Origin of the sequence: Sphingobium agrisoli, assembly GCF_041877245.1 — a bacterium.
Taxonomy (GTDB): domain Bacteria; phylum Pseudomonadota; class Alphaproteobacteria; order Sphingomonadales; family Sphingomonadaceae; genus Sphingobium.
This window is the reverse complement of record NZ_JBHDJI010000001.1, coordinates 843,833-901,503: the sequence shown is the minus strand read 5'-3', so window position 1 is coordinate 901,503 and position 57,671 is coordinate 843,833. Positions and strand designations below refer to the sequence as shown.

The 57,671-nt window shown below is 66.2% G+C and carries 46 protein-coding genes and 2 tRNA genes (2 of these 48 running past the window's edge); 18 read left to right on the top strand and 30 right to left on the bottom strand.

Annotated elements, in window-relative coordinates:
- Nucleotides 1–1,203: the 3' portion of a DNA helicase RecQ gene (recQ, locus tag ACETPF_RS04245; protein ID WP_373933007.1), read on the top strand. Its footprint begins 570 nt before the window's first position; 1,203 of the gene's 1,773 nt are visible here — the last part of the coding sequence; its start codon lies beyond the left edge, outside the window; the stop codon is at nt 1,201–1,203.
- Nucleotides 1,204–1,539: 336 nt separating this feature from the next.
- Here recQ and ACETPF_RS04240 read toward each other — a convergent pair.
- The 4 genes from ACETPF_RS04240 to ACETPF_RS04225 all read right to left on the bottom strand — a co-directional run bounded on the left by ACETPF_RS04240 (nt 1,540) and on the right by ACETPF_RS04225 (nt 11,893).
- Nucleotides 1,540–1,613 (bottom strand) — tRNA-Gln (locus tag ACETPF_RS04240).
- 223 nt (nt 1,614–1,836) lie between these two features.
- The gene (gene rpoC, locus ACETPF_RS04235) at nt 1,837–6,123 is read right to left on the bottom strand and encodes a DNA-directed RNA polymerase subunit beta' (protein ID WP_373933006.1); all 4,287 of its coding nucleotides are present in this window, start codon (nt 6,121–6,123) and stop codon (nt 1,837–1,839) included.
- Between the two features lie 131 nt (nt 6,124–6,254).
- Nucleotides 6,255–10,421: a DNA-directed RNA polymerase subunit beta gene (gene rpoB / locus ACETPF_RS04230; protein WP_373933005.1), complete on the bottom strand. Its 4,167-nt coding sequence runs from the start codon at nt 10,419–10,421 to the stop codon at nt 6,255–6,257.
- A gap of 305 nt (nt 10,422–10,726) precedes the next feature.
- Entirely contained in the window at nt 10,727–11,893 is a 1,167-nt protein-coding gene (locus tag ACETPF_RS04225; RefSeq protein WP_373933004.1) for an MFS transporter, read from the bottom strand.
- 175 nt (nt 11,894–12,068) lie between these two features.
- On the opposite strand from ACETPF_RS04225, the gene ACETPF_RS04220 reads away from it, so the two are divergent.
- Nucleotides 12,069–13,154: a helix-turn-helix transcriptional regulator gene (locus ACETPF_RS04220; RefSeq protein WP_373933003.1), complete on the top strand. Its 1,086-nt coding sequence runs from the start codon at nt 12,069–12,071 to the stop codon at nt 13,152–13,154.
- Here the strand turns inward: ACETPF_RS04220 and ACETPF_RS04215 are convergent.
- The 8 genes from ACETPF_RS04215 to hflK form a co-directional block, all read right to left on the bottom strand.
- A complete protein-coding gene (locus ACETPF_RS04215) occupies nt 13,138–14,484 on the bottom strand; it encodes a cell wall hydrolase (protein ID WP_373933002.1) in 1,347 nt (448 codons plus the stop codon). The genes ACETPF_RS04220 and ACETPF_RS04215 overlap by 17 nt on opposite strands.
- A gap of 18 nt (nt 14,485–14,502) precedes the next feature.
- The gene (gene cysK, locus ACETPF_RS04210) at nt 14,503–15,420 is read right to left on the bottom strand and encodes a cysteine synthase A (protein ID WP_373933001.1); all 918 of its coding nucleotides are present in this window, start codon (nt 15,418–15,420) and stop codon (nt 14,503–14,505) included.
- Nucleotides 15,417–16,721: an MFS transporter gene (locus ACETPF_RS04205; protein WP_373933000.1), complete on the bottom strand. Its 1,305-nt coding sequence runs from the start codon at nt 16,719–16,721 to the stop codon at nt 15,417–15,419. The genes cysK and ACETPF_RS04205 overlap by 4 nt, the downstream gene beginning before the upstream one ends.
- Before the next feature lie 90 nt (nt 16,722–16,811).
- Nucleotides 16,812–17,930, bottom strand: coding sequence for a prolyl hydroxylase family protein (locus ACETPF_RS04200; protein WP_373932999.1), 1,119 nt, complete (start codon nt 17,928–17,930; stop codon nt 16,812–16,814).
- A gap of 36 nt (nt 17,931–17,966) precedes the next feature.
- Entirely contained in the window at nt 17,967–19,601 is a 1,635-nt protein-coding gene (locus tag ACETPF_RS04195) for a helicase HerA-like domain-containing protein (RefSeq protein WP_373932998.1), read from the bottom strand.
- Between the two features lie 195 nt (nt 19,602–19,796).
- Nucleotides 19,797–21,302 (bottom strand): Do family serine endopeptidase, encoded by a 1,506-nt coding sequence (locus tag ACETPF_RS04190; RefSeq protein ID WP_373932997.1) that lies wholly within the window; start codon nt 21,300–21,302, stop codon nt 19,797–19,799.
- Between the two features lie 126 nt (nt 21,303–21,428).
- On the bottom strand, nt 21,429–22,274 hold the full coding sequence (gene hflC / locus ACETPF_RS04185) for a protease modulator HflC (RefSeq protein WP_373932996.1): 846 nt from the start codon (nt 22,272–22,274) through the stop codon (nt 21,429–21,431).
- Nucleotides 22,274–23,380, bottom strand: coding sequence for an FtsH protease activity modulator HflK (gene hflK, locus ACETPF_RS04180; protein WP_373932995.1), 1,107 nt, complete (start codon nt 23,378–23,380; stop codon nt 22,274–22,276). Before hflK ends, hflC begins: the two co-directional genes overlap by 1 nt.
- Nucleotides 23,381–23,453: 73 nt before the next feature.
- On the opposite strand from hflK, the gene ACETPF_RS04175 reads away from it, so the two are divergent.
- Nucleotides 23,454–24,431 carry an Mrp/NBP35 family ATP-binding protein gene (locus ACETPF_RS04175; protein ID WP_373932994.1) on the top strand — a complete coding sequence of 326 codons (978 nt, stop codon included), beginning with the start codon at nt 23,454–23,456 and terminating at the stop codon, nt 24,429–24,431.
- Between the two features lie 89 nt (nt 24,432–24,520).
- On the opposite strand, the gene ACETPF_RS04170 is transcribed toward ACETPF_RS04175, so the two are convergent.
- From ACETPF_RS04170 to zwf, 5 genes are all read right to left on the bottom strand, one after another.
- Complete coding sequence (locus ACETPF_RS04170; protein ID WP_373932993.1) at nt 24,521–25,033, bottom strand: hypothetical protein; 513 nt, start codon at nt 25,031–25,033, stop codon at nt 24,521–24,523.
- 41 nt (nt 25,034–25,074) lie between these two features.
- Entirely contained in the window at nt 25,075–25,704 is a 630-nt protein-coding gene (gene eda / locus ACETPF_RS04165) for a bifunctional 4-hydroxy-2-oxoglutarate aldolase/2-dehydro-3-deoxy-phosphogluconate aldolase (protein ID WP_373932992.1), read from the bottom strand.
- Nucleotide 25,705: 1 nt separating this feature from the next.
- The gene (gene glk / locus ACETPF_RS04160) at nt 25,706–26,680 is read right to left on the bottom strand and encodes a glucokinase (protein ID WP_373932991.1); all 975 of its coding nucleotides are present in this window, start codon (nt 26,678–26,680) and stop codon (nt 25,706–25,708) included.
- 106 nt (nt 26,681–26,786) lie between these two features.
- Complete coding sequence (gene edd / locus ACETPF_RS04155) at nt 26,787–28,616, bottom strand: phosphogluconate dehydratase (protein WP_373932990.1); 1,830 nt, start codon at nt 28,614–28,616, stop codon at nt 26,787–26,789.
- Complete coding sequence (zwf, locus tag ACETPF_RS04150; protein ID WP_373932989.1) at nt 28,609–30,069, bottom strand: glucose-6-phosphate dehydrogenase; 1,461 nt, start codon at nt 30,067–30,069, stop codon at nt 28,609–28,611. Before zwf ends, edd begins: the two co-directional genes overlap by 8 nt.
- A 205-nt stretch (nt 30,070–30,274) precedes the next feature.
- On the opposite strand from zwf, the gene ACETPF_RS04145 reads away from it, so the two are divergent.
- The 4 genes from ACETPF_RS04145 (at nt 30,275) to ACETPF_RS04130 (ending at nt 32,587) form a co-directional block, all read left to right on the top strand.
- Entirely contained in the window at nt 30,275–30,892 is a 618-nt protein-coding gene (locus ACETPF_RS04145; protein WP_373932988.1) for a flavodoxin family protein, read from the top strand.
- A gap of 167 nt (nt 30,893–31,059) precedes the next feature.
- The gene (locus ACETPF_RS04140; protein WP_373932987.1) at nt 31,060–31,509 is read left to right on the top strand and encodes a transglycosylase SLT domain-containing protein; all 450 of its coding nucleotides are present in this window, start codon (nt 31,060–31,062) and stop codon (nt 31,507–31,509) included.
- Nucleotides 31,506–32,441, top strand: coding sequence for a cation efflux transmembrane domain-containing protein (locus ACETPF_RS04135; protein ID WP_373932986.1), 936 nt, complete (start codon nt 31,506–31,508; stop codon nt 32,439–32,441). Before ACETPF_RS04140 ends, ACETPF_RS04135 begins: the two co-directional genes overlap by 4 nt.
- Nucleotides 32,442–32,502: 61 nt before the next feature.
- Nucleotides 32,503–32,587 (top strand) — tRNA-Leu (locus ACETPF_RS04130).
- A 14-nt stretch (nt 32,588–32,601) separates the two neighbouring features.
- On the opposite strand, the gene ACETPF_RS04125 is transcribed toward ACETPF_RS04130, so the two are convergent.
- Entirely contained in the window at nt 32,602–33,744 is a 1,143-nt protein-coding gene (locus ACETPF_RS04125; protein ID WP_373932985.1) for a pyridoxal phosphate-dependent aminotransferase, read from the bottom strand.
- Between the two features lie 62 nt (nt 33,745–33,806).
- Between ACETPF_RS04125 and ACETPF_RS04120 the strand changes: the two genes are divergently transcribed.
- The gene (locus ACETPF_RS04120; protein ID WP_373932984.1) at nt 33,807–34,070 is read left to right on the top strand and encodes a hypothetical protein; all 264 of its coding nucleotides are present in this window, start codon (nt 33,807–33,809) and stop codon (nt 34,068–34,070) included.
- Nucleotides 34,071–34,101: 31 nt separating this feature from the next.
- Here the strand turns inward: ACETPF_RS04120 and pgl are convergent, their stop codons facing one another.
- The 5 genes from pgl to ACETPF_RS04095 all read right to left on the bottom strand — a co-directional run bounded on the left by pgl (nt 34,102) and on the right by ACETPF_RS04095 (nt 39,853).
- Nucleotides 34,102–34,794, bottom strand: a complete 693-nt coding sequence (pgl, locus tag ACETPF_RS04115; RefSeq protein WP_373932983.1) for a 6-phosphogluconolactonase — start codon at nt 34,792–34,794, stop codon at nt 34,102–34,104.
- A 4-nt stretch (nt 34,795–34,798) separates the two neighbouring features.
- Entirely contained in the window at nt 34,799–35,275 is a 477-nt protein-coding gene (locus tag ACETPF_RS04110) for a YbaK/EbsC family protein (RefSeq protein WP_373932982.1), read from the bottom strand.
- Nucleotides 35,272–36,270, bottom strand: a complete 999-nt coding sequence (gene galE, locus ACETPF_RS04105; protein ID WP_373932981.1) for a UDP-glucose 4-epimerase GalE — start codon at nt 36,268–36,270, stop codon at nt 35,272–35,274. Before galE ends, ACETPF_RS04110 begins: the two co-directional genes overlap by 4 nt.
- A 67-nt stretch (nt 36,271–36,337) precedes the next feature.
- Nucleotides 36,338–38,512: a 3-hydroxyacyl-CoA dehydrogenase NAD-binding domain-containing protein gene (locus tag ACETPF_RS04100; protein ID WP_373932980.1), complete on the bottom strand. Its 2,175-nt coding sequence runs from the start codon at nt 38,510–38,512 to the stop codon at nt 36,338–36,340.
- A 132-nt stretch (nt 38,513–38,644) separates the two neighbouring features.
- Nucleotides 38,645–39,853, bottom strand: coding sequence for an acetyl-CoA C-acetyltransferase (locus ACETPF_RS04095; protein WP_373932979.1), 1,209 nt, complete (start codon nt 39,851–39,853; stop codon nt 38,645–38,647).
- Between the two features lie 209 nt (nt 39,854–40,062).
- Between ACETPF_RS04095 and ACETPF_RS04090 the strand changes: the two genes are divergently transcribed.
- Nucleotides 40,063–41,733, top strand: coding sequence for an MFS transporter (locus ACETPF_RS04090; protein ID WP_373932978.1), 1,671 nt, complete (start codon nt 40,063–40,065; stop codon nt 41,731–41,733).
- On the opposite strand, the gene ACETPF_RS04085 is transcribed toward ACETPF_RS04090, so the two are convergent.
- Nucleotides 41,726–42,337, bottom strand: a complete 612-nt coding sequence (locus ACETPF_RS04085; protein ID WP_373932977.1) for a nucleotidyltransferase family protein — start codon at nt 42,335–42,337, stop codon at nt 41,726–41,728. The two genes, ACETPF_RS04090 and ACETPF_RS04085, sit on opposite strands and share 8 nt — an antisense overlap.
- Before the next feature lie 151 nt (nt 42,338–42,488).
- On the opposite strand from ACETPF_RS04085, the gene folE reads away from it, so the two are divergent.
- The 5 genes from folE (at nt 42,489) to ACETPF_RS04060 (ending at nt 48,622) form a co-directional block, all read left to right on the top strand.
- Nucleotides 42,489–43,100 (top strand): GTP cyclohydrolase I FolE, encoded by a 612-nt coding sequence (gene folE, locus ACETPF_RS04080; protein ID WP_373932976.1) that lies wholly within the window; start codon nt 42,489–42,491, stop codon nt 43,098–43,100.
- Nucleotides 43,097–43,936, top strand: a complete 840-nt coding sequence (locus ACETPF_RS04075; protein WP_373932975.1) for an SDR family oxidoreductase — start codon at nt 43,097–43,099, stop codon at nt 43,934–43,936. Before folE ends, ACETPF_RS04075 begins: the two co-directional genes overlap by 4 nt.
- 88 nt (nt 43,937–44,024) lie before the next feature.
- Nucleotides 44,025–44,804 (top strand): enoyl-CoA hydratase-related protein, encoded by a 780-nt coding sequence (locus tag ACETPF_RS04070; RefSeq protein WP_373932974.1) that lies wholly within the window; start codon nt 44,025–44,027, stop codon nt 44,802–44,804.
- A gap of 189 nt (nt 44,805–44,993) precedes the next feature.
- On the top strand, nt 44,994–47,399 hold the full coding sequence (locus tag ACETPF_RS04065; protein WP_373932973.1) for a TonB-dependent receptor domain-containing protein: 2,406 nt from the start codon (nt 44,994–44,996) through the stop codon (nt 47,397–47,399).
- 14 nt (nt 47,400–47,413) lie between these two features.
- On the top strand, nt 47,414–48,622 hold the full coding sequence (locus tag ACETPF_RS04060) for a dipeptidase (RefSeq protein ID WP_373933071.1): 1,209 nt from the start codon (nt 47,414–47,416) through the stop codon (nt 48,620–48,622).
- Nucleotides 48,623–48,682: 60 nt separating this feature from the next.
- Here ACETPF_RS04060 and mmsB read toward each other — a convergent pair whose 3' ends face one another.
- From mmsB to ACETPF_RS04045, 3 genes are read right to left on the bottom strand one after another with little or no spacing between them, the layout of a single operon-like run.
- A complete protein-coding gene (gene mmsB, locus ACETPF_RS04055; RefSeq protein WP_373932972.1) occupies nt 48,683–49,567 on the bottom strand; it encodes a 3-hydroxyisobutyrate dehydrogenase in 885 nt (294 codons plus the stop codon).
- A gap of 23 nt (nt 49,568–49,590) precedes the next feature.
- Nucleotides 49,591–50,658, bottom strand: a complete 1,068-nt coding sequence (locus tag ACETPF_RS04050; protein WP_373932971.1) for an enoyl-CoA hydratase/isomerase family protein — start codon at nt 50,656–50,658, stop codon at nt 49,591–49,593.
- Nucleotides 50,655–51,797, bottom strand: a complete 1,143-nt coding sequence (locus ACETPF_RS04045; RefSeq protein ID WP_373932970.1) for an acyl-CoA dehydrogenase family protein — start codon at nt 51,795–51,797, stop codon at nt 50,655–50,657. Before ACETPF_RS04045 ends, ACETPF_RS04050 begins: the two co-directional genes overlap by 4 nt.
- Before the next feature lie 133 nt (nt 51,798–51,930).
- On the opposite strand from ACETPF_RS04045, the gene ACETPF_RS04040 reads away from it, so the two are divergent.
- Genes ACETPF_RS04040 through ACETPF_RS04025 form a run of 4 tightly spaced genes read left to right on the top strand, consistent with a single transcriptional unit; the run spans nt 51,931 to nt 55,260 of the window.
- Nucleotides 51,931–52,833 (top strand): LysR family transcriptional regulator, encoded by a 903-nt coding sequence (locus ACETPF_RS04040; protein WP_373932969.1) that lies wholly within the window; start codon nt 51,931–51,933, stop codon nt 52,831–52,833.
- Nucleotides 52,834–52,871: 38 nt separating this feature from the next.
- Complete coding sequence (locus tag ACETPF_RS04035; RefSeq protein ID WP_373932968.1) at nt 52,872–53,501, top strand: class I SAM-dependent methyltransferase; 630 nt, start codon at nt 52,872–52,874, stop codon at nt 53,499–53,501.
- A gap of 59 nt (nt 53,502–53,560) precedes the next feature.
- Nucleotides 53,561–54,493: an ABC transporter ATP-binding protein gene (locus tag ACETPF_RS04030; RefSeq protein WP_373932967.1), complete on the top strand. Its 933-nt coding sequence runs from the start codon at nt 53,561–53,563 to the stop codon at nt 54,491–54,493.
- Nucleotides 54,490–55,260, top strand: a complete 771-nt coding sequence (locus ACETPF_RS04025; protein ID WP_373932966.1) for an ABC transporter permease — start codon at nt 54,490–54,492, stop codon at nt 55,258–55,260. The genes ACETPF_RS04030 and ACETPF_RS04025 overlap by 4 nt, the downstream gene beginning before the upstream one ends.
- Nucleotides 55,261–55,264: 4 nt before the next feature.
- Here the strand turns inward: ACETPF_RS04025 and ACETPF_RS04020 are convergent, their stop codons facing one another.
- The 3 genes from ACETPF_RS04020 to ACETPF_RS04010 form a co-directional block, all read right to left on the bottom strand.
- Complete coding sequence (locus ACETPF_RS04020) at nt 55,265–55,585, bottom strand: WYL domain-containing protein (RefSeq protein ID WP_373932965.1); 321 nt, start codon at nt 55,583–55,585, stop codon at nt 55,265–55,267.
- Between the two features lie 90 nt (nt 55,586–55,675).
- The gene (locus tag ACETPF_RS04015) at nt 55,676–56,986 is read right to left on the bottom strand and encodes an MATE family efflux transporter (protein ID WP_373933070.1); all 1,311 of its coding nucleotides are present in this window, start codon (nt 56,984–56,986) and stop codon (nt 55,676–55,678) included.
- A 91-nt stretch (nt 56,987–57,077) separates the two neighbouring features.
- Nucleotides 57,078–57,671 carry the 3' portion of a DUF808 domain-containing protein gene (locus ACETPF_RS04010; protein WP_373932964.1) on the bottom strand. It continues 336 nt past the right edge of the window, so only the last 594 of its 930 coding nucleotides appear in the window; the start codon falls outside the window, past its right edge; it ends in the stop codon at nt 57,078–57,080.

Sequence of the window (57,671 nt, the reverse complement as noted above, 5' to 3'; positions counted from 1 at the left end):
GACGGCCTCATCATCTCAGGCTTCGACCGGCCCAATATTCGCTACGCCGTCCACCCGCGCGACGGCCTCACCCGCCAGCTCGCCGACCTGCTCGCCACCGAAAAGGGGCCGGGCGTCGTCTATGCCCAGACCCGCGCGGCGACCGAGAAGCTGGCGGAGACGCTGGGCAGGGGCGGCCGCCCGGTGCGCGCCTATCATGCCGGGATGGAGCCATCCCAGCGCGCCGCCAACCAGGCCGCCTTCATCGCCAGCGAGGATATGGTGATGGTCGCGACCGTCGCCTTCGGCATGGGGATCGACAAGCCCGACGTGCGGTTCGTCGCCCATGCCGGGCTGCCCAAGTCGATCGAGGGCTATTATCAGGAATCGGGCCGCGCGGGCCGCGATGGCGAGCCGGCGGTCGCCCATCTCTTCTGGGGTGCGGAGGATTTCGCCCGCGCGCGGATGCGGATCGCCGAACTGGAACCGGCCCGCCAGCAGGGCGAGCGTGCCCGCATCGCGGCCCTAGGCGCGCTGGTGGAGACGGCGACCTGCCGCCGGGCGATCCTGCTGCGCCATTTCGGCGAAAGCCCGCCGCCCGCCTGCGGCAATTGCGATAACTGCCTCTCGCCCCCGGCCAGCGTCGACGCGACCGAGACGGCGCGCAAATATCTTTCCGCCGTCTATCGCACCGGGCAGAGCTTCGGCGCGGGCCATATCGAGGCGGTGCTGACCGGCGCGCCCAACGACAAGGTGCGCGAGCGCGGCCATGACAAGATTTCCGTCCACGGCATCGTCGGCGGCGAGGAGGCGGCGCTGCTTCGCCCGGTCCAGCGCGCCTTGCTGGTGCGCGACGCGCTGGAGACGACCGAGCATGGCGGGCTGATGCTCGGCCCCAACGCCCGACCGATCCTGCGCGGCGAGGAGGAGGTTCGTATCCTGATGCCGCCCAAACGCGAGCGTCGCGCCCGCAACGCCCGCAGCGGCGCGGATGCCAACCCGGTCGGCGATCCGCTGTTCGACGCCTTGCGCGCCTGCCGCCGCGAACTGGCGCAGGAACAGGGGGTGCCGCCCTACGTCATCTTCCACGATTCGACGCTGCGCGAAATGGCAGAACAGCGCCCGGCTTCCACCCGCGCGCTGAGCCATATCAGCGGCATCGGCCAGAAGAAGCTCGACGCCTATGGCGACGCCTTCCTCGCCGCGATCCGGCCGTTTCTGTAACGCCGGTCGCAGCCCCTTGGCCTTGGCAAGCATGTATGAGGCCGGATGCTCCACAAAATTGCGCTTCGTCCGCCAACGGGCCGCCGGTTAAGACATGGTGATATCCCGGTCCTGCTCAACCCGGCCGATCCGGTGTTTACGATGCGGCGCCAGCTTCGCTAGGGCGCTCACATGTTTACCGAACGATCATTGCACCATCCATGGGCCATTCAACCGCCCAGAGCTAATGGACCCCGTCGCGAAACGCCGGAAAGCTGCACCCAATAGATGGGCCGAGTTGCGCGATTTTGGCCACGCCGTCACTGGCCTAGGGCGTTGAAATTTTGCGGGAAATTGTGGATGCCCGACAAGGATTCGAACCTTGATTGACGGAGTCAGAGTCCGCTCTCTTACCATTAGAGGATCGGGCATCATCGGCGGCCGCTAGGTCGCTAGACGGGCGCAGATAAGCGCGGGCTGGCGGGTGGTCAAGGGGTTTTTGAGGCGGAAACAGCACCCCGCGCCCGGGACAAAAAGAAACCCGCCGGGGCGCTGCGCGCATCCGGCGGGCCTTATCGCCGCCCTGTTAAGGCGCGGCGGGCATGGGAGCCAAGGCCTATATAGGCGATGGCTCCCGCCGTTTCAAATCAGGGCTCAGCCCTCGTCGCTCTGGATCAGGTAATCGCCCGCGTCCGCGTCGGTGCCGTGGGTTTCCCCGCCGATCGCGCCCAGCGGATCGTCGCCGATCGCGGCTTCCGGTCCCTGCGCCAGTTCGGCGGCATGTTCCTCCGCCGCCGTGCGCGGGGCGATGCGGTGCGCGTCGTTGGTCGCCCGCAGCGCGGCCCGCAGCGCGGCGTCACGCGACGAGGCGGCGACGCGCAGCCGGTTCATGCCAGCGCCCGTGCCCGCCGGGATCAGGCGACCCACGATGACGTTTTCCTTCAGGCCAACGAGCGTGTCCTTCTTACCCTGGACCGCCGCTTCCGTGAGGACGCGCGTGGTTTCCTGGAAGGACGCCGCCGAAATGAAGGACCGCGTCTGGAGCGAAGCCTTGGTGATGCCGAGCAGTACCGGCTTGCCCTCGGCCGGCTGGAAGCCGGGCGCGAGCTTGCTGTTGATCTCGTCCATCTCTTCGCGGTCGACCTGTTCGCCCACCAGCAGCGTGGTATCGCCGGACACGGTGATCTCAACCTTCTGCAGCATCTGACGAACGATCGTCTCGATATGCTTGTCGTTGATCTTCACGCCCTGCAAGCGATAGACTTCCTGGATTTCGGCGACCAGATATTCGGCCAGCGGCTCGATGCCGAGCACTTCCAATATGTCGTGCGGGTCGGGCGAGCCGCCGATCAGGTTGTCGCCACGCTTGACATAGTCGCCTTCCTGAACGTCGATCACCTTGCTCTTGGGGATCAGATATTCGACCGGCTCGCCGCCATCCTCGGGGACGATGGCGATCTTGCGCTTCGCCTTATAGTCCTTGAGGAACTGGACGCGGCCCGAGACCTTGGCGATGATCGCATTGTCCTTGGGCTTGCGCGCCTCGAACAGTTCCGCGACGCGCGGCAGACCGCCGGTGATGTCACGGGTCTTGGCCGCTTCGCGGCTGACACGCGCCAGCACGTCACCGGCCTGGACCTGTGCCCCGTCATCGACCGACAGGGTGGCCCCAACCGCCAGCATGTAGCGGGCGGCCTCGCCGGACTGGTCGTCCAGCAGGGTCAGGCGCGGACGCAGATCCTCCTTGGTGCGGGCCGAGCCCCGGAATTCCGTGACCACGCGCTGCGCGATGCCGGTCGCTTCGTCGGTCTGCTCGGTCAGCGTCTTGCCGTCGATCAGATCCTGATACTTCACGACGCCCGGCTTTTCCGTAATCACCGGCATGGTGAACGGATCCCACTCGGCGATCCGGTCGCCCTGCGCCACCTTGTCGCCATTGGCGAACAGAATGGTCGCGCCGTAAGGCAGGCGGTGCGTCGCGCGCTCGCGGCCCTCATTATCGATGATCGCGATCTCGCCGTTGCGGGCAAGGCTCAGGCGACGGCCATTCTTGTCGATGATCGTCGGAATGTCGCGCAGTTCGATCGTGCCGTCGGCCACGGATTCGAGGTTCGACGTTTCGTTGAAGTTCGCCGCGCCGCCGATGTGGAAGGTCCGCATGGTGAGCTGCGTGCCCGGCTCGCCGATAGACTGCGCCGCGATGACGCCGACCGCCTCGCCGATGTTGACCGGCGTACCACGGGCCAGGTCACGGCCGTAGCACTTGGCGCACACACCCATCTTGCTTTCGCAGATCAGCGGGCTGCGGATCTTCACCGCCTGCGTGCCGATCGCCTCGATCTGTGCGATCATGGCTTCGTCCAGCAGCGTGCCGATCGGGATGACGACGCTGCCGTCCTTGCTGTCGACGATGTCCTGCGCCGTGGTGCGGCCCAGGATGCGTTCGCCGAGCGATGCGATGGTCGAACCGCCCTGCACGATCGCCTTCATCTCCAGCGCCTTGTCGGTGCCGCAATCCTCCTCGACGACCGTGCAGTCCTGGCTGACGTCGACCAGACGGCGGGTCAGATAGCCCGAGTTCGCCGTCTTGAGCGCAGTGTCGGCCAGACCCTTGCGGGCGCCATGGGTGGAGTTGAAATATTCAAGGACGGTGAGGCCTTCCTTGAAGTTCGAGATGATCGGCGTCTCGATGATCTCGCCCGACGGCTTGGCCATCAGGCCGCGCATGCCGGCAAGCTGCTTCATCTGCGCCTGGCTACCACGGGCGCCGGAGTGCGCCATCATGTAGATCGAGTTGATCTGCTTCTGGCGCCCCGTTTCCGGGTCGATCGGCATCGCGCGGATTTCGTCCATCATGGCGTTCGCCACCTGGTCGCCGCAACGGCTCCATGCGTCGATCACCTTGTTGTACTTTTCCTGCTGGGTGATCAGGCCGTCCTGATATTGCTGCTCATAGTCGGCCACCAGCGCCTTGGTCTCGTCGACCGTCGCGACCTTGCTGTCCGGGATCACCATGTCGTCCTTGCCGAACGAGATGCCGGCCTGGAACGCATGGCGGAAGCCCAGGCTCATGATTGCGTCGGCGAACAGCACCGTGTCCTTCTGGCCGGTGTGGCGATAGACCTGGTCGATGACGTCGCCGATCTCCTTCTTGGTGAGAAGGCGGTTGACCACGTCGAAGGGAACCTTGTGGCTCTTGGGCAGGCATTCGCCCAGCAGCATGCGGCCCGGCGTCGTCTCGAACCGCTTCATATACTGGTTGCCGGCCTCGTCGGTCTGCGGCACGCGGCTGATGATCTTGGAGTGCAGCGTCACCGCCTTGGCATAGAGGGCCTGGTGCACTTCCTGCATGTCGGCGAGCAGCATGCCCTGGCCCGGCTCATTCTCCCGTTCCATCGACAGATAATAGATGCCCAGCACCATGTCCTGCGACGGCACGATGATCGGCTTGCCGTTGGCGGGAGAGAGGATGTTGTTGGTCGACATCATCAGCACGCGCGCTTCCAGCTGCGCCTCGAGGCTCAGCGGAACGTGAACGGCCATCTGGTCGCCGTCGAAGTCGGCGTTGAAGGCCGAGCAGACGAGCGGGTGCAGCTGGATCGCCTTGCCCTCGATCAGGACCGGCTCGAACGCCTGGATGCCCAGACGGTGCAGGGTGGGCGCGCGGTTCAGCATCACCGGATGCTCGCGGATCACCTCGTCGAGGATATCCCAGACTTCCTTGCGCTCCTTCTCGACCCACTTCTTCGCCTGCTTGAGGGTCATGCTGAGCCCCTTGGCGTCAAGGCGGGCGTAGATGAAGGGCTTGAACAGTTCGAGCGCCATCTTCTTAGGGAGCCCGCACTGGTGCAGCTTGAGTTCCGGCCCGGTCACGATGACCGAACGGCCCGAATAGTCGACGCGCTTGCCGAGCAGGTTCTGGCGGAAACGGCCCTGCTTGCCCTTGAGCATGTCGGACAGCGACTTGAGCGGACGCTTGTTCGCGCCGGTGATGACGCGGCCACGACGGCCGTTGTCGAACAGGGCGTCGACGGCTTCCTGCAACATGCGCTTTTCGTTGCGGACGATGATGTCCGGCGCGCGCAGTTCCATCAGGCGCTTCAAACGGTTGTTACGGTTGATGACGCGGCGATAGAGGTCGTTCAAGTCCGACGTCGCGAAGCGGCCGCCGTCCAGGGGAACCAGCGGACGCAGTTCGGGCGGGATGACCGGCACGACGTCCAGGATCATCCACTCGGGGCGGTTGCCCGACTCCAGGAAGCTCTCGACGACCTTGAGGCGCTTGATGATCTTCTTGGGCTTGAGTTCCGACTTGGTGACGGCCAGTTCGTCGAGCAGCGCCTGTTTCTCGCCCTCAAGGTCGAGGTCCATCAGCATCTGCTTGACCGCTTCCGCGCCGATGCCGGCGGAGAAGGCGTCCTCGCCATATTCGTCCTGCGCGTCGAGCAGTTCGTCCTCGGTCAGCAGCTGGAACTTCTCCAGCGGGGTGAGGCCCGGCTCGGTGACGATGTAGCTTTCGAAGTAGAGCACGCGCTCAAGCTGCTTGAGCTGCATGTCGAGCAGCAGGCCGATGCGGCTGGGCAGCGACTTCAGGAACCAGATGTGCGCGACGGGCGCGGCCAGTTCGATATGGCCCATCCGCTCGCGGCGGACCTTCGAAACAGTAACCTCGACTCCGCACTTTTCGCAGACGATGCCTTTATACTTCATGCGCTTATACTTGCCGCACAGGCATTCATAGTCCTTGATCGGACCAAAGATGCGCGCGCAGAACAGGCCATCACGTTCGGGCTTGAACGTGCGATAGTTGATCGTCTCGGGCTTCTTGATCTCGCCGAAGGACCAGCTGCGGATGCGCTCGGGCGAGGCAAGGCCGATCTGGATCTGGTCGAAGGTTTCCGGCTTGGCGACCGGGTTGGCGAAGTTGGTCAGTTCGTTCATATCTCTACCTTCCTTAGCCCCTCCCCTTAAGGGGAGGGGTTGGGGTGGGGGCTATCCTAATTCGCTGAGTGGGCACCGGGGGCACGGCCCCACCCCCAACCCCTCCCCTGAAGGGGAGGGGCTTTAAGGTGCTACTCCGCCGCCTGCGCGAAGCCGTCACCGTCGTCCGCGACTTCGTCCATCGCAGCGAGTTCGACATTAAGGCCCAGCGATCGCATTTCCTTGACGAGCACGTTGAAGCTCTCGGGAATGCCGGCCTCGAACGTGTCGTCGCCCTTGACGATCGCCTCATAGACCTTGGTGCGGCCGACCACGTCGTCGGACTTCACCGTCAGCATTTCCTGCAAGGTATAGGCGGCGCCATAAGCCTGGAGCGCCCACACCTCCATTTCACCGAAGCGCTGGCCGCCGAACTGCGCCTTGCCGCCCAGCGGTTGCTGGGTAACGAGCGAGTAGGGCCCGATCGAACGGGCGTGGATCTTGTCGTCGACCAGGTGGTGGAGCTTCAGCATATAGATGATGCCCACCGTGACTTTGCGGTCGAACTTGTCGCCCGTGCGGCCGTCATACAGGTCCGACTGACCCGAATTGTGCAGCCCGGCCAGTTCCAGCATCTTTGACACGTCGGCTTCGCGCGCGCCGTCGAACACCGGCGTCGCCATCGGCACGCCGCGGCCCAGATGCTCGGCCAGATCGATGATCTGGTCGGCATCGCGGCCCTCGATCTGATCGGCATATTGCGGGCCATAGGTGTCGAGCAGCCGCTGCTTGACCGCATCTGGCATCGCGCCCGCTTCCGCGTTCGGATTGGCCTCGCGCCAGTCTTCGAGCGCATGCTTGATCTGCTCGCCCAGGCCGCGCGCGGCCCAGCCCAGATGGGTCTCGAAGATCTGCCCGACGTTCATGCGGCTCGGCACGCCCAGCGGGTTGAGCACGATGTCGACATGGGTGCCGTCCTCCAGGAACGGCATGTCCTCGATCGGCAGGATGCGGCTGATGACGCCCTTGTTGCCGTGACGGCCGGCCATCTTGTCGCCCGGCTGCAGCTTGCGCTTCACCGCGACGAACACCTTGACCATCTTGAGCACGCCCGGCGGCAGCTCGTCGCCGCGCTGCAGCTTGTCGACGCGATCCTCGAACTTTTCGACGATCAGCTTCACCGCCTCGTCATACTGCGCCTTGACGGCTTCGATGCCGGCCTGGCGCTGATCGTCCTCGACGGCGAACTTCCACCATTCGTGCCGCTCGACCTCGCCCAGCAGAGCCTCGTCGATGACGACGCCTTTCTTGACGCCCTTGGGAGCCGCGGACGCGGTCTGGCCCAGTAGCATTTCCTGCAACCGGTTGAAGGTCGCGCGGTTGAGGATGGCGCGTTCGTCCTCGCGGTCCTTGGCGAGGCGGTCGATCTCCTCCCGCTCGATCGCCATGGCGCGCTCGTCCTTGTCGATGCCGTGGCGGTTGAAGACGCGCACTTCGACGACCGTGCCGGCGACGCCCGGCGGCAGACGCAGCGACGTGTCGCGCACGTCGCTCGCCTTTTCGCCGAAGATCGCGCGGAGCAGCTTTTCTTCCGGCGTCATCGGGCTTTCGCCCTTGGGCGTGATCTTGCCGACCAGGATGTCGCCCGGCTCCACTTCGGCGCCGATGTAGACGATGCCCGCCTCGTCGAGGTTGCGGAGCGCTTCCTCGCCGACGTTCGGGATGTCGCGCGTGATGTCCTCCGGCCCCAGCTTGGTGTCGCGGGCCATGACCTCGAACTCCTCGATATGGATCGAGGTGAAGACGTCATCCTTCACGATCCGCTCGGAGATCAGGATGGAGTCCTCGTAATTGTAGCCGTTCCAGGGCATGAACGCGACCAGCGTGTTGCGGCCCAGCGCCAGCTCGCCGAACTCGGTCGACGGGCCGTCGGCTATCACGTCGCCGGCCTCGACCAGATCGCCGACCTGAACCAGCGGACGCTGGTTGATGCAGGTGTCCTGGTTGGAGCGCTGGAACTTCTGGAGCGTGTAGATGTCGACGCCCGACTGGCCGGGTTCGACGTCGCCGGTGGCGCGGATGACGATACGGGTGGCGTCCACCTGATCGACGATGCCCGCGCGCTTGGACGCGACGGCCGCGCCGGAGTCGCGAGCCACGGTGCCTTCCATGCCGGTGCCGACGAACGGCGCTTCGGCGCGGACCAGAGGCACCGCCTGACGCTGCATGTTGGAGCCCATCAGCGCGCGGTTGGCGTCGTCATTCTCCAGGAAGGGAATGAGCGAGGCCGCGACCGACACCAGCTGCTTGGGGCTGACGTCCATCAGGGTGATGTGGTCCTTGGGCGCCATCAGGAATTCGCCGGCTTCGCGCGCGGAGATCAGATCCTCCACGAAGCTGCCGTCGGGGTTCACTTCGGCGTTGGCCTGCGCGATCGTGTGCTTGGCCTCTTCCATCGCCGACAGATAGACGACGTCGTTGGTGACCTTGTGGTCCACGACCTTGCGATAGGGCGTCTCGATGAAGCCGTACTTGTTGACGCGGCTGAAGGTCGCGAGGCTGTTGATCAGGCCGATGTTCGGCCCTTCGGGCGTTTCGATCGGGCAGATGCGGCCATAATGGGTCGGGTGAACGTCGCGGACCTCGAAGCCCGCACGCTCGCGGGTCAGACCGCCCGGCCCGAGCGCCGACACGCGGCGCTTGTGCGTCACTTCCGACAGCGGGTTGGTCTGGTCCATGAACTGCGACAGCTGGCTGGAGCCGAAGAACTCACGCACCGCGGCCACGGCGGGCTTGGCGTTGATCAGGTCGTTGGGCATGACGGTCGAGACATCGACCGACGACATGCGCTCCTTGACCGCGCGTTCCATGCGCAGCAGCCCGACGCGATACTGGTTCTCCAGCAGCTCGCCCACCGAACGCACGCGGCGGTTGCCGAGATTGTCGATGTCGTCGATCTCGCCCTTGCCGTCCTTCAGGTTCACCAGCTCCTTGACCACGGCCAGGATATCCTCGGTCCGCAGCGTTGTGACGGTGTCCTCGGCGTCGAGGTCGAGGCGCATGTTCATCTTCACGCGGCCGACCGCCGACAGGTCGTAGCGCTCGGGGTCGAAGAACAGGCCGGCGAACAGCGATTCCGCCGTCTCCTTCGTCGGCGGCTCGCCGGGGCGCATGACGCGATAGATGTCGGACAGCGCCTGGTCGCGATCCTCGGCCTTGTCGGCCTTGAGCGTATTGCGGATCCAGGGACCGGTCGTCACATGATCAATGTCGAGCAGCTCGAGCCGGTCGACGCCCGCCTTGTCGAGCTTTTCGAGGTTTTCCGGCGACACTTCGTCGCCCGCCTCGATGTAGATCTCGCCGGTGCTCTCGTTGATGAGGTCGTAGGCGCTATAGCGGCCATAGACTTCCTCGGTCGGAATGAGCAGCGTCTCCAGCCCGTCCTTCTCCGCCTTGTTGGCGGCGCGGGGCGAAATTTTGTGGCCGGCGGCGAACACGACTTCGCCCGACTTTGCGTCGACGATGTCGAAGGCGGGCTTCAGGCCGCGCCAGGCTTCGGCGACATAGGGAATCTGCCAGCCGCCTTCGCCGCGGACATAGGTCACCTTGTTGTAGAACTGGCCCAATATGTCTTCAGGCGTCAGGCCCAGGGCGAACAGCAGCGCCGTCACCGGCAGCTTGCGCTTGCGGTCGATGCGGACGTTGACGATGTCCTTGGCGTCGAATTCGAAGTCGAGCCAAGAGCCGCGGTAGGGGATGACGCGCGCGGCGAACAGATATTTGCCGGACGCATGGGTCTTGCCGCGGTCATGGTCGAACAGGACGCCCGGTGAACGGTGCATCTGGCTGACGATCACGCGCTCGGTGCCGTTGACGATGAAGGTGCCGTTGCCCGTCATGAGCGGCATGTCGCCCATGTAAACGTCCTGCTCCTTGATATCCAGGACGGAGCGGGTTTCGGTGTCGGCGTCCACTTCGAACACGATGAGGCGCAGCGTCACGCGCATCGGCGCGGCATAGGTGATGCCGCGCTGACGGCATTCCTCGACGTCGTATTTCGGGTCTTCCAGCTCATAATGGACGAAGTCCATTTCGGCGGTGCCGGCGAAATCGCGGATCGGGAACACGCTGCGCAGCGTCTTTTCCAGGCCCGACACATAACCGATCGACGGATCGGACCGCAGGAATTGTTCGTAGCTCTCCCTCTGAACCTCGATCAGGTTCGGCATTTGCACCACTTCGTGGATGTCGCCGAACACCTTGCGGATGCGCTTCTTCGCGCCGGTGTTGCTGATGGGGGGGAGAGCCTTGGTCGCCATGCGGTTCCTGCCTGTAACGGTTCGTCGTGTTTTCCCGCATTGCAGCGGAAATTCAGCCCGGTTGCGGCGTTATGCCAGGTGATTCGCACCTGCCATCCCACGCAAAAAAGTGCGGGCCGGGACTGTCCGATCCGCACTGTCAGCGTCTGGTGACCCGCCGATATCCGCCCAATCCCGCCGGTCTCGTGAGCTACGCGACACCGGACCCCGGGCGGACCGGGGGACGATCTTCCCCCCATAAAAGCGGAAGGTAGATCGGTTTGGAAGCCGCCATATAGGCGCACAATAGGATTTTGTGAAGGGGGTCAGTCCGATCGTCCGCGCCGGACCATGGCGATGAACGGCGCGGCGGCGCCGGCCAGCCCGGCATAGACGAGGATTGCAGTTGTATAACTGCCGTCCGCCCCTCGCAGCGCATCGGTCAGCACCGGGGCTGTCGCGCCCACCAGGCCGATGAGCGCCGTCACGATCCCCAGCATCCGGGGGAAGGCCGCTTGCCCCGTCACATCGGCGAGCAACATGGCTCCGGCTTGCCCTGGCAGAGCGCTTGCCACGCCCCAAAGCAGGACGAAAGCGGCAAGGCCCGCCGGCTCCATCGGCCCCGCGCTCGCCAGGGCCGCGCTTCCCGCCGCCAGCGTCAGGCTGATCGCCACCATGGCCCGTCGCGCGCCGACCCGATCGGTCACTAGCCCCGCCAGCAGCAGAGCGGGGAGCCCAGCGAGATTGGCCAAGCTGTAGGCGGCGACGGCGTGCGCCCGGCCCAGCCCCTGATGCGTGAGCGCGTCGATGGTGGCGAACAGGATTCCGTTGATGGCGAGTTGCAACAAGGTCATCGCCCCCGCAACCAGCAGGAAATCCCGCTGGGTCAGCGTTGCGCGCGGGGGACGCACGCCGCTGTCCAGAACGCCGGCCGGGCCGCGCGTCACCATCAGCGCAAGTGGCAGGCCCAGCGCCAGCATCGCTCCCGCGCCGCGCGCCATCGCTCCGCGCCAGCCCCAAAGCCCGATTGCCCAGGCGCTTACCGGCGGCAGAGCCGCGCCCGCGACGATGGTCGCGCCAAGGAAGAGCGCCAGCGCCGTGCCCCGTCGCGCGGCGGTGTCGCGGGTGATGATCGCGATCCCCGGCACGATCGTCGCGGCGGCGATGCCTGCGCCGGCGACCGCCATCGCACAGAGCAGCGCCAGCCGATAATGGCTCGCCGCCGCCGCGGCCCATCCCGCCGCTGTCAGCAGCATGCCCGCCGCTATCACGCGGCGCGCGTCAAATTGCGTCAATGCCCAGCCCACCGGCAGGCTGGCCAGGCTCAGCGCGATCAGCAGCGCGGTTCCGGCCCATCCCGCATGGCCGCCGAAATCCTTCGCCATAGCCGGCATCACCAGCCCCAGCGAGAAGAGCGTGACCCCGTGCACCAGCAGCGCGATGGCCGAAAGCGCCCCGACCGATCGCCAGGCTGCCGCCTCTTTCGTCACCATCCGCGCCTTATCATGACGGGCTTATTAGGGATGCAATCGCCAGCGGCACAATGGATAAAGCAGTCTTAACATGTCTCAAAACAAGAAGATGTCCGATTTGTCCAATGCTCTTGTCGGTGTAGCCGTGTAAGCAGGCTGTCCCCGACCAGGCGGTTAATAGGCCGAGGATGAAGAATTGATCCGCACCGAGGAGATTTACGACGCAGCGACCGACGACGCCGCCTTCGATCGGCTCGCGGCGCGGCTGGCGGATGCGGTCGGAGCGCGATCGGCGGTGCTGCACTGGGGTCATGGCCCGGCGCATGTCGCGGAAATCAGCTATTCGGGCTATTTTTCCGGGGAGCAGATGGCCCTTTATGACGAGGAATTCCTGAACGACGATCTGTGGGGCGAGGCGCTGGAAGGATTGGCCCCCAATCGCGTCTGGGATGTCGAGGCGCTGGTGCCCGACCGCGCCTATGAAGGCAGCCGCATCTATAATGAATGGATACGCCCGATGGGCGACGACACCTTCCGTTGCCTCGGCGGCATCGTCCAGCATGGCGAGACGGTCGGCCATGTCGGGCTGCATCGCGGCCGGACCCAGTGCCCGTTCGACGATGGGCAGCGCGCCCTGGTGCAGGACAGCGTCGGCCATATCGGCCGCATGTTCGACATCCGCCGCAAACTCGACCGCGCCTCGGGAGAAGGCAAGTCGCTGCGCGCCACGCTCGACGTGGTCGATCATGCGGTGTTCCTCCTGAGCGCGCAGGGCAGGCTGATCGACGGCAATGCCGCGGCGGAGGCGATGCTGCGAAGGCAGGACGCGCTGATGCTGCGCCACCGCCACATCGCCGCGCGCCATGTGCAGGACGATGCGCTGCTTCAGGCAGCGTTGCGCGCGGCGGCGGACCGGGAATCGACCCAGGCGACCGCCTGCCTCGTCCGGCGCGCGGGTGGGCTGCCGCTCGCCATATCGGTTGCCGCCATCTGGTCGGACGACCAGCGGCAGATCGTCCTCATCGTCACCGATCCGCAAGCGGGCGATCCCGGCCTTGCCGCGCGCGTCCGCGCGCTCTACGGCCTCACCCGCGCCGAGGCGGAGGTGGTGGTGGGCTTGAGCGAGGGCAAGCCGCTGGAGCAGGTGTCGCAGGAGCGCGGCGTGGCGCTCGCCACCGTCCGCACCCAGATGAAGACCATCTATCTCAAGATGGAGTGCAGTCGCCAGTCGGAACTGGTTGCCCGAGTCGCCCGTCTGCCCCGGCTCAACGCCCCGGACTGACCGCGTTCGCGCCCGCTGGCGGGACGGGCGGCGCGATCTTCACCGTCTCGAACCGCTCCTTGCGCCGCACCCCGGCAAGCCCCGGCTGCACGGGCGGCGCGGCAGAGGTTGCGGCCCTCGGCACGCGATCGCGCATGCAATCGCGGGGCAGGGCGCGGGGCGTCTGCGCGCAATTCCATAGCGAACGCTGCAACCCTACGCCGAGCGCGTGGATATAGGCAAAGCTCATCGCATCCATCTGCGGTTCGGTCAGCGGCAGGCCGGCGGGCGCGCTGCCCGCCTTCCAGCCCATGATCCGACAGTCGGGCCGCCCGGCGCAGAAGGTCTGCGCGACGGCGGGCCAGCCGTCCGGCGCGCTGCCGCGCGGCAGCTCGACCAGAAACCCCTTGCCGTCCGGCGCGATCGCCACCAGCCGCGCGCCGCCTAGGCTCTTGCCCAGCGACTCCGCCCCGATCGCCCGCTGCGGCCGGGCAGCGAGCGCCGCGAGTGCTTCCGCCGGGGCGGTCGCCGCCGGCACCGGTAGGGCTCCCGGAGCGGCTTCCCGATGCGCGAGCGACAGCGCTGCGATCTTCGGGATCAGCGGCTCGCCGCCGGCACGGCTCAGGCGAAAGGCCGGCGGCGTGCCCCACCATCCGCGCCAGCGGAAGAAGAGATGCGTGTCCACCGCCACGATCTTGTCCAGTCTGCCGCTCCAATAGGGCACGACCCAGTCGGTGTGATAATGGGTGGCATAGCCGACCGGCTTGAACACCTTGCCGGCAAGCGCGGCGCGGGCGATCGCCCGCGCCCGTGCCCACGCTGCCTCGCCGGGCGTGCGCGCGAGCGCGCCGTCGCAGGTGAAGGTGAACTGACATCCGGTCGCGCGCTCCTGCCCCTGGAACACCACGCCGCACACCGTCTTGGGGAAGGCGGGATGGCGCACCCGGTTCAGCACCACCTGGGCCACCGCCTGCTCGCCGACAGCGTCGTCGCCCGCCTCATAGAGTTCGGCCGCAGCGAGGCAGTCGACCGCCCGCGCCAGATCCTCGTCAGACCCGGCGAACAGGAATGGCCGCGCTGCCGGATTGGCATCGCGCGAAAAAGGGATGGCGGCATTGAGCGCCCGCGCCTGATCGGCGGGCAGGGCATAGACCTTGACCGGCTCGACCGGCGGGGGCGGGGTGACAGGCCGCCGCATCCGCGCGGCGGCGACCGCATCGAAGCGCGCCGCCGCCGTGGCGCGCGGCCGGCTTTCCCACGACGCGACCGCCATCGGCAGGCCGATCAGGATCAGAGCCCAGATCAGCCAGGACAGCGGATGCGGCCGGTCGCCAAAAGCAGAAGATGTCATGCGACCGGCGCTTCGCCCCTATTCCGGCAGGAAATCGGGCACTGAAAGGTAACGCTCGCCCGTATCATAGTTGAAGCCGAGCACCCGGCTGCCGGCGGGCAGTTCCTTGAGCTTCTGGCCGATCGCCGCCAGCGTCGCGCCGGACGAGATGCCCACCAGCATCCCTTCCTCGCGCGCGGCGCGGCGCGCGAACTCCTTGGCGTCGGCGGGATCGACCTGGATCACCCCGTCGAGCAGCTGCGTGTGCAGGTTCGCCGGCACGAAGCCCGCGCCGATCCCCTGGATCGGGTGCGGTCCCGGCTGGCCGCCGCTGATGACCGGGGAGAGGGTCGGCTCGACCGCGAAGACCTTGAGGTCGGGCCATGCCTTCTTCAGCACCTCGGCCGTGCCGGTGATGTGCCCGCCGGTGCCCACGCCCGTAATCAGCGCGTCGATCGGCGCGTCGCCAAAGTCGGTCAATATTTCCACCGCCGTCGTGTGGACATGCACGTCGATATTGGCTGGGTTCTCGAACTGTTGCGGCATCCAGCTGCCGGGCGTCTGCGCCACCAGTTCCAGCGCGCGCTCGATCGCGCCCTTCATGCCCTTCTCGCGCGGGGTAAGGTCGAAGCTGGCACCATAGGCCAGCATCAGTCGCCGGCGCTCGATCGACATGCTCTCGGGCATGACCAGCACGAGCTTGTATCCCTTGACCGCCGCGACCATGGCCAGGCCAACGCCTGTATTGCCCGATGTCGGCTCGATGATCGTGCCGCCCGGTTGCAACGCGCCCGATGCTTCGGCCGACTCGATCATGGCCAGGGCGATTCGGTCCTTGATCGACCCGCCGGGGTTGGAGCGCTCCGACTTGATCCACACCTCAGCGTCGCCGAACAGGCGCTGCACGCGGATATGCGGGGTGTTGCCGATGGTTTCGAGTATCGAGGCAGCTTTCACGAGGTCTTCTCCTGATGGATGTCCGCTCGCCCGATGTCGGGTGGATCGAAGCTACGTGCAAGGCGCAATTCTGGAAAGAGCCGCGCCCAGAACAGGGTGATGGCGATCGCGCCGATCCCGCCGCCGATCACTGCCGCGACCGGTCCTACCAGTGCGGCGAGAAAGCCGCTTTCCGCCTCGCCCAGTTCGTTGGAGGCGGAAATGGTGAGCTGCGACAGGCTGGATACCCGCCCCCGCATCGCGTCGGGGGTGTGCAGCTGCACCAGCGACTGGCGCACGAACACAGACACCATGTCCGCGCCGCCCAGCACCACCAGCGCCCCGATACCCGCCTCCATCGCGATGGAGCGGGGCAGGAACGCGGTGCAACCAAAAGCGATGGTGGCAAGGCCGAACAGCACCACGGCGCCCAGCATCTTCAATCCCACTTCGGTCTTCATCGGCCGGAACGAGAACCAGAGCGCCATCAGCCCCGCGCCGACCGCCGGCGCGGCGGCGAGGTGCCCCAGACCCGCTGATCCCACATGCAATATGTCGCGGGCATAGACCGGCAGCAGCGCCGTCGCCCCCGCGAGCAGCACCGCGAACAGGTCCAGCGTGATCGTCGCCAGCACCAGCCGGTTGCCCTTCACATAGGTGAGGCCGTCGATCATCTGCCGGATCGGATGCCGGGTCGTGTCGCGCGGCGGCTGCGGCACTTTCCCGATGAAGAAGATCGCGCCGAGCGCAAAGCCATAGAGCCCAGCCGCCAGCGCATAGGCGCCCCAGGGCGTCGCTGCATAGGCATAGCCGCCCAGCGCCGGTCCTGCGATCATGCCGGTCTGCCAGGCGACGCTCGATATGGCGATGGCGTTGGGCAGCACGGCGGCGGGCACCAGATTGGGCGCGAGCGCGCCGTAGGCCGGACCGTTGAACGCGCGGGCAATGCCGACGATGACGGCGATGCCAAAGATCAACGGCAGGCTGACCCAGCCTTCGTATGTCGCGAACGCCAGCAATGCCGAGGCGGCCGTCAGCAAGGTCAGCGTCAGCCGCGTGATCATCCGTCGGTCGAAATGGTCCGCGACCCACCCCGTCACCGGCGTCAGGAAAAAGAGCGGCAGGAACTGGGCCAGACCGATGAGGCCGAGCTGCGCCGAAGCGCCCGCCGTGCTCATCGTCTCGCGCGCGATATTATATGCCTGCCAGCCCAGCACGATCATCATGCTGTATTGCGCCAGCATGGCGGCGAACCGCCCCACCAGATAGGCGCGGAAATTGGGGAAGCGCAGCGGATGGCGCGATGGGGGGGAGGGGGTCATGGGCGTAGGCTTAGCCAGGTCGCAACCGTCAAGGCAATCGCGTGCAGGGGTGCTGCTGCCCTTCTTTTCCTTGTCGTGGCCAAAATCGGCCTATCGGCCCGTGCCGCCCTGCGTCTCCAGCCCCGCTTGATAGCCCTGCAATTCCGGCGCGACGAAGGCCATGTTCGCCTCGCGCAGCCGCGCGCCATCGTCATCGTAGAAAAAGGGCAGGAAGGCATAGCGCCGGCCCCGCGTCACCGGCGTCGCCTCGTGCAGCATCGAACAGGAAAAGAGCACCGCCCCGCCCGTCGGCGCGCGATAAAGGCGCTGCCCATATTCGGGAAAGCGCAGCTCGCCGCCCTCATAGTCATCGGCATTGAGGTTGATGGTGCAGGCGAACTTGCGGTGCGCCGTGCCCTTGGTGGTATTGTCGCGATGCGGGCGGAAATGGCCGCCGACCGCGCCGTCGTAGCAGGCGACCATGAAGCGCTCGATCCGCGTCGACCTGAACTGGAAGGCGCGCTCCATCATGGGCCGGATGGTGCGCCCCATCAGCGCTTTGAGGGCATCGACCAGCTTGATATCCTCGATATGATAGTCGGCGCGCCGTTTATGGCTATGGTCCATCTTGTGGACGGTGATGCCGTTCTCCTCGCGCATGAAGCCCGACTCCTCGCCGCCATGCCCGTCATAGAGGTCGATGAGGCGGCGGCAGAGGTCGGGCGGCAATATGCCGGGGAGCACCAGCACCGGTGCGGTCGGCAACTCCATCGGCCGGTCCAGGAGCCCGCGCAACTCGGCCATGATCTCCCCGCCCTGGCGCAGCGGCACCTGCCGCCGGACCCGCAGCATCGGATCGACCAGCAGCCAGAAGGGGGTATAGGTGACCTTGCCGCCCTCCACCTTGGCCGCGCCATATTGGCTCGACACCTCTCCCTCATAGTCCAGGAACCAGCGGATGCCCGGCAGGCTCTGCGCGATCCGGTCCTGCGCCGCATCCTGCGGGTCGATCGTCACGCCGAAGAAGCAGGCGCGGTCGTCGTCGAACAGGTCGCGATGCGCGGCCAGCGTGGCGAGCGGACCCGTCGCCGCGTCCTGCCCGGCCGATCCCAGGAACAGCATGACCATCCACCGCCCGGCGGCGGAATCGAAGGCGTAGCGTGGATTGCCGCTGAGCGCCGGGGCGCGGAACCAGGGCACAGGCTCGCCGCTGACGAACATCTTCTGCATGGGGCTGATGCTACACGCTCCGGCGCGCCGCGCCAGCTATTTGAACAGGCCGCCCAATATGCCGCGCACCAGCTGCCCGGCGATACCGCCGGACGAGGATCGCCGCCGCGACGATCCGCCGAACACCGCGCGGCCAAGCTCGTTGGCGACCTGCCGCCCGACCGACGATCCCGCAGCCCGCGTCGCCGACTGCACGGCCCGGTCAAACGCGCTCGGCTTGGCGGCCTCCCGCGCCGCCGCCGCATCGCGCCGCGCCTGCTCCTTTAATTCCGCCTCGCGCTGCTTCGCCTCGACCTTCGCCTGCGCTGCGGCTGCCTTGTCGGCCTCCGCCTGCGCTTTTTGCGCCTGCGCTGCCGCTGCCGCTGCCTGTCCGCGCGCGGCCAGGATTTCCTCGGCCGACTCCCGGTCGATTGCCTGATCATATTTGCCCGCGCAGGGCGAAATCGACTGGATGATCGCGCGCTCCTCCGGTTCCAGCGGGCCCAGCCGCGATCGAGGCGGGGCGATCAATGTGCGCTGCACGACGCCCGGCGATCCATCCTCCTGCAACAGCGACACCAGAGCCTCGCCGACCTTCAATTCGGTGATCGCGGTTTCCACGTCGAGGTCGGGATTGATGCGGAACGTCTCCGCCGCCGCCTTGATCGCCCGCTGGTCGCGCGGGGTGAAGGCGCGCAGCGCATGCTGCACCCGGTTGCCGAGCTGCCCCGCGACATCCTCGGGAATATCGATCGGGTTCTGCGTCACGAAATAGACGCCTACCCCCTTCGACCGGATCAGCCGCACAACCTGTTCGATCTTGTCGGTCAGCGCCTTGGGCGCGTCCTCGAACAGCAGATGCGCTTCGTCGAAGAAGAAAACGAGCTTGGGCTTGTCGGGATCGCCCACCTCGGGCAGCGTCTCGAACAGTTCGGACAGCAGCCACAGCAGGAATGTCGCATAGAGTTTGGGGCTCTGCATCAGCCTGTCGGCCGCGAGCACGTTGATATAGCCGCGCCCCTTGTCATCCACCTGGATCATGTCGTGGATGTCGAGCGCGGGTTCGCCGAAGAAGTGGTCGCCGCCCTGGGATTCGAGCTGCAATAACTGCCGCTGGATCGCCCCGACGCTGGCTTTGGTCACATTGCCGTAGCGGGCGGACAGCGTGTCAGCGTTTTCCGCACAATAGGCCAGCATCGCCTGCAAATCGCCGAGGTCGAGCAGCAGCAGCCCTTCCTCGTCGGCATATTTGAAGGCGATCGACAGCACGCCCTCCTGCGTTTCATTGAGGCCCATCAGCCGCGCCAGCAGCAGCGGCCCCATCTCGCTGACGGTGGTGCGGACCGGATGGCCCTGCTGCCCGTACAAGTCCCAGAAGATCGCCGGATTGTCGGCATAGCTGTAATTTGCGATGCCGACTTCGGCCGCGCGCGCGACCAGCTTGTCGGCATTTTTCGCGGTAGGGGAGCCGGCCATCGAAATGCCGGCCAGATCGCCCTTGACGTCGGCCAGGAACACCGGCACGCCGAGCGCCGAGAAGCTCTCCGCGATACCCTGCAAGGTCACCGTCTTGCCGGTGCCGGTCGCGCCTGCGATCAACCCGTGCCGGTTCGCCCGGCGCAGATTGAGACATTGCGGAACGCCGCCATCCTTCTCCGGCGCGCCCAGACCGATGAAGATGCCCTCGCTCATTGCCATTCTCCCCCAAAAGCAAAGACCCGTTCGCCCTGAGCCTGTCGAAGCCTGTCCTGAGCGACGCCGCAGGCGGCGTCGAAGGGGGCCCCTTTTCTTCGGAGGAAGAGCAGGGCTTCGACAGGCTCAGCCCGAACGGGCTTTGTATATGACGCTGCGAATTTTAGCGATCGGGATCGTCTCGGCAAGCGCCCCTTACTTATCCCGCAACCGCACCGGCAGGAAGATCGCCGGCTGACCACGGCGCAGCACCTGAAGCAGGATGGCGTTGCGACCCTGCGCCGCAACCGCCTTCACCTGCGCGTCGAGGTCCGCCTGGGTCAGCACCGGGCGGTTGTTGGCGCTGATGATCACGTCGCCGCGCCGCAGGCCCTTGGCCCCTGCGTCAGTCGATCCGTCGACCGCCGTGATGACGATGCCGCGCGTGTCGGCGGCGATGCCGAGCTGGCGGATGATCGTCGGCGTCAGCGGGATCGCCGAAATGCCCAGCGACTGCTGGGCCGCCTGGCCCGGAGTCTGGTCCTGCTGGCTGAAATCGTCGCCATCCTGTTGCTGGGCGAAGCTGTTCAGCTCATCCTCGGACGGGCGCTCGCCCACCACCGCCGTCACCGTCTGGCGCTGGCCGTTGCGGATGAGGACGATCGGCACGCGAGCGCCGATCGGCTGGCTGGCGACGATGGAGGAGAGATTCTGGTCGGGGCTGACTTCCTGACCTGCCACGCTGACGATCACGTCGCCCGCCTTGATCCCGGCCTTGTCCGCGCCCTTGCCGGGCTCCACGCCCTGGACGAATTCGCCGCGATTCTTCGCGAGACCCAGCGAGTCGGCCAGATCCTCGCCCAGCGGACTGATCTGCACGCCCAGATAGCCGCGCTTCACGCTCTGGCCCTTCATCAGGGTGTTTACGATCGGTGCGGCCTGTTCCGAAGGGATCGCAAAGCCGATGCCGACATTGCCGCCCGAAGGCGACAGGATCTGGCTGTTGATGCCGATCACATTGCCGCGCATGTCGAACATCGGGCCGCCGCTATTGCCCTGGTTGATCGACGCGTCGGTCTGGATGAACTTGTCGTATGTGCCGCCGGTGCCGCGATGCAAAGCGGAGATGATGCCCGCCGTCACCGTGCCGGACAGGGCGAACGGGTTGCCGATCGCCACCACCCAGTCGCCCACCCGCGCCTTGGTGCTGTCGCCGAACTTGACGAAGGGCAGGGGCTTGGACGAGGTGATCTTCAGCACCGCCAGGTCGGTCGCGGGATCTCGGCCGACCAGCTTGGCGGTATATTCTTCCTTGTTGGTCAGCGTCACCGTGATCTGCTCGACGCTCGCGCCTTCCGCGCCCGCCGACACCACATGGTTATTGGTGACGATATAGCCGTCGGCCGAAATGATGAAGCCAGAGCCCAGCGACTGCGCCTGCCGCGTCTGCGGCTGGCCGCCCTGACCCTGGCCGAACAGGTCGCCGAACGGTGTGCCGGCGAAGGGGTTCTGCACCTTTACCCGCTGCTTGGTCGAAATGTTGACGACCGCCGGCTGTAGCTTCTCGACCATGTCGGCGAGGCTCGCCGGCGCGCCGGCGGGGGCGGCAGCCTGAAGTCCTTCGTTCTGCGCGACCTGCGCGCCCACATTGGAAGCGGTGGTGACGGCGATGGCGGTGCCGCCGAGCAGCAGGGCGCCGGTGATGGCATAAGCGTAACGCACTCGTGACGGTCCTCTCATGGATCTTCAGGATGGGAAGGCGGGACTCTGAACAGGAGCCCAGGAAATGCGCCGCCTTGCCTTAACCCTCATTGAATGGCGCTGGTTCCGTAACGAAGCCGCTCCGGATCAGCGCCGTCCCTGGAATTGCCGCAGGAATTCATTGCCCGGCGACAGGATGATGTTGGTCTGCCCGCTCCGGTCGGGGGAGAAGGTGTAGCGGTAGCTCTGCATCGCCCGGTAGAAATCATAGAAGTCCGGGTCTTTGCCATAGCTTTCGGCATAGATGCGCGCGGCGTTGGCGTCCGCCTCGGCGCGAATGATCTGCGCCTGCTTGGTGCCTTGGGCACGGATGGTCAGCGCCTCCTGCTCGCGCGCGGTCCGCATCCGGGTGAAGGCGCTTTCCAGCGGTGTGCCGTCGGGCAGGTCGGCGCGCTTGATCCGCACGTCCACGATCTCCGCGCCATATTGGCGCGCGACGCGGTTGAGGCCGGTCTCGATATTCTGCATCACCTGCCCCCGCTCGGGGCTGAGCAGCGCCGCGAAGGGCCGCTTGCCCAGCTCGTTCCGCAGCGCCGAGCCAAGGATTGGCCGCAGCGCGTCGGACACCCGCTCCTCGCTGCCCGCCGCGATATACATGCGCAGCGGATTGGTGATGCGGTAACGGGCGAAAGCATCGACCTGAAGGCGCAGCTGGTCGGTGGACAACACCTGCTGCCGCTCCATTTCGACCGACAGCACCCTTTTGTCGATCCACACGATCTGGTCGACGAAGGGCGCGCGCAGGATGACCCCCGCGCCGGTCTTGCCGAACGTCTCGTTCGGGCGATAGCTGTTGACGATATATTCGGGGTTGCCGAAGCGGACGATCACGCCCTGCTTGGTTTCCGGCACGATCGCGACGGTGCTGCCCAGCAGGATCAGCGCGAACAGCGCGATCAGCGCCAGGGCGACGGGGTGGCGGAACAGGGCCATCACTGCGCCTCCGCCGCGTTGGCGGCCGCGCCTTGCGCCGCGCGCCGCTTGATCTCGGGCAGCGGCAGGTAAGGCGTCACATTGCCGCCCTCCACGATGGTCTTGTCGACGGTGGACAAAACGCCCTCCATGGTTTCGTAATACATGCGCCGACGGGTAACGTCGGGCGCGAGCCTGTATTGCTCATAGACCTTGTCGAAGGCGGCGGCCTCGCCCTGCGCCTGCGCGGTCACCTGCTGCGCGTTGGCGCGCGCCTTGTTGAGGTAGCTCTGTGCTTCCTGCTGCGCGGCCGACACCGCCTTGAAGGCATCGTTGACCGCGGCCGGCGGGTCCGCCTGCTTGATCGCGACGCCCTGGATGCGGATGCCGGAGCGGTAGCCGTCCAGTATCTCCTGCATCCGCTGTTCGACCTGCTGCTCGATCGTGGTGCGCCCCGCGCCCAGCGCATCGTCCAGGCTGACGCTGGCCAGCACCGCGCGCATCGCGCTTTCCGCTACTTCGCGTACCGTATCGTCAGGCTCGCTCAGCTGGAACAGATAAAGCTCGGGATTGCGGATGTTCCACCGCACCGAATAAGCGAGGTCGATGATGTTCTGGTCGCCGGTCAGCACCAGATTCTCGCTCTCCGCGCTCAACGATCCGATGTCGATCGTGCGGATTTCCTCGACATCGACCGTCGTTACCGCCTCGAACGGGGCGGGCAGCGTCAGGCTGATGCCCGGCGACAATGTGCGGCTATATTTGCCCAGCATGGTGACGACGCCGCGCTCCTGCGGCCCGACCCGGTGGAAGCTGGTGAGCACCAGCCACAGCAGCACGACGATTCCGATCGCGATCGGCCAGAGCGTGCGGCCGGTGGCACGCGGCGGCAATCCGCCGAACCCGCCGCCGCCATTGCCGAAGCTTTCGCGGCCCCGCCGCAGCAGTTCCTCGATCGCGGACGGGCCTTTCTGCCCGCCGGCCGGCTTGCCCGGCTGCGTCCACGGATTGCGCGGGCCAGCGTCGCCGCCTTTCTGTCCGTCTCCGTCCGGCCCATCATTCTTGCCGCCCCAGGGGCCTTGGACCATGGCTGTTATCGCGGGCATCCACCCGAATAGTCGTGTCATGCCCCTTCTATAGGTAGGCTCCCGCCCGAAAAACAGTGCAAATGGCCGCGATAATTTCCTAGAGCGTCCCGCCATGACCGATCTAGCCGATTTCGCCGCCCGCCTGACTGCCCTGACCGACGGCCGCGCCAGTGCGCCGCGCATCCGCGATGGGGTGATGACCCTTTCGCTGGACGTCGCCGGCCTGTCGCCCCAGCAGCGCGAGGGGCTGACGGCCGCAATCCGCGAGGGCGGCCTTACCGTCAATGATGTGCGCGAGGTGCGGATCGTCGAAACGGCCGAGCGTCAAAGCGCGCCCCGCCCGCCGCGCATCCTCGCCGTCGCATCGGGCAAGGGCGGGGTCGGAAAATCCACCCTCTCGGCCAATCTTGCCGTCGCGCTGCACCGGCTGGGGGTGAAAGTCGGGCTGGTGGATGCCGACATTTACGGGCCATCGCAGGCGAAGCTGATGGGCAGCGAAGACAGCAAGCCGACCGCGCAGGACAAGAAACTCAATCCCGTTACCGGCACGCTCGGCATTCCGATGCTGTCGATGGCGCATCTGGTGGAGCCGGGCAAGGCGCTCGCCTGGCGCGGGCCGATGGTCGGCAATGCGCTGACGCAACTGATCGAGGCGGCGTGGGGCGACACTGACCTGCTGGTGGTCGACATGCCGCCTGGCACCGGCGACATCCAGCTCACCATGGTCCAGAAGCACAAGCCCGCCGGCGCGCTCATCGTCTCGACACCGCAGGATCTGGCCCTCATCGACGCCGCCCGCGCCGTCAGCCTGTTCGCGCAGGCGGGCGTGCCGATGGTCGGGCTGGTCGAGAATATGTCCGGCTATGCCTGCCCGCATTGCGGCGAAATCTCCGATCCCTTCGGCCAGGGCGGCGCGGAACGGGAAGCGCAAGCGCTCGCCATGCCCTTTCTTGGCCGCATCCCCCTCGCCATCGACATCCGCCGCCGCTCCGATGCCGGCGATCCCCCGGCAGCGGGGGAGGGGGTTCATGCCGATGCCTTCATGAGTGTCGCGCGAAAGGTGGCGGATTGGCTTAAGGCGGCGGGATAAATGTCCGAAGACTTGGCAGCTCGCTGCCTAGTCGCAGCTGGGTGAGGGGGCTGGACGCCACAACCCGCGCCGCACCGCCTGATCCAACTTCAAGGCTGCGGGAGCCGTGCCTTCATCGCGTCGATGCGGTCATTCTGCTGATCGACCAGCGACAAGGCGGCCGCGCGCGCGGCGTCTATGTCCTCCAGGCCGCCGGCCGCCTTGCCATCCGCCACTGCATTGCTGCGCTGGACGTAGAGGGTGTCGAGGCTGGCGAGCGCCGACACACTGTCGTTGCGCGCCGATTCGAGCGCGCTGATCGCGACCTGCGCGGCGACCCAGGCGTCGCTCGATACCGCCGTGCCAGCGGCTGCGCGCACCGCCCGGTCGGCCTTCTCATGCGCGGCGTCGAACGCGGCCGCGCCCTTGTCCGCCTGTTCGACATAGCGGGCGATCTCGGCCGACAACGCCGGATCGGCGGGGGCGGGTACAGGCGGCGGCGCGACGTCCGCGACCGGCGCGCTCTCGATTGGCCGCTTGGCGAGCGAGGGGTAGGTCTGCGGCGCGCCAGCGCAGCCCGACAGGAACAGGGCGAGGGCGGTCAGGAGGCGGCGCGGTGTCATGCCATAGCATCTAGGGGGCTGCCGCGCCGCGCGCAACCGGATCAGGCGCACGCGCGGGGCAAGGCGGCGGCTTGGCGCGCCAGCGCCTCGATCTGCGCCGGATCGACCGGTCCCTTGGGCACCAGCCACGTGCCGCCGACGCATTTGATGAAGGGCTGGGCCAGCCAATCGGGCGCATTCTCGAGCGTGATGCCGCCGGTGGGGCAGAAACGCGCTTCGTAAAGCGGCGCGGCCAGCGCTTTCAGCGCCGGAATGCCGCCCGACGTTGCCGCCGGGAAGAATTTGAAATGGGTGAGCCCCATGTCCAGCCCGCGCATGATGTCGCCCGCCGTCGCCGTGCCCGGCAGGAAGGGCAGGCCGGCGTCGATCGCCGCGCGGCCGAGCGGCTCGGTGAGGCCAGGGCTGACGGCGAAGCGCGCGCCCGCCTTCATCGCGTCGTCGAGCTGCCTGGGGTTCAGCACCGTGCCAGCGCCGACCACCGCGCCTTCCACCTGCGCCATCTCGCGGATCGCATCGAGCGCGGCCGGCGTCCGCAGCGTCACTTCCAGCGCAGGCAGCCCGCCCGCCACCAGCGCCCGGGCGATCGGCAGCGCGTCCTCGACCCGGTCCACCACCAGCACCGGGATCACCGGCGCCAGTTCCATCACCTGTGCTACGGTCAGGTCGGTCATTTCACTTCTCCCGGAAAGCTGCTGCGGCCCCGAACAGGCCGATTTCGTCATGGATGGCGCAGCGGATCGGCACGGTCGCCATCAGGCTTTCGAACCGGCCCTTCGCCGTGAAGCGGGCGTGAAAGCCGCTCTGCGCCAGAAAATCCTTCATCCGCTGGGTCAGGCCACCGGCCAGCACCACCGCGTGCGGGCCGTGGGCGAGCGCCAGGTCTCCGGCGACGGAGCCGTAGCACATGCAGAACCGCTCCAGCGCGCGGCGGGCAAATTCGTCGCTGCCGTCGAGCGCCGCCTGCCATAATTCGGGATCTTCCATCAGCACGACCCGCTCATGCCCGATCGTCGCCAGCGCCTTGTAGATATAGTTGAGGCCCGGCCCCGACACGATCCGCTCGGTCGACACGCGCAGGAACTTGTCGCGCAGGTACGAAAGGATGCGCTCCTCGATATGGTCGAGCGGCGCGAAGTCGAGATGCCCGCCCTCGGTCGCCACCACATGCGGCTCGCCATTGTCATAGGCGATCATCGCGACGCCCAGGCCCGTGCCCGGTCCCATCACAGTGACGCCGCCGTCATAGGGAAAGGGCCTGTCCTCGCCGAACAGCAAGGGAAGATTCTCGGCGGGCAGGCGCGACACGGCAAAAGCCACCGCCTCGAAATCATTGACCAGCCGCACGGTGCGGACGCCCAGATCCTCCGCCAGCGTATCGGCGCGGATCACCCAGTTGCTGTTGGTCAGCTTAATGACCTCGCGCCCGATGGCCGTCGCAAAAGCGATCGAGGCGGCGTCCGGCAGCGGGCCTGCGCCCGCCTTCTCCTCGTCCGCGGCGAACGCGGCCCAGCAGGACTGGAGGCTGGCATAATCCTCCACCTTATATTTGCGTACGGTGCCAAGCGTCGGCACGCCCCGGTTGTCGAGCGACGCGCGGGCGAAGCGGGCGTTGGTGCCGCCGATGTCGGCGGCGATGATGTCGGTCATCAGAGCATCCATTCCTTATGTCGTCATTCCAGCGAAAGCTGGGATCTCGAGAGGCCGGGCGGCGCGTTGCGGCCTGAGATGCCAGCCGGCGCTGGCATGACGGCGATTATTGAAGCTCGCTCTCCATCGCCGCCAGCATGGCCGACGCGCCTTGTTCGGCAAGGTCGCTGTGGTGGCGGAACAGGGCGAAGAGTTCGCGACCGGTGTCGTAGGGCGGCGGTGGGGCAGGGGGCTGCTCGCGCGCATCCCATTCCGCCGCGTCCACCAACGCCTCGACCACGCCCTGCTCGGCGCAGACCCGCACCATGTCGCCATCGCGCAGCTTGGCGATCGGTCCGCCGCCCAGCGCCTCCGGGGAGAGATGGATCGCGGCGGGCACCTTGCCGCTCGCGCCGGACATGCGGCCATCGGTCAGGAGCGCGACCTTGAACCCGCGATCCTGGAGCACGCCCAGCGCCGGGGTCAGCTTGTGCAGTTCGGGCATCCCGTTGGCGCGCGGCCCCTGAAAGCGGACCACCACCACCACGTCGCGCTCCAGCTCGCCCGCCTTGAAGGCGCGCAGCACATCGTCCTGATCGTGGAAGACGGCGGCGGGCGCCTCGATCGTCCAGCGCGCCTTGTCGACCGCGCTCACCTTCATGACGCAACGGCCCAGATTGCCCTGGAGCAGCTTCATGCCGCCATCGGGCTGAAACGGGTTTGCGGCAGGGCGCAGCATATTCTCGTCGCGCGATGCGCCCACGTCCTTCCACACCAGTGCTTCATTCTCCAGCACCGGCTCCTTGCCATAGTCGGTCAGGTCGGCGCGCGCGACGGTCAGGATGTCGCGGTGCAGCAGCCCGGCGTCGAGCAGTTCGCGGATCACATAGCTGATGCCGCCCGCCGCATGGAAATGGTTCACGTCGCCCGAGCCGTTGGGATAGACCCGCGCCAGCAGCGGCACCACGTCCGAAATCTCCGCCAGGTCGGTCCAATCGATGCTGATCCCCGCCGCCCGGGCGATGGCGGGCAGGTGGATGGCGTGGTTGGTGGAGCCGCCCGTCGCCATGAGGCCGATCATCGCGTTGACGATCGCCTTTTCATCGACGCAGTGCCCCAGCGGCCGGTAATCGTCGCTATCCCAGCCGATGCTTGCCACCCGATGCACGGCGGCGCGGGTCAGCTCGGTCCGCAGCTTCGTGCCGGGATTGACGAAGGAGGCGGCGGGCATGTGCAGGCCCATCATCTCCATCATCATCTGGTTGCTGTTCGCCGTGCCGTAGAAGGTGCAGGTGCCCGCGCCATGATAAGAGGCGCTCTCCGACTCCAGCAATTCCTCACGGCCGACCTTGCCCTCCGCATAAAGCTGGCGGATGCGGACCTTCTCCTTGTTGGCGAGGCCCGATGGCATCGGCCCGGCGGGGATCAGGATCGTCGGCAGATGGCCGAAGCGCAGCGCGCCGATCAACAGCCCCGGCACGATCTTGTCGCAGATGCCGAGCAGCAGCGCGCCTTCGAACATGGCGTGCGACAGGGCGACGGCGGTGCCCATCGCGATCGTGTCGCGGGAGAAGAGCGACAGGTCCATCCCCGCCTGACCCTGAGTCACGCCGTCGCACATCGCCGGCACGCCGCCCGCGACCTGCGCCGTCGCGCCCACTTCGCGCGCGGCGATCTTGATCTGCTCGGGGTAGCGGCCATAGGGCTGATGCGCCGAGAGCATGTCATTATAGGCGGTGACGATGCCGATATTCATCGCCTGACCGGTGCGGATCGCCGCCTTGTCCTCGCCGCTCGCGGCAAAGCCGTGGGCGAGGTTGCCGCAGGACAGCTGCGCGCGGTTGGTGCCCGCGTCGCGGCCGCGTTCGATCAGGTCCAGATATTGCCGCCGCCTCGGACGGCTGCGCTCAATGATGCGTTCCGTCACCTTGGCGATGGTCGGGTGAAGGTCAGTCATGCCAGCTTGCTCCGTCGCGTTCGATCAGGGCAATGGCCGACGATGGCCCCCAGTTCCCCGAACTATAGGGGGCAGGCTTCATATTGGCGTCCTTCCACCCGTCGATGATGCTGTCGATCCAGGTCCATTGCGCCTCCACCTCGTCGCGGCGAACGAACAAAGTCTGGTCGCCGGCCAGCAGGTCCAGGATCAGCCGTTCATAGGCGATGCGGCGCCGCTGCCCGGCGAAGGCGGCGGTCAGCGACACGTCGAGGGTCACTTCCTCCAGCCGCACCTGCCGTTCGAGGCCGGGCCGCTTCGACATGATCTGAAGGCGGATATATTCCTCCGGCTGGAGGCGGATGACCATGGTGTTGGGTTCAAGGCCCGACCCGTGGCCGTCGCGGCCGAAGATGCTGTGGCGCACCGGCTTGAACTGGATCACGATCTCCGACTGGCGCGCGGGCATTCGTTTGCCCGTCCGCAGGTAGAAGGGCACGCCCTGCCAGCGCCAATTGTCGATATGCGCCTTCAGCGCGACGAAGGTTTCGGTGTCGGACGGCTGGCCCAGTTCGTCGGCATAGCCGGTGACGATCTGCCCCGCCACCGCGCCCGGCGTATATTGGCCGCGCACGCTGTGGGTCTTGACCGTTTCGCCGGTCATCGGGCGGAGCGAGCGCAGCGCCTTCACCTTCTCGTCGCGGACGGCGGTCGGGTCCATGCGCGCGGGCGGCTCCATCGCGATGATCGACAGGATCTGGAGCATGTGGTTCTGCACCATGTCGCGCAGCGCACCGACCCCGTCATAATAGGAGACGCGGCCTTCCAGTCCCACCGTCTCCCCGACGGTAATTTGCACATGGTCGATCGCGGTCGCGTTCCACAGCGGTTCGAACATGACATTGCCAAAGCGCAGGGCGAGGAGGTTCTGCACCGTCTCCTTGCCTAGATAATGGTCGACGCGGAAAATCTGGCTCTCGTCGAACAGCGCGCCGATGCCATCGTTGACCGATTTGGAGGAGGCGAGATCCTTGCCGATCGGCTTTTCCATCGCGATCCGCGTGTCGGGGCGGATAAGGCCCGCGTCGGCCAACCCCTGCGCGGTCGGCGCGAAGAGCGAGGGCGGAGTGGAGAGATAGACCGACAGGCCGCGCTCGGCGCGACCATCGATGCGTTCGGCCAGCGCCGCCAGTTGCGACGCATTGCCCGCTTCGACCGGCTGGTAGCAGATCATCGGCAGGAAGCCCTCCGCCAACTCCGCCGTATAGCGGTCGCCCAGAAACTGCTGCAACGCCGCGTCCACATCCTCGCGGAAGGCGGCGTCGTCCATCTCCGACCGCCCCGACGCGACGATCAGGAAGTCGTCGCGCAGCAGCCCGTCGGCATGGAGGTTGTAGAGCGAGGGGAAGATCATCCGGCGGGCGAGATCGCCCGTGGCGCCGAAGAGCAGGAACGTGGCAGACGGATCGGTCAAAGGATCATCCTTCTCCGCTTGGGTCATAACGATGTCTGCACGAAGCCGCCCTTATAACGGGCCGCGATCGTTACGCAAGCCACGCTATAGCCCCTGCGCGACCGCCGCAACGATGGCGGAACTTCGGCCGGCTTCGCGCGCTTCACGCCGCATCTGCACGCACGATCTTCCCCCATTGCCAGCCCCCCGTTCCAAGGAGAGTCCCATGCTGACCGTCCAGCCGCTCAACTGTACCCTGAAGCGAGGGAATGGCGAACCAAGCTCCACCGACGCGATGATCGCGGTGCTGGCGGCGCAGTTCAAGGCGCTGGGGGTCACCGTCGCCGACACGATCCGTGTTGCCGCGCACAATGTCCTGCCCGGCGTCACCTCCGACGAGGGCGAGGGCGACGACTGGCCCGCCATCCGCGAGAAGATCCTCGCCGCCGACATCCTGATCTTGGGCACGCCGATCTGGATGGGGCAGGCGGGCAGCGTCGCCAAGCGCGTGCTGGAGCGGATGGACGCCTTCCTCTCCGAAACCGACGACAAGGGGCGGATGCCGAGCTGGTCCAAGGTCGCCGTCGCCGCGATCGTGGGCAATGAGGATGGCGCCCATGCCGCCTCCGCGCAGATGTTCCAGGCGCTCAACGATGTCGGCTGGACCATTCCCGCCGTCGCCGCCTGCTATTGGGTGGGCGAGGCGATGGGGTCGACCGACTTCAAGGATCTCGAAAAGACACCCGACAAGGTGCTGGAAACCGCCAGGATGGTGGCGGGTAACGCCGCCCATCTCGCGGGCCTGCTCAAGGCCAATCCTTTCCCCGGCCTGCCCGACGAGTGAACCCGCCCTATTCCCCGGCGAAAGCCGGGGTCCAGCGTTCAAGGACGCAGCGCGTTGGGCTCCCGGGCCCCTACTTTCACCGGGGAACAGGATCGATGTGCCTATGCGTGGCTGAAGGATCGCCAGGCCGGGAACCCGGCTCCGCCTCACACCGTTTTAGCATCGAAATGAAAGCGCTGCTGCCCGCCACCTGTCTTCTCCTGATCGCCTGCAACGCCCTGCCGCGCGACCCGGCGGGCACGAGCGAACGGATCGCGCAACGCCATGTCATCCGGGTCGGGGTCGCGATCGGCGCCAAGGATTTCGGCCGCGCCGCCTCGGCTCGCCTGCTCGACCGGCTGGCGCGCGACACCGGTGCGCGGCCGCAGCTTCGGACCGGCGCCACCGAACCGCTCTTCACCGACCTCCGGCAAGGTCGGCTCGACATGGTTCTTGCCCCCCTGTCGCCCAAAAGCCCCTGGGCGACGATGGTCGCCTTCAGCCCGCCGCTCGCGACGCGCGGAACGGGCGAGGACCAACTCGATCAATATGCCGTCCTGCGCAACGGCGAAAATCGCTGGATCATGACCGTCGAAAAGGCCGCCCGCGCGGTCGTCGATCCAGGGGCGGGCCAATGACCGACGCCGACCGCCTTCCGCCGCATATCGTCGACACGCTCCGCAAGGCCGAGCGGCTGGAATATTGGAACATCGTCTGGACCATCAGCATCGTGGTCGCGATGGGGCTGGTGATGGGCCAGAGCCAGACGATGAAGACTGCCTGGGTGGAGGATACGCTGGGCCTCGTGCCGCCGATCGCCTTCCTCGTCGCCGCGCGCATGGAGCGCAGGGGGCAGGCATCGGTGCGCTTCCCCTTCGGCTTCGAGCGGGTGAACGGCCTCGGCTTCTTCCTCGCCGCGGTGGCGCTGGCGGCGACCGGGGCGCTGCTGCTGTGGGATTCGGCGATGACCCTGATCCGCGCCGAACATGCTACCGTGGGTTCGGTGCGCCTCTTCGGCCAGGACATATGGCTCGGCTGGCTGATGCTGGCGGCGCAGCTTTATGCGCTCATTCCCCCGCTCATCATCGGGCGCAAGGAACTGCCGCTCGCCGAAGCGCTGAACGACAAGCTGCTCCACACCGACGCGCTGATGAACAAGGCCAACTGGCTGACCGGCGCGGCGGGCATCGCCGGCATCGTCGGCCTCGGCCTTGGCTGGTGGTGGGCCGATTCGGTGGCGGCGGCGGTGATTTCCGTCGACATCATCAATGACGGGTGGAAGGCGCTGCGCTCCTCCACCGCCGAACTGATCGACGGCGCGCCGCGCGGGCTGTCCAGCCCGCAATTGTCGGAGGAGGCGCAGGCGCTCAAAAGCCGGCTGGAACAACGCTATGCCGGCGCGGACGTGCGCCTGCGCGAAACCGGCCGGCTGATCCATGCCGAAGTGCATGGCGTCAGCAGCCCGCAGGAACCGGTCGACGCGCGCGCCCACTGGCCTGCGGACGAACAGCGGCTATGGCGGCTCGCCCAGCTCGCCTTCGTCCCTCCGCGACGCGGCGGGTCCGGCTGACCTGCGGATTTTCGGCTGGACGAAGGCCGATGATTTTGCCATCTGGCCTCTCCCAACCGTTGCGGGTGTGGTGAAACTGGTAGACGCGCCGGACTCAAAATCCGGTTCCGCAAGGAGTGTCGGTTCGAGCCCGACCACCCGCACCACCTATCCGGCTATGTTACCCGGCGCGCGCGGTCCCTGCCGCGAACCATGGCATCATCCGCGCGATCGCGTCCTCCACCCGGTCGGTCGACACCGCGAAGCTGAAGCGCATGAAGCGGTGGCCGTCGACCGGATCGAAGTCGATCCCCGGCGCGGTCGCGACCCCGGTATCGCGCAGCAGCCTCTGGCAGAAGGCGAGGCTGTCATTGGTAAGATGCCCGACATCGGCATAGATATAGAAGGCCCCGTCGGGCGGCGCGATCCGCTGGAGGCCGAGCGCGGGCAACGCGTCGAGCAGTAGCTGCCGGTTGCGGCGATAGGTGTCGATATGCCCGTCCAGTTCCTCGGTGCAATCGAACGCGACCAGCCCCGCCCGCTGCGCCAGCACCGGCGGGGTCAGGAACAGATTGCCCATCCGCGCCCGCGCCACGTCGATCAAACGCGGCGGCACCACGATCCAGCCCAACCGCCACCCGGCCATGCTGTAATATTTGGAAAAGCTGTTCACGATCACCGCATCGGGCGTGAACTCCAGCATTGAGTGCGCCGGCTCGCCGAAGCCCAGCCCATGATAGATTTCATCCGACACGATGGCGATGCCACGCTCCGCGCAGACCCGCGCGATCGCCGCAAGCTCGTCCGCCGGAATGATGGTGCCGGTGGGATTGGCCGGGCTGGCGATGATCAGCCCGTCGGGCGCGGGATCGATCGCCGCCAGCGCGTCCGCGCTGATCTGGTAGCGCTCCGCCGGGCCGCAGGCGACCTCGACCGGCTCCAGATAGAGCGCCTTCAGATTATTGCGATAGGCGACATAGCCCGGCCGCGCCGTCGCCACCTTTGCCCCCGGCGCGAACAGGCTGGTCAGTGCCAGCACCAGCCCCGGCGACGCGCCGCAGGTCAACAGCACCTGTTCGGGATCGACCGCGACGCCATGCCGCTCGGTATAGAGCCGGGCGATCCGCTCCTTTAGCGGCACGCTCTCCCAATAGCCCATCGGCTCGGTATCGAGCACCCGGTGCGCCTCCGCAATCGCGGCAGCGGGCGCGCCGGTCGATGGCTGGCCGAATTCCATGTGCAGGATCGACCGCCCCTGCGCGGCCAGCGCATGCGCCTCCCGGCTGATGGCAATGGCGTGGAAGGGGGCGATTTCTGCGACCATGAAAGCTGTATAACCTATGTCAGTGCGGGCAACGATCGGATTGGGCGAGCGTTCGGGCGTTCATGAACCAGACCATGCTTACCGCCCTGCAATATTATGGTGCCGGCGCAGCTACCCTTGCCGCGCTCATCGTGTCACTCAACCTCGGCCGCCGGGTCACCGGATGGGCCTTCGTCCTCTTCGTGACAAGCTCGATCGCCCTCATTGGCTGGGGATTTCTCGACGAAAACAGCGAAGGCATCGGCTGGCAGAATGTCGCGCTGCTGGTCATCAACGCCGTCGGCGTCTGGCGATATTTGATCTCGAAGCATGAAGTGCGCAACTAATCGCATCCTGCCCTGGTAGGGGAGGATGAACTCATCCTTCGCTGATCCACACCTCCACCGGCACGCCATCCTGCAACAGCGCCAGCCGGATAGGCAGTTCCTCCACTGGCCCGCCCGCCAGCGCCCGGTCATAGACCGCCTTCTTGGCCGGCCCCCCGATCTGGAGGAAGATATGCCGGCTGTCGAGGATCGCGCTGGCGGTCAGCGACAGGCGCTGGTGCGGCGCGGCGGGCGGCGTGACGGCGATCGTGCGCGCGGTGGATGACAGCCCCTCCGCCAGCTCCGCCGCTTCGGGAAACAGCGAAGCGGTATGCCCGTCATCCCCCATGCCCAGCAGAACGATGTCGAGCGGCCAGGGCAGGGCGGCGAAGCGCGCCTCCGCTTCGGGTTGCCCCGCATAGGCATCGGCCGCGCCATTCTTCATCGGCACGAACCGCGCCGCCGCCGCCGGCCCCTGCAACAGCGTCTCGCGCACCAGCCGCTCATTGCTGTCAGCGCTCACCGGCTCGACCCACCGCTCGTCCACCAGCGTGACGATCAGCTTCGTCCAGTCGATCGGCTCTTTCGCCAGAGCCTCCAGCACCGGCCGGGGCGATCGCCCGCCCGACACGGCCAGCGTCGCGACGCCCCGCGCCGCGATGGCATCGCCCAGGATCGCGGCGATCCGCGCGGCAAGGTCGGCGGCGGCCTCCGCCCCGGTGGCGAAAAGATGTTCGGTCGGCATGGGCTTACTCCGGCGCGTCTGGAAGCGTGCAGATGTCCACCCACATCGCCCCGGTCAAGACGCCAAGCTGCTCCGGCGTCAGTTCGACCGACGTAGTGCGCGATCCCGCCGCCGGGAAAACCGTGTCGAACGCCTTCAACGACACATCGCAATAGACGGGCAGGGGAGACGCCAGCCCGAAGGGACACACCCCGCCAACCGGATGCCCGGTGATCGCCTCTACCTCATCGCCGCCCAGCATCCGCGGCTTGCCGCCCAGCGCCGCCTTCGCCTTGCCGTTCGACAGCCGCGCGTCGCCCCGCGCGCAGACCAGCACCACCTGATCGCCTACCCGCAGCGACAAGGTCTTGGCGATCCGCGCAGGTTCGACCCCCAGCGCGGCGGCGGCCTCCACCACCGTCGCCGTGCTCACCCCCTGGTCGATGATCGCGATGTCGGGCGCGTGGGCCGCGAAGAAAGCGCGGACGCTCGCCTCGCTCATTGCCGCTCCCCAAGCTGGCGCTCCCACGCCAGCGCATGGCCGACGATCTGGTCGAGATCGGCAAAGCGCGGCCGCCACGGAAAGGTCGCCATGATCGCTTTATTGTCGGAAATCAGCTTTCCCGGATCGCCCGCGCGCCGCCCGGCCATCACCCGCTTGACCGGCATGTTGGTCACCCGGTCGACCGCGTCCAGCACCTCCAGCACCGAAAAGCCCCGGCCATAGCCGCAGTTGAGCAGATGGCTGCGCCCCGGCTCCGCCATCAGCGCCTCCAGCGCCAGCAGATGCGCGGCGGCGAGGTCGGTCACATGGATATAGTCGCGCACCCCGGTCCCGTCGGGCGTGTCGAAATCGGTGCCGAACACGGCTACGCTCTCCCGCTTGCCCAGTGCGGCCTCCACCGCGACCTTGATCAGATGGGTCGCGCCGGCAGTCGATTGCCCCGTCCGCCCCTCCGGGTCCGCGCCCGCGACGTTGAAGTAGCGTAGCGCGCAGAAGTTCATGCGGTGAGCCGCCGCCACGTCGCGCAGCATATATTCGGTCATCAGCTTCGACATGCCATAGGGATTGATCGGCCGCTGCGGCGTATCCTCCCGCACCGCCTCGACATCGGGCGTGCCGTAAGTCGCGGCGGTCGAGGAAAAGATGAAGTGCGGCACGCCGACGCGCACCGCGCTCTCGATCAGGTCGCGGGTCTTGGCGCTGTTGTTGTGATAATATTTTAGCGGGTTCTCGACCGATTCCGGCACCACCACGGACCCTGCGAAATGCATGATCGCGCGCACGTCATGCTCGCGCAGCGTCGCTTCGACGAGTGGCTGGTCGGCAATGTCGCCGCGCACCAGCGGCACGCCGTCCGGCACGGCCCAGTCGAACCCGGTGACCAGATTGTCGATCACCACCACGCCATAGCCGGCGTCCTTGAGGGCCAGCACCGCATGGCTTCCGATATAGCCCGCGCCGCCCGTCACCAATACCGTCGGCTTGTCGCTCATAAAGATTAGGTCTCCTCAGCAGATGCCGGGGAGACCTAACCTAGTCGCCTGACGATTTACAGGGCGATCACGCCGCCTTTGCGCTGGCCTTGCCATAGAAGGTCGCGCCGCTCGCAGCCATGTCGCGCAACTGCTGCGTCGGGGCAAAGCGCGGGCCATGCTCCGCCGCGAGCCGGTCGAGCGTCTCGACAACCTGCCCGATGCCGACCGTGTCCATATGACTGAACGGCCCGCCGGTATAGGGCGCGAAGCCCCAGCCGAAGATCGCGCCGATGTCGCCATCCTCGGGCGTCTCCAGAACGCCTTCCTGGAAACAGCGCGCGCATTCGATCAGCTGGCGATAGAGCAGCCGTTCCTTCACCGCCTCGACATCGGGCTGATGCAGCGCGCGGGGGAACATCTCGCCGATAATCGGAGACAGATGTTTCTTCCCGCCTTCGGGATAGTCATACCAGCCCTTGCCGTTCTTGCGCCCCAGCCGCCCGGCCTCCACCATCTTCACCGCGACATCGTCGGACGCCTGGTGAACATAGGCATCGTCCAGCTCCTTCTTGGCCGCCGTCATGATCTTGACGCCCAGCTCGATCGACACCTCGTCGCTCACCGCCAGCGGCCCGGTCGGCATACCCAGCTGCTTGCCGGCATTTTCGATCAGCGCCGGGTTGACGCCTTCGCCGATCAGCTCCGCGCCTTCCTGCACATAGGTGCCGAAGCTGCGCGAGGTGTAGAAGCCGCGGCTGTCATGCACGACGATCGGGGTCTTCTTGATCTGCGCCACGAAATCCAGCGCCTTGGCGATCGCCGCCGGGCCGGTTTTCTCGCCCAGGATGATCTCCACCAGCGGCATCTTTTCCACTGGCGAGAAGAAATGGACGCCGATGAAATTTTCCGGCTTCGACCAAGCCTGCGCGAGGCGAGTGATCGGCAGCGTCGAGGTGTTGGACCCGAAGATCGTGTCCGCCCCCAGCACTTCCTCAACCTTCTTCGTGACCTCGGCCTTGATGCTCACGTCCTCGAACACCGCCTCAATCACGAAATCCGCGCCGGCCAGCGCCGCATAGTCGGTGGTCGGCATCACGCGGGCCAGCGTCTCAGCCATCTTCTCGGGCGTCATGCCCTTGCCCAGCCGCTTCTTCAGCACTTCCTCGACATGCGCCTTGCCCTTTTCGGCATAGGCGAGGTCGCGGTCGAACAGCACGACGTCCATCCCGGCCTGAGCGGCCACGGTGGCGATGCCTGCGCCCATCATGCCCGCGCCCAGCATGGCGAGCTTCCGGGTCGGCGCCTTGGCCTCGTCCTTCGGCCGGCGCGCGCCGCGCTCGGCGGCCTGCTTGTTGACGAAGAGGGTGCGGATCATGTTGCTCGCCTGCGGGTCTGCGGCGACCTTGGCGAAATATTTGCTCTCGATTCTGATCGCCCGGTCCATCGGCAGGGTGATGCCTTCATAGACCGCCGACAGCAAAGCGATGGGCGCGTTCATGTTCCGCTGCGTCTGCTTCAACGTCATCGGCAATGCGCCCGCCATCGTCTGGACGAAGGCCGGATTGAAGCCGCCCGCGCCGCCCGGCACCTTGAAGCCCTTCACGTCCCAGGGCTGGGTGTTGGCGGTCGGGTTAGCCTTCACCCATTCGCGCGCGGCGTCGAGCGCCGCGCCCTGCGGCACCACCGCGTCGACCACCTTCAGCATCGCCGCTTCGGCCGGGCGGAACAGCTTGCCCTGGAGCATATACATCAACGACGCCTGCACGCCCATGATGCGCGGCAGCCGCTGCGATCCGCCGCCGCCGGGGAACAGGCCGATCAGGATTTCCGGCAGGCCAAGCTGCGTCTTGGGGCTGTCGCCGACAAAACGGCGATGGCAGGCCAGCGCCAGCTCGAACCCGCCGCCCACGCACGTCCCTTCGATCGCGCAAGCGACCGGCTTGCCGCAAGTTTCGAGGCGGCGGAACAACTGGTTGAGGACGAACACCTTGTCGAAGATGTCGGCCGGGGCAGGGCGCTCGCCACTGCCCGTCGCCAGCATCGACCCGAAATATTTAAGGTCCATGCCGGCCATGAAGCCGCTGTCCTTGCCCGACGCGATGACCGCGCCCTTGACGCCCTCGTCCGACGCGATGCGCGTGATGGCCTCGTCCAGATCAGCGAGCAGGTCCGGCCCGATGACGTTCATCGACTGGCCCGGCACGTCGATGAGGAGGGTGGCGACGCCATCTGCGTCCACGGTGAAGTTGATGCTGTTCATTGGAAGGCTACCTTTCCCAACCGCCGTTCGTCCTGAGTAGCCATTGAGCAAAGTCGAAATGGCGTATCGAAGGATGCTTCGATACGGGGCTTCGACAGGCTCAGCCCCTACTCAGCACGAACGGGTCTTATCTTAAACCCGCTCGATAATAATCCCGGTGCCCATGCCCGCGCCGACGCACAGGTTGACGAGCGCCGTGCCCTTGCCGCTCCGCTCCAGCTCGTCCAGCGCCGTCCCCAGCACCATCGCGCCCGTCGCGCCCAGCGGATGGCCCATCGCGATCGCGCCGCCGTTCACGTTGATCTTGCTATGGTCCAGCTCCATCGCCTGCATGTAGCGCAGCACGACCGACGCGAACGCCTCGTTCAATTCCCACAGGTCGATATCGGCCTGGCTCATGCCCGCCCGCTTCAGCAGCTTGCCCGCGACGAATTCCGGCCCGGTCAGCATGATCAGCGGCTCCGACCCGATCGAGGCCATCGCCTTGATCCGGGCGCGGGGCTTCAATCCATATTTCTCGCCCATCTCCCGGTTGCCGACCAGCACCGCCGCCGCGCCGTCGACGATGCCGCTGCTGTTGCCGGCATGGTGGACATGGTTGACCTTCTCCAGCTCCGGGTAGCGCAGCAGCGCGACGGTATCGAAGCCCGGCATCTCCTCGCCCAGCGCGGCAAAGCTCGGCTTCAACGAACCTAGCGACTGCATCGTCGCGTCGGGCCGCATATGCTCGTCATGATCGAGCACGACTTGCCCGATCACATCTTTCACCGGCACGATCGACTTCTTGAACCGACCTTCGTCCCAAGCCTGCTTCGCTCGATTTTGGCTCTCGACGGCATAGGCGTCCACATCATCGCGGCTGATGCCGAACTTGGTCGCGATCACGTCCGCGCCGATGCCCTGCGGCGCGAAATAGGTTTTGTAGGCGACCGCCGGGTCCATCGCCCAGGCGCCGCCGTCCGACGCCATCGGCACCCGGCTCATCGATTCGACCCCGCCGCCGATCGCGAACATCGCCTCGCCCGAATAGACCTTTGCCGCTGCCATGTTGACCGCTTCCAGCCCTGACGCGCAGAAACGGTTGATCTGCACTCCCGGCACGGTCTGGGCATAGTCGGCATTCAGCACCGCGACCCGCGCGATATCCGCACCCTGTTCGCCCACCGGACTGACGCAGCCCAATATCACATCGTCCACATCCGCCGTGTCGATCGCATTGCGGTCGCGCACCGCCTCCAGGACCTGCGTCGCCAGTTGAATGGGGGTGATCTCGTGCAGCGATCCGTCCGCCTTGCCCCGCCCACGGGGCGTTCGGACAGCGTCGTAAATATAGGCTTCCATTGTCTTTTCCCTCTCCATCGGACGCAAGCGGCGCCTGGGATGCTGGGACGAATGTATTTACGTTTACGTAAAGTGCAAGCGTCTCGTCACCGCGCCGCCCTGCCGTAACGTCACTCATCCGAAAACCGCCAAACAACTGTCCAACTCGCTGTACAAATCATCGCGAATCTCGTCGTTGCGCCCTCGGCCTTTGGGCCTATATCGACCCCATGGACAGCGTCGCCGCCTCTTCGATCCAAAAGCCGCCGTCGCCTTTCTCCATCCCCATCTTCCGCGCCATCTGGCTTGCGAGCCTTGCGTCGAACTTCGGCGGCCTCATCCAATCGGTCGGCGCGGCATGGATGATGACCTCGCTGTCGGCCTCGCCGCTGCTGATCGCGCTGGTGCCGGCCGCGACCACCCTGCCGATCATGCTGCTCTCGCTCTGGGCCGGCGCGGTCGCCGACAATCTCGACCGGCGCAAGGTGATGATTGCCTGCCAGCTCGCCATGTTGACGGTCTCGGTCACCCTTGCCGCGACGGCCTGGGCGGGTTGGATGACGCCCTGGTTGCTGCTCGCCTTCACCTTTCTCATCGGCTGCGCGACGGCCGTGAACGGCCCCGCCTGGCAGGCGTCGGTCGGCGACATGGTGCCGCGCGCCGTGCTGCCGAGCGCGGTGGCGATGAACAGCATGGGCTTCAACCTTGCGCGCAGCATCGGCCCGGCGCTGGGCGGCGTGATCGTCGCGACGGCAGGCGCGGCGGCGGCGTTCCTGACCAACGCCTTCAGCTATGTCGCATTGCTGACTGTGCTGTTCCGTTGGCGGCCGGCGATCCCGCCCAAGCTGCTGCCGCGCGAGCGCATCGGTTTCGCCATGCTCGACGGAGTCGGTTATGTCGCCGCCTCACCCAAGATCAGGCTGGTGCTGTTGCGCTCTGCGGCATTCGGCATCGGGGCGAGCGCGGTATCGGCGCTGATGCCGCTGGTCGCGCGCGATTTGCTGGGCGGCGGCGCGCTGACCTTCGGCGTCACCAGCGGCGCGTTCGGCCTTGGCGCGGTGCTGGGCGCGCTTTCCTCGCGCCGGCTGCGCGCCTGCTACTCGGTCGAAACCATCGTCCGCTGCTCGGCCCTCGCCCTTGCGCTCGGCACCGCGCTCACCGCAGCCAGCCCCTGGCTGGCCCTGGCGCTGTTTGGCTATATGATGGCCGGGGCAGGGTGGGTGCTGGCGCTCTCCACCTTCAACGTCTCGGTCCAGATGTCCGCGCCGCGCTGGGTCGTCGCCCGCGCCGTCGCCCTCTACCAGATGATGGCGTTCGGCGGCATGGCGTTGGGCGCATGGCTGTTCGGCTGGATCGCCGAGCATCAGGGCGTTGCCGCCGGCCTCTATGCCGCCGCCGGGGCCCAGTTCGCCGCCGCCCTGCTCGGCCTGTGGCGACCGCTGCCCCAGGTGGGCGAGGACAATCTCGATCCGCGCGGCGACTGGCACGAGCCCGACACCGCCGTCCCGGTCGAACCGCGCAGCGGCCCGATCGTCGTCACCATCGAATATCGCATTCCGGCGGGATCGGTCGTCCCCTTCCTCACCGCCATGGCCGAACGCCGCCGCATCCGCCGCCGCGATGGCGCGCATGGCTGGCAGCTGCTGCGCGACCTTGGCGAACCCGACCTCTGGGTGGAGCGCTATCATGTCGCCACCTGGCTCGATTATGTCCGCCACAACCAGCGCCGCACCGTCGCCGACATCGCCAATAGCGATGCGATCAACGCGCTTCATGCCGGCCCCGACGCACCGGTCGTCCATCGCCGGATCGAGCGTCAGACGGCATCGCTGCCCATCAGCCGCGGCCCCGATGCGCGCGAAATGGGCGGCGGTCTGACCGATCCGACCCGCCTCAGCTAGGCGATCCCCCCGGCGTGATCTGCGGCCGCCCGACCAGATCCTCGGGCGTGTCGATATCGTGCAGGATGGCCCCGCTCGTCTCGATCTGCAATCCCCGGCTCAGCAGCGCCCGCGCCCCCTGATCGCCCTTCAGGCTCAGCAACTCCTCGAAATGCTTGCGGCCGATGAAGGCGGGCGGGGAGGAGGAGAAGCCGTCGGTGCTCGCCACCACCGACCGTATGTCCTCCGCCGCCAGGCAGATGCGGTTATAATGGCTCTGCGGCACGTCGGGCATGTCGGCCAGGCAGATGAGGATGCCGCGTATCTTCTGATCGGGCATCACATGCCGCACCGCCCGAACGATGCTGCCGGAAATACCCTCCTGCGGCCGATCGTTGGTGATGATCGTGTAGCCGCGCCGGTCGAGCTTGCGATGGATCACCGGTGCGAAGCGGATCGGCCGCGCCACCGCCACCAGTTCGGCAAAAGCCATTGACGCCACCGTCTCCAGCGTATGGGCGACGACCGGCTTGCCGCGCAGGTCGGCCATCAGCTTGTCCTCCTCGCCGAAGCGCGACGACATGCCGGCCGCCAGCAGCACGGCGGCGATCCTTTCAGTACGCATGGCGAAGAAGCAGAGATGGCATTTTTATGGCGTCCCGATGCGCCGATGTGCCACCACTATGCACTTGTGTCCAGTTGGGCGGAAAAGCTCTGGTCAGCGGCGGGACGGCTCGCCATATGCGGCCGTAACGAAAACAGGAGTGATGCTGCCCATGGCCCACGACATCGACGCCGACGCCGAAACGGTCGGCGAGGGCAAGCTGCCCGTTCCCGCAGAAGTGAGCGATGCGATCCGCACGTTGATCCGCTGGGCTGGCGACGCACCCGATCGCGAAGGCCTGCTGGAAACGCCGGAGCGGGTGGCGCGCGCCTGGCGTGAATATTGCCGCGGCTATGATGATGATCCCGCCTATCATCTCTCGCGCATCTTCCATGAGGTCGGCGGCTATGACGATGTCGTGCTGCTGAAGGACATCCCGTTCCAGTCACATTGCGAACATCATATGGCGCCGATCGTGGGCAAGGCGCACATCGCCTACCTCCCCGGCCAATATGTGGTCGGCATATCGAAGCTCGCCCGCGTCCTCCACGCCTTCGCCAACCGGCTCCAGGTCCAGGAAAGGCTGACTTCCGAAGTCGCCAACTGCATCTGGGAGAACCTCAAGCCTCAGGGCGTCGCCGTGGTGATCGAGGCGACGCATGGCTGCATGACCGGGCGTGGTGTGCGGACCCCCAATGTCGTGATGAAGACCAGCCGTATGCTGGGCGTGTTCCGCGACGACGAGAAATCGCGCGAGGAAGTACTCAAACTCATCGCCTCATGACCGACCCCGACGAGCCACCCTATCGCCCCTTGGGCAAGGCGCGCGCCGACGCCGCTCCGGTCGGCGCGCCGCTGGCGGGCAGGCGGCTGGCGCTCGTCACCGGCGGACATAGGCGGCTGGGCGGCATCATCGCCGCCGCGCTGGCGAAGGCGGGCCACTCGCTCGCCATCCATGGCAGCCATGACACCCGCCTCGACTCCCATCTCGCCCTGACCTTCGAGGAGGAGGGCACGCAGTGGGAGGGCTTCGTCGTCGACTTCGCCGATCCCGAAGGCGCGGAGGAACTGGTGGCGATGGTCGCAGAGCGCTTCGGCCGCCCGCCCGACATATTGGTGAACAGCGCCGCCCTCTTCGGTCAGGACCGGCTGGAGGATGTGACCGCCGACGATCTGATGCGCCATTATGCCGTCAACTGCGCCGCCCCGGCGATGCTGACCAAGGCGTTCGCCACCATCCCCGCAGGCCCCGGCGACCGCTGCATCGTCAACATCCTCGACCAGCGGATCGACCATCCGCATGCGGACCAGTTCGCCTATACTCTCTCCAAACTGGCGCTTGCGGGCCTCACCCGCACCGCCGCGCAAAGCCTTGCCCCCCGCATCCGCGTCAACGCCGTCGCGCCCGGCCTTACCATCGCCACGCCGGATTATGACGCGGAGCAGATGGCGCGCCTCGCCGACCTGATGCCGCTCGGGCTGCTGCCGCAGGCGGAGCAGATCGCGCAGGCCGTGCTCTATCTGACGCAGGCGACGGCGACGACCGGCCAGACCCTGTATGTCGATGGCGGCGCGCATCTGAAAAGCTACGACCGCGACTTCATGCATCTGTGCCGATAGGTCTGGCGGAAATGCCGAGGCGGCGGGGGCTGGCGCGGCGGCGTCGCTACCCATAAAGCGGGGACAAACAGCCTCAAGGGAGATAGCGATGGCCTATGAAACGATCCTGGTCGAACAGCGCGACGCGGTGACCCTCATCACCCTCAACCGGCCGCAGGCGTTGAACGCGCTCAACAGCCGGGTGCTCGCCGACCTCAGCGCCGCCTTCCGCGCCTATGACGCCGACACCTCGCAGCGCTGTGCGGTGCTGACCGGCAGCGGCGAAAAGGCGTTCGCCGCCGGCGCCGACATCAAGGAAATGGTCGAGAAAGAGGCCGCAGACTTCTTCCTGGAGGATTTCTTCTCCGGCTGGCAGACCGGCGTCGTCGCGACCCGCAAGCCCTGGATCGCGGCGGTGCAGGGCTTTGCGCTGGGCGGCGGATGCGAACTGGCGATGATGGCCGACTATATCATCGCCGGCGACACGGCGAAGTTCGGCCAGCCCGAAATCAAGCTGGGCGTCGCGCCCGGCATGGGCGGGTCGCAGCGCCTGACCCGCGCCGTCGGCAAGGCGAAGGCGATGGACATGTGCCTCACCGGCCGGATGATGGGCGCGGAGGAAGCCGAGCGCGCCGGCCTTGTCAGCCGTATCGTGCCTGCTGCAAGCCTGCTCGAGGAAGCGCTCAAGGATGCCGCCGCCATCGCCGCGATGCCGCCGATGGCCGCTATGATCAACAAGGAGATGGTCAACATCGCCTTCGAAACCGGCCTCGCCCAAGGGCTGCTGACCGAACGCCGCCTGTTCCAGATATTGACTGCCACGCAGGACAAGAAGGAAGGCATGACGGCCTTCGTCGAAAAGCGTCCCGGCGTCTGGAAGGGCCGCTGAGCCTTACCCTTCCATAAGTCCGCCACCCCGCCGGTTGAGAATTTCTCGTTGGCGGGTGGCGGACTCCGGCGCCATTCTCGTTTCACAAAGAAACTATAATGCGCCCCCGCCATGTCGGCGCGGCTGCCGGGACAGGATGGAGCGCGTCCGCGCTGCCTGAAGGGCTCGTTGTGAAACAGGGAGCCGCCCATGCCGATACCATCCATCCTGCCTCTGTCCTCGCGCGTCGCGCTGCTCGCCGCCTGCGCCGCCAGCGCGTTCAGCGCCGCTCAGGCGCAGGAGCCGGTCGCTGCCGAGGATGATCTGATCACCGTGACCGGCCGCCGCATCTCGCAATCGTCCGAAGCGATCGGCGAGGACAAGGTGAGCAACGTCGTCGCCGTAACCCGCGAGGCTTTGCTGTCCGCGCCGTCGGGCATTTCGGGCCTCAAGATGCTGGAGCAACTGCCCGGCTTCAACGTCCAGACCGACGGCGCGCTCGGCCTGTACGAGTTCGGCAACTCGGTTCAGACCCGCGCCTTCAACCTCGACCAGATCGGCTTCGTGGTGGACGGCATCCCCACTGGCCGCAGCGACGCCTTCGGCGGCAGCCCCGTCTTCCGCTATGTCGACAACGAGAATCTCGGCGTGGTGGAGGCCGCGATCGGCGCGGGCGACGTGTCGCTGCCCAGCTATTCGACGCTCGGTCCGATCGTCCAGTATAACAGCATCGCCCCCCAGGAAGAGATGGGCCTGTTCGTCTCGCAGAGCTTCGGCGACTTCAACATGAAACGCACCTTCATTCGCGCCAGCACCGGCCGGGTGGGACCGTTCAAGGCCTATTTCAGCCGCACCAAGCTGGACACCGACCTGTGGCGCGGCCCCGGATCGGTCGATCGCGAACATTGGGAAGGGCAGATTCACGCCGACCTTGGTGGCGACAGCTGGGCGCGGTTCAAATTCGTGTCGAACGACTTCTTCGACTATGACTCGCCCACTCTCAGCCGCGCGCAATATGATTGCACGGTCAAGAGCGTCGCCGGCGCATGCGGACGCGACTTCGCCTATATCGAAAATGTCCCCAACACGACGCCGGGCTTCGTGCCCACGGTCGCGGGGGTCTATTATTCCAATCCCAATTACGCGCAGGTCTATAACCTCGCAATCAACGTGCGGAAGGACAAGCTGTATGGCGCGACCTTCCACGCCGGCATTGCGGAGGGCGTGTGGGCCGAATCCACCCTCTATTGGGAGGACAAGGGCGGCTATGGCGTGTCGCCCGACACCTATGCCAACTCGCTCAGCCGCTATAGCGGCCAGGTCGCGGTCGGCCTGCCGGTCACGCGCCCGCGTGGCATCGAATTCGGCCGCTCGGGCGTCGGCGGCGATCGCTACGGCATCACGACCAAGCTGCACTGGGAAATGGGGGCGAACACCGTCGAAGCGGGTCTCTGGGCGGAGGTCGACAAATATCACCGTACCCAGGCGCGCTACAATACGGTCGACGGTGCCCCCGACGGCGCGCCGCTGCTCGATGAACTGGTCTATCTGCGCCGCGATTATCGCTCGAAGCGCGACACGCTCCAGACCTTCGTCAAGGATACGCTGAAGCTCGCGGACGACGCGCTCGTCCTCGATTTCGGCTTCAAGGGGCTGCTGCTCGATTACAGCTATCGCGGCTATCGCGACTTCGACGATTATTACCGCGTTGTGGGCGGTGTCGCCCGTGCCGGCTATGGGATCAGCTATAATACCGCCAATTATAAGGACTTCTTCCTGCCGATGGCGGGCCTGCTCTACAAGATCGACGGGCGCACGCAGGTCTTCGCCTCCTATGCGGAAAATATGGCGCTGCCCAAGGGGATGGACGACATCTATTCGGTCATCCGCCCCGGCGGCGCGCTGGTGACGCAGCCCGCACCCGAACGATCGACCAACATGGAAATCGGCGTCCGCACCAATCAGGGCCAGCTCTACGCCTCGCTCGCCGGCTACTACACGAAGTTCAAGAACCGCATCCAGTCGATCACCACGATCCTGCCGGGCAGCGGCGGCGCGGCGACGGAAACCTTCTTCCAGAATGTCGGCCGGGTGCGCGCCTATGGCGTTGAGTTTGCCGGCACCTACAAGCCGTCCTTCCTGAACGGCCTGGCCTATGGCAACATCAACGTCACGTACAACAACGCCAAGTTCAAGGACGACATCCCGGCGTCCACGCCCGTCCTGATCGCCGGCAAATATATTCCTGACAGCGCCAAGTGGATCATCAACGGCGGCGTGACCGTGGAGCCCGCTAGCTGGCTGGTCGCCAACATATCGGGCAAATATACCAGCAAGCGCTACTCCAGCTTCACCAATTTGCGGCCCGACCCGGCAAATGCTGCAGGCCCGCAAATTTCGTCGGCCATACCCGGTGTGACAGTGTTCAGCGCCTATGTCGATATTGGTGACGGCATCAGCTTTGGTCCGGTGAAAGGCATCAAATTGCGCGCCAATGTCGACAACCTGTTCGACAAGGACGCGCTGTCTTTCATATCGTCGTCGGTGGCGACCGACGGCTTCTTCCGTCCGCTGTCACCGCGCACCTTCCAGCTTACGATTTCGGGTGAAATCTGATGCGGCGAATGGTGATGTTGGGGGCAGCGCTGGCCGCGCTGTTCCCGCTCGCGGCGCAGGGGCAGGCGGTGTCGAAGAACGATTACCAACTGCACCAGCGCCTGCTGACGCTCGACAGCCATCTCGACACGCCCGCCTCGCTCGACCTGCCCGGCTGGTCGATCGAGGAGGAGCATGGCGTCCATAGCGACTATACCCAGGTCGATCTGCCGCGCATGAAGAAGGGCGGACTCGATGGCGGCTTCTGGGCGATCTACACCGCTCAAGGGGCGCTGACGATCGAGGGTTTCCGCAAGGCGCGCGACTTCGCGATCCTGCGCGGCCTGTCGATCCGGTCGATGGTGGCGGCGGACCCCGCCAATTTCGCGCTGGCGCTGGACGCGAACGATGCCGCGCCGATCTCCGCGGCGGGCAAGCGCGTCGTCTATCTCTCGATCGAGAATGCCTATCCGCTGGGCGAGGACGTGTCGCTGCTCAAGACCTTCTACGACATGGGCGTTCGCGTCGTGGGCTTCGCCCATTTCGCGCATAACCAGTTCGCCGACAGCAGCACGGACCCGTCAACAAAACCGCGCTATGGCGGTCTCTCGCCGCTGGGCAAGGAATTATTGAAGGAGATGAACCGACTCGGCATCGTGCCCGATGCGTCGCACAGCTCGGATCAGGTGCTAGACGATCTGCTGGCGCTCTCCACGACGCCGGTCCTTCTGACCCATTCGGGGTGCAAGGCGGTCTATGACCATCCCCGCAATATCGACGACGATCATCTCAAGGCGCTGGCGGCCAAGGGCGGCGTCATTCAGATGAACGCCTATGGCGCCTACCTGCGGGCGTCCAAGCCCAACCCCGAACGACAGAAGGCCATGCAGGCGCTCTTCGCGCAGATGCGCGAGGACGCGAAGATGTCGGCGGAGGCGCGGGCCGCGCTGCTGGCGAAGCGGCGCGAGATCGACAGGCTCTATCCCGACACCGACCGGGCGACCTTCGACGATTTCATGGCGCACATGCTCCATGCGCTCAAGGTCGTCGGGCCGGACCATGTCGGTATCGGCGCGGACTGGGACGGCGGCGGCGGCGTCGTGGGCATGGAGGATGTGGTCGACCTGCCGAAGATCACGGCGGCCCTGCTCAAGGCCGGCTATAGCGAGGCGGACGTGCAGAAAATCTGGTCTGGCAACGTCCTGCGCGTGCTGGCGGCGGCGGAAGCGGGGAGGGGGAAGTAGAGCGTAACCCAGTGCTCCTGCGAGAGCAGGAGCCCAGGGCGGCTGCGCGCGGCGTTCTGCCTACTTCCCCTCCAGCATCTCGATCATCAGCGAGAAATCGCGGCCAGCCTCGCCCCGGTTGGCGAGCAGCTGGTAAAGCGCCTCGGCGGCATTGCCCATCGGCACCGACGCACCGACCGACGCCGCCGCCTCGGTCGCGAGCTTCAGGTCTTTCAGCATCAGCCCGACAGCAAAGCCGCCCTGATAGCCGTTGTCGGCCGGAGTCTGCGGCCCCACGCCCGGCACCGGGCAATAGCTCGTCATCGACCAGCTCTGCCCCGACGATACGCTGCTGATATCGTAGAAGGTCTGCGGATCGAGCCCCAGCTTCTTCGCCATGGCGAAGGTTTCGCAGGTTGCGACCATCGTCGCACCCAGCAGCATGTTGTTGCAGATCTTCGCGCCCTGGCCGTTGCCCGCGCCGCCCGCATGGATCACCGCCTTCCCCATGGCCGACAGGATCGGCCTGGCCTTGGCGAAGGCCGCGTCCGTGCCGCCGACCATGAAGGTCAGCGTCCCGCCATTGGCCGCCGCAATCCCGCCGGACACCGGCGCGTCGACCATCTCGAAGCCTTTGGCGGTCGCCGCCTCGATCACCCGTCGCGCGGTCGCGACGTCGATGGTGGAGCAGTCCAGGAACAGCGCGCCAGTCTTGGTCGCGCCGAAAATCTCGGCGGTATAGACGCCCTCGACATGCTTGCCCGCCGGCAGCATCGTCACGACCGCATCTGCCCCGGTCGCGGCATCGGCGGCACTCGCCGCGCGGGTTGCGCCATGGCCCTCCGCCTTCGCCAGCGCCTCCTCCGACAGGTCGAACGCGCGCACGGCATAGCCGTTCTTCAGCAGGTTGGCGGCCATGCCCCCGCCCATGTTGCCCAGCCCGATGAAGGCGATCGTCTGCGTCATGCCGCTGTTCCTCTCTTATTCCGTCAGCCTTGTGCGCCGGTCGGCCGGGGCAGGGGCGTCCATTGCTTTTCCGGGGGCAGGGGGGCGAAGATCGCGTCGATCATCGCGTCGCTCACTTCCTCCAGCGTCGGCGGAGTCCAGCTCGGCGCATTGTCCTTGTCGAAGATGACGGCGCGTACCCCCTCGACGAAGTCGGGCCGCCGGATGACCGCGCAGGCGACGCCATATTCCATCGCCATATTGTCGGCGAAGTCGGTCTTGTTCCCGCCCTCGACCAGCTGGCGCAGCGCCACCTTGATCGTCTGCGGCGATTTGGTTGCGAGCACCGCCAGTTGCTTGGTCGCCCACTCGCCGCCGTCTGCCTTCAGCGCGGCGACGATCTCCTCGGCCTCGTCGGACGCGAACAGCCGGTCGATGTCGGCCCGCGCAGCTTCCAGCCTGGAAGGCGGCGGCGTCTCGGCATTCTCGTCCAATATCTCGGCCAGCCCGGTAGGATCGGCCATGATCCGCGCTTTCAGCGCATCCAGCTTGTCCGACGCAATATAGTGGGTCGCGATGCCGATCGCGACGCAATCTGCTCCGTCGATCCGAGATCCCGTCGCCGCCAGCCACGCGCCGACCCGTCCTGGTAGGCGCGGCAAAAACCATCCGCCGCCCACGTCCGGGAACAGGCCGATGCCGGTTTCTGGCATGGCGAAATTCGTCCGCTCGGTCGCGACGCGGAACCGTGCCGGCAGCGACAGGCCCACGCCCCCGCCCATGACGATCCCGTCGATAAAGGCGACGATAGGCTTGCCGTAGACGAACAGCAGATGGTTCATCCGATATTCGACATGGAAAAAGGCTTCCGCCTCGACGCAATCCGCCTTGGCGCTATTAGCGATCAGCGCGATGTCGCCCCCGGCGCAGAAGCCCCGGCCTTCGGCATGGTCGATCATTACCGCGACCACCGACGGGTCGTCCGCCCACGCCAGCAGCGCGTCGTTGATCGCCGCGCACATCTCCGGGGTCAGCGCATGGATCGCCTTGGGTCGGTTCAGCCGGATGCGGCCGACGCCATTCTCGATGAAGGTCAGAAGCTGGTCGGTCATTGCCGCAGCATGTCCCGCGCGATGATCATCCGCATGACCTGATTGGTCCCCTCCAGGATCGAATGAACACGCAGGTCGCGCCAGAAACGCTCGATCGGATAGTCCATGAGGTAGCCGTAGCCTCCGAACAGCTGGAGCGCGCGATCCACGACCGACGAACCCGTGTCGGTCGCAAGCCGCTTCGCCATCGCCGCAAAGCGCGTCTTGTCGGGCGCATTCTCTGTCACCTTGACCGCGGCGGCGTAGAGCAAAGTCCGCGCCGCCTCCAGTTCGGTCTGCATGTCGGCGAGCGTGAACTGCGTGTTCTGGAAATCGGCGATCGCCTGGCCGAACTGCTTTCGATCCTTGGTATAGGCCACCGCCTCGTCGATGCAGCGCTGCGCGCCGCCCAGCGAGCAGGCGCCGATATTGAGCCGGCCGCCGTCGAGGCCCATCATGGCGATGCGAAAGCCTTCGCCTTCGCCGCCGACCAGATTTTCGACCGGCACCCGCACGCCGTCGAAACTGACCTGCGCGGTCGGCTGCGAATGCCAGCCAAGCTTGCGCTCCTGCGCCCCGAAGCTGACGCCGGGCATGTCCTTTTCGATGACGAGGCAGCTGATTCCCTTCGGCCCGTCCTCGCCCGTGCGGACCATCACGACGTAGATTTCATTCTCGCCGCCGCCCGAAATGAACTGCTTGGACCCGGTGACGACATAATGATCGCCCTCGCGCACCGCTCGCGTCTTGAGCGCGGCGGCGTCCGATCCCGATCCTGCCTCGGTCAGGCAATAGCTGCCGATCCGCTCCATCGGCACCATGGAGGGCAGATATTTGTCCTTAAGCGCCTGGCTGCCGAAGCGATCGATCATCCACGACGCCATGTTGTGGATCGAAATGAAGGCGCTGGTCGACGGACAGCCATAGGCCATCGCCTCCATGATCAGCGCCGCCTCCAGCCGCCCGAGGCCGATGCCGCCCGATTCCTCCGACACATAGATGCCGCCGAAGCCCAGTTCCGCCGCCGCGCGGATCGTGTCGCGCGGGAAGATATGCTTCTCGTCCCACTCCGCCGCATGCGGGGTGATCGCGTCGGCGGTGAAGCGCTGCGCCATTTCCTGGATCGCGCGCTGGTCTTCGCTGAGGTCGAACTGGGTCATGCTCTCCTTCCGTCATGCCGCCTCTGGGTGGCGCCCGCATGATCTCCTGTCGCCATCCTTGTAGCAACCCGGCTCGATTGCCAGCAACGGCGAAGTTGTGCATGAACCTCCTGCAATTTTGCAGGGGCGATTGATGTTCGACTGGGACGATCTGCGCGTGTTCCTGGCGGTCGCCCGTATGCGGAAGGTCGCGCCGGCGGCGCGCACGCTGGGGATCGACGCGACAACCATCGCGCGGCGGCTGGCGCGGCTGGAAAAGGCGCTGGGCGCGGACCTGTTCGAGCCGGCGGCGGGAGAGCGCACGCTTACCGCGCGGGGGCAGGCGCTGATGCGCCATGCCGAAGGCGCGGAAAGCGCGGCGCTCGCTGGGATGGAGGAGGTTCAGGGCCGCGCGCAGCGTCTGACCGGGCAGGTGCGCCTCTCGGTCGCCGAAGGCTTCGGCACCTGGGTGCTCGCGCCCGGCATCGGCGATTTCAACCGTCGCCATCCCGGCATCCGGCTCGACCTCGTCACCGCGTCGGGCTTTCTCAATCCGTCCAACCGGGAAGCCGACATGGCGGTGATGCTGGCCCGGCCGCAGCGCGGGCGGCTGACGGTGCGGCGGCTGGGCGACTATCGCCTGCACCTCTATACGTCTCCCGCTTATCTGGAGCGGGTCGGGCGGCCCGGCAAGCCGGCGGACCTGCGCGACTGCACCCTGGTCGGCTATGTACCCGAATTCATCTTCTCCCCCGAACTCGACTATCTGGACGAGGTGGAGGCGGGGCTGGAGGCCAATTTGCGATCGACCAGCATCATCATGCAGCAGCGGATGATCGCGGAAGGGGCGGGGATCGGCGTGCTGCCCGATTTCATCGCCCGCCGCGATTCCGCGCTAATGCCGATCATGGCCGACCGGGTGGAGATCACGCGCAGCTTCTGGCTGGTCATGCATGGCGACCTGCGGCGGCTGGCTCGGATCGGCGCGGTGGCGCATTGGCTTCAGGAAAGGGTCGATACGCTAAAGTCAATCGACGCGGCCCATTCGCCCCGCTAAGGGGATGATGATGGAAACGGAGCGGTCGCATTTCGCCCATGCAGCATAGGCACAAGCGCAGCCGGGCGGTGGCCCTGCCCAATAGCGAGTTTCGCGCACGCGCGACCGAATATCTCGATTTCCTCGCCGCCTGGGTGAAGAAGCCGCGCCAGACCGCGTCGGTCGTGCCGTCGAGCCGCCATCTCGCCAAGCTGATGGTGCGCGACATCGATCCGCGCGACAGCCGTGTGCTGGAACTGGGCGGGGGCACCGGCGTCTTCACCCGCGCCATCCTGGAAACCGGCCTGCCGCCCGAGAAGCTGGAGGTGGTGGAGATCAACCCCGCCTTCGCGCGCGGCTTGCGCCGCCATTTCCCCGCCGTTTCCGTGCTTGAAACGCCGGCGCAGATCGTTTCGACCGCCACCGCCGGCGAGCCGGGCGACTATCAGACAGTGGTGAGCGGGCTGCCGCTGCTGGCAATGGAACGCCACGTCCATGCCGACATCTTGTCCGAAGCCTTCCGCATGTTGAAGCCGGGCGGCCGCTTCGTCCAGTTCACCTATTCGATGCGCCCGCCCGTCAACCGCGATATCCTCGACGCGCTCGACCTTGAGGTCGAACGGCTCGGCCAGACCGTCCGCAACTTCCCGCCCGCGACCGTCTTTCGTTTCTTTCGCAAGGGCGAATAGCTTGTCTTGAGGGCAGTGCGCCCTATCTTGGCGTCTCCAAACCGGGGGCAAAGCCATCCATGGCATCCATCATCCAAGTCACCGGCCTGACGAAACGCTATGCGTCGGGCTTCGAGGCGCTGAAAGGCGTCGATCTTGCCATTCAGGAAGGTGAGATTTTCGCGCTGCTCGGCCCCAATGGCGCGGGCAAGACGACGATGATCTCGATCATCTGCGGCATCGCCCGGCCCACCGGCGGCAGCGTGACGGTCGCGGGGCACGACATCCTGCGCGACTATCGCGGCGCGCGCTCCGCCATCGGGCTCGTCCCCCAGGAACTCAGCACCGATCAGTTCGAGCGCGTGATCGACACCGTGACCTTCAGCCGTGGCCTCTTCGGCAAGCCGCGCAACGACGCCTATGTCGAGAAAGTCCTGCGCGACCTTTCGCTCTGGGACAAGCGCCACAACAAGATCCTCGAACTGTCGGGCGGCATGAAGCGGCGCGTGATGATCGCAAAGGCGCTTTCCCACGAACCGCGCGTCCTCTTCCTGGACGAACCGACCGCCGGCGTGGACGTGGAGTTGCGCCGCGACATGTGGAAGCTGATCGGTGAGCTGCGCCAAACCGGCGTCACCATCATCCTCACCACCCACTATATCGAGGAGGCGGAGGAGATGGCCGACCGCGTCGGCGTCATCACCAAGGGCGAACTGCTGCTGGTCGAGGAAAAGACCGCGCTCATGAAGAAGCTGGGCAAAAAGACCCTGACGATCGTGCTGGCCGACCCGATCCAGACCATCCCCGACGCGCTGGCCGAATGGAATGTCACCCTCCACGCCGATGGTAACGAGATCGAATATATCTTTGACACGCAGGCGGAGCGCACCGGCGTGTCCTCGCTGCTGCGGCGGCTGGGCGACCTTGGAATCGGCTACAAGGATCTGAATACGCGCCAGAGCAGCCTTGAGGACATATTCGTCAGCCTCGTCCATCAGGAGAAGGCCGCATGAGCCTCCAGAATCTGCGCGCCATCGCCGCCATCTACACGTTCGAGCTGCATCGGTTCCGCCGCACGCTGCTGACCGGCTTGCTGGTTCCGGTCATCACCACGTCGCTCTATTTTGTGGTTTTCGGCGGCGCGATCGGATCGCGCATGACGGAGATTGACGGCATCCCCTATGCCGCCTTCATCGTGCCCGGCCTCATCATGATGTCGATGTTCACCGAAAGCATCTTCAACGCCAGCTTCGGCATCTACATGCCCAAATTCACCGGCACCATCTATGAACTCCTGTCCGCGCCCGTGTCTGCCACCGAAACGATCATCGCCTATGTCGGAGCGGCGGCGACCAAGTCGCTGATCGTGGGCAGCATCATCTTTGCGACCGCGCATCTCTTCGTCGATGTGCCGGTGGCGCACCCGGTCGCGATGGCGGCGTTCATGGTGCTGATCGCGGTCAGCTTCTGCCTCTTCGGCTTCATCCTCGGCATCTGGGCGCAAAGCTTCGAGCAATTGCAGGTCATCCCGCTGCTGCTCATCATGCCGATGACCTTCCTGGGCGGCGCTTTCTATTCGGTCCACATGCTGGCCGAGCCGTGGCGCACCATCACGCTGTTCAACCCGATCGTCTATCTGATCTCCGGCTTCCGCTGGACATTCTTCGGGCAGGGCGACGTGGCGATCGAATATAGCCTGCTGTTCGTCGCCGGGATGCTGGCCGTCTGCCTCGGCGTCATAGGCTGGATGTTCAGAACGGGATATCGGCTCAAGAAATAGCCGATCAGGCCGCCGCGCTCTCCGGCGCGATGGCGAACAGCGTCACGCCCTTATATTTGTCGTCGCCTTCATTATAGAGGCCGTACATGCCGTCGAACGCTTCATCCAAGACCTGAAGGTCGGAAAGCCCGGCCACCTTGAACGTGCCGAGCTTCAGTTCGCGCGGAGGCCGCCCGTCGCGGTCGGTGGTGACCGCATCGACATACATCTCGTCATGGCGGGTGTAGAGGATGTGCGGTGCCAGCGTGACCACCATCTTGTTGTAGGTCACCTTGAGGCTCTTCTGAAGCGCGATGGCTTGCAAAATCTCGGTCGGGGCTTGCATGATCGCCTTTCCCTGACCGATTTGCGTGATTCTTTCAATTGCTTTGTGCGCCGCACCATGTCGCCGCCGTGCACTCGGCGGACGAGCCGTTCAGCCCGGCAGCAGCCCCAGCCGCGCGCGCAGGCTCCAGCGGATGACCAGCAAAATCGCCACCGCGCCCAGGCCGCTTGCCAGCCCTAGCCAGATGCCAAGGCCCTCCATCCCCAGCGGAAAGGCCAGCAGCGTGCCGACACCGATCCCCACCAGCCAATAGCCGACCAGCGCGAAGATCATCGGCACCGTTGTGTCCTGCACCCCGCGCAGCACCCCCGCGCCGACCGCTTGCGCCGCATCGGCCAGCTGGAACAGCGCGGCCACGCCCAGGAAGCTGACCGCCAAGGCGGCCGTGCGCGCATTGGCGGGATCATGAAGGTCTAGGAAGGCGCCGATCAGCATCCGGGGCGCGAGCACCAGCAGCGCTGCGGCACAGAGCGCAAAGCCCGTCCCGATCATCAGCGCCAGCCACCCTGCGCGCCCGATCGCCGCCCGGTCGCCCCGGCCATAGGCAATGCCGACCCGCACCGTCGCGGCCTGCCCAACACCCATCGGCACCATGAAGACGAGCGCGGCGATCTGGATCGCCACCGCATGCGCCGCCAGCGAATCGCGGCCGATCAGCCCCATCAGGAAAGCCGAGGCGTTGAACACTGTCGTCTCGAACCCCAGCGTCACCGCGATCGGCAGGCCCAATGCCCACACCTGCCGCTGCCGTTCCCGATCGCGGGTCCAGAATCGGCCCATTAGCCGGTAACGGCGAAAGCGCCTGTCGGTCAGTATGACGGCCAGCAATCCGAGAAACAGGAAGCCGGACGACAGGCTGCTCGCCAGCCCGGCACCAAACAGGCCCAGTTCCGGCAGCCCCAGATGACCGAAGATCAGCGCCCAGCCAGCGAGGACGTTGCACGGGATCGCCGCCAGCATGATGACGAGGCCCCAGACCGGCCGCTCCAGCGCCGCGATAAAGTTGCGAAGCGTGGTGAAGCCCAGGAAGGGCAGCAGCGCCCATTGCAGCCCGTGCATCAGCTCGCCCGCGCCACGCGCCAGATCGGCGTCCTGTCCCATCGCGCGAAGGATCGCTTCGGCCTGGTAGAGGATGACCCAGGCCGGCAGCACGAAGAAGAGCGCCGCGCGTAGAGTCTGGTGGACGGTGCGGCGCACGTCGCGCACGCTGTGCCGCCTGCGGCCGCGTTCGCTTGCGATCAGCGGGGCCGCGGCGGTGACAAGGCCCATGCCGAAGATCAGGAAGGCATGGAACAGGTTGATAGCGAGCGCACCCGCCGCGACGCTCTGCGCGCCCCGCCGCCCGAGCAGCAGCAGGTCGCTGGCCGCGATGGCTGACCAGGCGATGTTGCCCGCGATCATCGGCAGCGCCAGCGCGATCAGCGCACCGGCCTCGATCCGCCAGGGGGACGGGTGGGTCACGTCAATGCCAGTCCGACAAAATGCGCGTTGCTCAATGCTTTTTCGACGGCACCAGATGCAGCGCCCCGACGACGATCCCGCCGACCACCAGCCCGACGATCGCCGCGCCCGTTGCATTGACCAGCCAGTCGAGCAGTCCGCCGATCGCAGGCACGGCATGGGCAGCGCCCTGCGCGACATGATGGATCGCGCCGGGGATCAGATCCCAATGGAACTCGTGCAGCCCGTGAACGATCAGCCCGCCGCCGACCCACAGCATCGCCGCCGTGCCGACCACACTCAGCACCGACATCAGCGCCGGCATCGCCTGCACGAGCATGCAACCCAGCGTGCGCGTCGCCGGCTTTTTAGCGAGATGCAGGCCGATGTCGTCCATCTTCACGATGAACCCCACCACGCCATAGACTCCCGCCGTGATGAGCAGCGCGACGACGACCAAGACCACCGCCTGTTCCCAGATCGGCTTATCCGCGACGGTGCCGAGCGCAATCGCCATGATTTCGCCGGACAGGATGAAATCGGTGCGGATCGCGCCCGACACCTTCTGCTTCTCCAACTCGGCGGAGCTCAGCGTAGCGGCGGCTTCGGCAGCCTCGTCATGCCCGCCCTGAAGCGCCTCGATGAT

What these genes read in the sequence shown, in the direction of transcription:
- rpoC (WP_373933006.1), bottom strand. Translation starts at nt 6,123, where the DNA reads ATGAACGAACTGACCAACTTCGCCAACCCGGTCGCCAAGCCGGAAACC.
- rpoB (WP_373933005.1), bottom strand. Translation starts at nt 10,421, where the DNA reads ATGGCGACCAAGGCTCTCCCCCCCATCAGCAACACCGGCGCGAAGAAG.
- ACETPF_RS04225 (WP_373933004.1), bottom strand. Translation starts at nt 11,893, where the DNA reads ATGGTGACGAAAGAGGCGGCAGCCTGGCGATCGGTCGGGGCGCTTTCG.
- ACETPF_RS04215 (WP_373933002.1), bottom strand. Translation starts at nt 14,484, where the DNA reads ATGACATCTTCTGCTTTTGGCGACCGGCCGCATCCGCTGTCCTGGCTG.
- ACETPF_RS04205 (WP_373933000.1), bottom strand. Translation starts at nt 16,721, where the DNA reads ATGACCCCCTCCCCCCCATCGCGCCATCCGCTGCGCTTCCCCAATTTC.
- ACETPF_RS04200 (WP_373932999.1), bottom strand. Translation starts at nt 17,930, where the DNA reads ATGCAGAAGATGTTCGTCAGCGGCGAGCCTGTGCCCTGGTTCCGCGCC.
- ACETPF_RS04195 (WP_373932998.1), bottom strand. Translation starts at nt 19,601, where the DNA reads ATGAGCGAGGGCATCTTCATCGGTCTGGGCGCGCCGGAGAAGGATGGC.
- hflC (WP_373932996.1), bottom strand. Translation starts at nt 22,274, where the DNA reads ATGGCCCTGTTCCGCCACCCCGTCGCCCTGGCGCTGATCGCGCTGTTC.
- hflK (WP_373932995.1), bottom strand. Translation starts at nt 23,380, where the DNA reads ATGACACGACTATTCGGGTGGATGCCCGCGATAACAGCCATGGTCCAA.
- ACETPF_RS04175 (WP_373932994.1), top strand. Translation starts at nt 23,454, where the DNA reads ATGACCGATCTAGCCGATTTCGCCGCCCGCCTGACTGCCCTGACCGAC.
- ACETPF_RS04170 (WP_373932993.1), bottom strand. Translation starts at nt 25,033, where the DNA reads ATGACACCGCGCCGCCTCCTGACCGCCCTCGCCCTGTTCCTGTCGGGC.
- eda (WP_373932992.1), bottom strand. Translation starts at nt 25,704, where the DNA reads ATGACCGACCTGACCGTAGCACAGGTGATGGAACTGGCGCCGGTGATC.
- glk (WP_373932991.1), bottom strand. Translation starts at nt 26,680, where the DNA reads ATGACCGACATCATCGCCGCCGACATCGGCGGCACCAACGCCCGCTTC.
- edd (WP_373932990.1), bottom strand. Translation starts at nt 28,616, where the DNA reads ATGACTGACCTTCACCCGACCATCGCCAAGGTGACGGAACGCATCATT.
- ACETPF_RS04145 (WP_373932988.1), top strand. Translation starts at nt 30,275, where the DNA reads ATGCTGACCGTCCAGCCGCTCAACTGTACCCTGAAGCGAGGGAATGGC.
- ACETPF_RS04140 (WP_373932987.1), top strand. Translation starts at nt 31,060, where the DNA reads ATGAAAGCGCTGCTGCCCGCCACCTGTCTTCTCCTGATCGCCTGCAAC.
- ACETPF_RS04135 (WP_373932986.1), top strand. Translation starts at nt 31,506, where the DNA reads ATGACCGACGCCGACCGCCTTCCGCCGCATATCGTCGACACGCTCCGC.
- ACETPF_RS04125 (WP_373932985.1), bottom strand. Translation starts at nt 33,744, where the DNA reads ATGGTCGCAGAAATCGCCCCCTTCCACGCCATTGCCATCAGCCGGGAG.
- ACETPF_RS04120 (WP_373932984.1), top strand. Translation starts at nt 33,807, where the DNA reads ATGAACCAGACCATGCTTACCGCCCTGCAATATTATGGTGCCGGCGCA.
- pgl (WP_373932983.1), bottom strand. Translation starts at nt 34,794, where the DNA reads ATGCCGACCGAACATCTTTTCGCCACCGGGGCGGAGGCCGCCGCCGAC.
- ACETPF_RS04110 (WP_373932982.1), bottom strand. Translation starts at nt 35,275, where the DNA reads ATGAGCGAGGCGAGCGTCCGCGCTTTCTTCGCGGCCCACGCGCCCGAC.
- galE (WP_373932981.1), bottom strand. Translation starts at nt 36,270, where the DNA reads ATGAGCGACAAGCCGACGGTATTGGTGACGGGCGGCGCGGGCTATATC.
- ACETPF_RS04100 (WP_373932980.1), bottom strand. Translation starts at nt 38,512, where the DNA reads ATGAACAGCATCAACTTCACCGTGGACGCAGATGGCGTCGCCACCCTC.
- ACETPF_RS04095 (WP_373932979.1), bottom strand. Translation starts at nt 39,853, where the DNA reads ATGGAAGCCTATATTTACGACGCTGTCCGAACGCCCCGTGGGCGGGGC.
- ACETPF_RS04090 (WP_373932978.1), top strand. Translation starts at nt 40,063, where the DNA reads ATGGACAGCGTCGCCGCCTCTTCGATCCAAAAGCCGCCGTCGCCTTTC.
- ACETPF_RS04085 (WP_373932977.1), bottom strand. Translation starts at nt 42,337, where the DNA reads ATGCGTACTGAAAGGATCGCCGCCGTGCTGCTGGCGGCCGGCATGTCG.
- folE (WP_373932976.1), top strand. Translation starts at nt 42,489, where the DNA reads ATGGCCCACGACATCGACGCCGACGCCGAAACGGTCGGCGAGGGCAAG.
- ACETPF_RS04075 (WP_373932975.1), top strand. Translation starts at nt 43,097, where the DNA reads ATGACCGACCCCGACGAGCCACCCTATCGCCCCTTGGGCAAGGCGCGC.
- ACETPF_RS04070 (WP_373932974.1), top strand. Translation starts at nt 44,025, where the DNA reads ATGGCCTATGAAACGATCCTGGTCGAACAGCGCGACGCGGTGACCCTC.
- ACETPF_RS04065 (WP_373932973.1), top strand. Translation starts at nt 44,994, where the DNA reads ATGCCGATACCATCCATCCTGCCTCTGTCCTCGCGCGTCGCGCTGCTC.
- ACETPF_RS04060 (WP_373933071.1), top strand. Translation starts at nt 47,414, where the DNA reads ATGTTGGGGGCAGCGCTGGCCGCGCTGTTCCCGCTCGCGGCGCAGGGG.
- mmsB (WP_373932972.1), bottom strand. Translation starts at nt 49,567, where the DNA reads ATGACGCAGACGATCGCCTTCATCGGGCTGGGCAACATGGGCGGGGGC.
- ACETPF_RS04050 (WP_373932971.1), bottom strand. Translation starts at nt 50,658, where the DNA reads ATGACCGACCAGCTTCTGACCTTCATCGAGAATGGCGTCGGCCGCATC.
- ACETPF_RS04045 (WP_373932970.1), bottom strand. Translation starts at nt 51,797, where the DNA reads ATGACCCAGTTCGACCTCAGCGAAGACCAGCGCGCGATCCAGGAAATG.
- ACETPF_RS04040 (WP_373932969.1), top strand. Translation starts at nt 51,931, where the DNA reads ATGTTCGACTGGGACGATCTGCGCGTGTTCCTGGCGGTCGCCCGTATG.
- ACETPF_RS04035 (WP_373932968.1), top strand. Translation starts at nt 52,872, where the DNA reads ATGCAGCATAGGCACAAGCGCAGCCGGGCGGTGGCCCTGCCCAATAGC.
- ACETPF_RS04030 (WP_373932967.1), top strand. Translation starts at nt 53,561, where the DNA reads ATGGCATCCATCATCCAAGTCACCGGCCTGACGAAACGCTATGCGTCG.
- ACETPF_RS04025 (WP_373932966.1), top strand. Translation starts at nt 54,490, where the DNA reads ATGAGCCTCCAGAATCTGCGCGCCATCGCCGCCATCTACACGTTCGAG.
- ACETPF_RS04020 (WP_373932965.1), bottom strand. Translation starts at nt 55,585, where the DNA reads ATGCAAGCCCCGACCGAGATTTTGCAAGCCATCGCGCTTCAGAAGAGC.
- ACETPF_RS04015 (WP_373933070.1), bottom strand. Translation starts at nt 56,986, where the DNA reads ATGATCGCGGGCAACATCGCCTGGTCAGCCATCGCGGCCAGCGACCTG.